The organism is Bradyrhizobium sp. LMTR 3 (genome assembly GCF_001693485.1).
In the GTDB taxonomy this organism is placed as follows: domain Bacteria; phylum Pseudomonadota; class Alphaproteobacteria; order Rhizobiales; family Xanthobacteraceae; genus Bradyrhizobium.
This window is the reverse complement of the sequence record NZ_MAXC01000015.1, coordinates 1-55,599: the sequence shown is the minus strand read 5'-3', so window position 1 is coordinate 55,599 and position 55,599 is coordinate 1. Positions and strand designations below refer to the sequence as shown.

The window sequence follows — 55,599 nt, the reverse complement described above, 5'->3', positions numbered from 1 at the left end:
GACGAGTTCTTCAAGATGATCAACGAGATCGGTTTCCTAAAGGAGGCCGCACGGCGTGGCGTGGCGCCGATCATCCTGTTCGTGGCGGATACCGACCGCGTTTCCGCGCGCGCCTATTCGACGTTACGGGAGCAGATCCCGCTGAAAGCGCTGATTACGATCGACAACGAGTATGTGGTGCGTGGCGAACTACCCGAGGCGATGGGCTTGGGGCGGGTGCTGCGCATATCGGCGCTGCCCTCGTTCCTGAAGACCTATATCGACCGGGTGACCTTTTCCTTCACCAACTACCTGCGCAACGAGCGGGACTCGTCGACCGAGCTGCATCAGTGGATCCGCAGGAACTACACCAGTTTTCGCGAGCTCGAGTTCAGCCTGCTCCCGCAGCGGCCGTGAAGCCTCTGTGACGACAAATATTACCCGGGTAATATTGACGCTGGCCGGCCAGTCTGTTAGTGCCTCCACCGACCCTGACAATTTCCCGCGAGGCATCCCGTGACATCAGCCCGAAAGGCAGCCATTGCCGCCTACAAGGAGCGGAAGACCATCGCGGGGGTCTTCGTCATCCGCTGCAAGGCGACCTCCGAGACATGGGTCGGCCAGACGCCCAATCTCGAAAAAATCCAGAACCGCATCTGGTTCACACTTCGCCAAGGCAGCCACTCCTGCCGCAGCCTGCAGGCAGCGTGGACTGCGCATGGGCCCGACAGCCTGACGTTCGAGACATGCGAGCGGCTGGAGGAGGAAGAGACGCCCTATATCCGCGACGCGCTGCTGAAGGAGCGCGCGCTGCATTGGCGGTCGCGGCTCAATGCAGAGGCGGTTTGATCCGCGCAACCATCACCAGCCGTCGTCCCGGCCAAGCGAAGCGCGCGCCGGGACCCATACCGCGTTGCTCTCGCGATTGGGCAAGAAGGCGAACGCCTTCTCTAACAATTGCCGCGGGTGATTATGGGTCCCTGCGTTCGCAGGGACGACGCGTAGAGAGTTCGCGCGCAAAAAAACTTAATGCCCCTCGAACGCCATCAGCGTACGCACCGGCACTTCCATCGCGCGCAGCTTGGCGGCGCCGCCGAGATCGGGCAGATCGATGATGAAGCAGGCCGCGACCACGTTGGCGCCGATCTGGCGCAGCAATTTCACCGCGCCTTCCGCGGTGCCGCCGGTGGCGATGAGATCATCGACGAGGATGACGCGCTCGCCGGGATGGATCGCATCGACATGCATTTCCATTTCATCAAGGCCGTATTCCAGCGAATAGGCGATCCGCACGGTGGTGTGCGGCAGCTTGCCTTTTTTCCGGATCGGCACGAAGCCCGCGGATACCTGATGCGCCACCGCGCCGCCGAGGATGAAGCCCCTCGCCTCGATGCCGGCGACCTTGTCGATCTTCAATCCGGCCCAGGGCTGCACCAGCTCATCGACGGCACGCCGAAACGCGCGCGCGTCCGCCAGCAGCGTCGTGATGTCGCGAAACATGATGCCCTTTTTCGGGTAGTCCGGAATGGTGCGGACGGTGGCCTTGATATCGTGATCGAATGTCATTGGTTTTCTCAACCCCTCGTTTGTTCGCCGTCATTGCGAGCGAAGCGAAGCAATCCACAGTGCCGCATCGGGAAAGAACGCAATGACGGTGCCTTCAATTCACATTCAGCCGAAACGCATTCTCGACGATGCGCAGTCCCACCTCGCCGCCAAGCGACATCAGCGATTCCGGGTGAAACTGCACGCCGCCGACCGGCAAGGTCTTGTGTTCGATCGCCATCGCGACGCCGTCCTCGGTGGTCGCGGTGACCTCGAGAACATCGGGCACGCTGTCGCGCTCGACATAGAGCGAATGATAGCGGCCGATCACGATCTCATTCGGCAGGTTCCGCATCAGCCGTCCGCCGCGCACCTGGACCCGCGACGGCCGTCCATGCGCGGGCTGGGTGAGCTGACCGAGCTGGCCGCCAAAATACTCGCCGATCGCCTGCACACCGAGGCAGACACCGAAGATCGGCAGTTTTCGGTCCAGCGCCGTTCCAATGGTCTTCGATATCCCAAAATCCTCCGGGCGACCCGGGCCCGGCGACAATACCAGGAGATCCCAGCCCTTCCGCTTCAGCATCTCCTGTGCATGCACGTGCCGGACCACCGTTACGCTTGCGCCGACCTGCCGGAAATAATCCGCCAGCATATGAACAAAACTGTCGTCGTGGTCGATCAAAAGCACCTTGCGGCCCGAACCGGTCGCGTCGGGTGCAAAGGTCGACAGCGGCTTCGGCGCGTCGCCCCGCAGCGCCTGGAAAAGCGCGGCCGCCTTCACTTGGCACTCGCGGTCTTCGGCGGCCGGATCGGAATCGAACAGGCAGGTGGCGCCGACGCGCACTTCGGCCAGCCCATCCTTCATGCGGATGGTACGGATGGTCAGCCCGGTGTTGATGCTGCCGTCGAAATTCACCGCGCCGATGGCGCCGGCATACCAGCGCCGCGACGAACGCTCATTGTCCTCGACGAACTGCATGGCCCACAATTTCGGCGCACCGGTCACGGTGACCGCCCAGGCGTGCGTCAGGAAGGCATCCAGCGCATCAAAGCCCGGGCGCAGCATGCCTTCGACGTGGTCAACGGTGTGGAATAGCTTCGAATAGGTCTCGATCTGCCGCCGCGCCAGCACCTTGATCGTGCCGGGGATGCAGACGCGCGCCTTGTCGTTGCGGTCGACGTCGGTGCACATGTTGAGCTCGAACTCGTCCTTTTCCGAGTTCAGCAATTGCCTGATTTGCTCGGCATCGCCGATCGCATCGACGCCGCGCGCAATCGTGCCCGAAATCGGGCAGGTCTCGACCCGGCGGCCGTCGGAGCGCACGAACATTTCCGGCGAGGCCGACACCAAAAATTCGCCGTCCCCGAGATTCATCAGCGCGCCATAGGGCGACGGGTTGATGCGGCACAGCCGCTGGAACACTTCCGCCGGCGAACGCTCGCAGGGCTCGGCGAACAGTTGCCCGGGCACCGCCTCGAACAGGTCGCCGCGCGCGAACGCCGCACGCGCAACTTCCACGGTCGCCTGATATTCGCCGGGTGCGTGATCGGCGAATCCCTGGCGCGGCGTTTTGGCGTAAACGCTCTCGGCGGTGTCGCGCGGCAGGCCCTCGGTGGACCTCCCCTGCCAGGAGAAATCGTAGCTCAACACCACGCCACGGCCGGTGGCACGGTCGTAGGCCAAAAGGCGATCCGGCACGTAGAGCACGATATCGCGCTGATCAGCCTCGCGCGCACGCTTCTGCACGAGGTCCTCGATCTGGAACACAAGGTCGTAGGCGAAGGCGCCGAACAGGCCGAGCAGCGGATCGTCGTTTGCAGTGAAGGCGGCGACGAGATCGCGCACCAGCGACATCACGCTGGCACGGCGGGTGCGCTGGTCTTCCTCGACCGGCGCGGCGCCGCGGATGATGTGGCCGGCCAGCCGCGTGGAGCTCCGCTCCGAAATGACGACGCAGGGCTCGCGCAGCACATCGCCGAGGAAGGCGATCAGCACCTCGCCGCGCGCGTTCAGCGCGCTCAGAGAGAAGTTCGAGCCGGCCGTTTCCAGCACCAGCGGCGGATCGGCAAAGCCGAGGTCAAAGCTTTCGTAACGCCCCGGCACCGTGGTGCCGGAGGACAGCACCACGCCACGGCGGCGATCGAGCAGCTCGATCAGGTCGTCAAGGCGCTTGGCGTTGCCGGTGAACTGCTCGACGGCGCGCGAAATCGCCAGGCCGCCGCTGGTCCGGTATTCGCTGTGCTCCGGCAGGGAGAAGGCTGTCCTGTTCATGTGATCCTCTTACGAAACTTCGGGAGGGCGCGCCACACAGGACAAACGAAGGACCGTCGCACTGCGATGGCGACCTTCGACGATTGAAAAAATGAAATCGCACCGGCCACCTCTTTAGGAGGTGCGCCACCAGAGACGGCAGGAGGCAACAACAGTGCTCATGGGAACCTAATCACCATCCGGCGGAGGCGATGTCAAGGGAGGGATGGGCCGGGACGCCCGCCCCGAAGCCCAACTTTGGGTGGTTCGTGGTCAGAAGGATCGCCCAACAAACCGCGTCGTCCCTGCGAACGCAGGGACCCATAACCACAGGGAGCGGTCGTTGCGCGAAGTCGTCAGACAGCCTTGCTGAAATGAGAGGCCGCGGCGTACGGGTCCCTGCTTTCGCAGGGACGACAGTTGGGTTTGCGGCGCTACTCCAGATAACACCCGCTCTCGATCTCCTCGATCAGGCCCCGCGCGGCCGGCTGCCAGCCAAGTTCCTGCCGTACACGTCTCGCCCGCACCCGGCTGTTCGACGCCATCGTATCCTCGGCCGTACCCTCGCCCCATTCGCCGGCCGCCTCCTGCATCGACATCGCAGACGGCGGGCCGGCGAGGCCGAGCATGCGGTTGATGGCCACACAGGCTTCGCGCATCGAATTCTCGCCATTCTCGGCGAAATAGAACGCACCGGCCGGAGCTTTGTCGATCGCGAACATGTAGAGCGGCACGAGATCGTCGATATGCACGTTGGACCAGATGTTCTCGCCGGGGCCGGCATGCGTGGCATTGCCGCGCTTCTTGGCGAGCTTGATCAAGAGCGGTACCTGCACGCTGTCGCGCCCTGCCCCATGGCCGATGCCGTAGATCAGGCTCGGGCAGATGATGACAGGGCGGCAGCCCTTGTCGTGATAGCCGAGAATGAAATGGTTCAGCTCGACCCGTGCGGCGCGGGCGGGCGACGGCGTGATCGGCGTGTCTTCGTCGAAGATGTCGTCGGAGCGCTCGCCGCGGGAACGCTTGCCGACGATGCTCGACCCCGATGTGTGGATGAAGGCCTTGCCGCTTCCGGTGAGAGCATCGAGCAGTGCGACGACGGCGCCCTTGTGGTCGGCACTTGCGGCATTGACGACGACATCTGCCGCCTGCGCGGCGCGCGCGAGAACTTGCGCGTCATCCAGCGTGCCCATCACCGGCTCTATGCCGAACGCGCGAACGGCGTCTACCTTTTCGCCGGAGCGAACAAGGCCGGTGACCTGGTGACCGGCGGCCGCGAGATGCGCGGCAACCGATCCGCCGATATAGCCCGATGCGCCCGTGCAGAAGACTTTCATGTGTGGGCCCCCACCGTCATTGCGAGGACGAACGAGGCGTCTCGCGGCTCAACCCAAATGCTTCCTTAAAAATTCCGTCGCCCGGCCCCAGGCAAGCTCGGCGGCCTGGCGGTCATGCACGGCCATGCGCTGCTCGTTCACGAAGGCATGTTCGGCATCGTACCGGAACAGCTCGAGCGACTTGCCGGCGTCCTTCATCGCTTTTTCGAAGGCGTCGACCGCGGCCGGTGTGCACCAGTCGTCCTTGTTGGCGAAATGTGCCTGCAGTGGGATCTTCACGTCGGCAGGTTTGGCGGCCTGCTCCGGCGGGATGCCGTAGAATACCACGCCCGCCGCAAGCTCCGGAATTTTGGTGGCGCCGATGATGGTCACCGCGCCGCCGAGGCAGAAGCCGGTGAGCCCCACCTTGGCGCCGTTGCGTGCGAGATATTGCGCGGCGCCACGTACATTTTGGGTAGTGGCGTCCATGAAATCGAGCGAGGTCATCTGCGCGTTGGCTGCCTCCGTATCGTGATACGGCACCACGACGCCCTTGTAGAGATCGGGCGCCAGCGCATCGAAGCCGGCAACCGCAAAGCGGTCGCACAGGCCCTTGATGTTCTCCGACAGGCCCCACCATTCCTGCACCACCACCACGCCCGGCGCATTGCCGCGCGCGGCATTGGCGAGATAGCCGGCGGTTTCCTTGCCGTCCGGACGCTTGAAGGTGATGTGGGTGCCCATCGGTTCCTCCGCTGACTTCGGTTGCAGCCATTTTGGCCGCTGCAGGATCAGGACGCAATCGCCCGCCGGCGCATTGCTGGGCTCAACAAAAAAGCCCCCGAAGGGGCCTTTCCGAATTCATGACGCTTCAATGAAGCTCAGTGGGCGTTGGCCCAGACCTTCTTCTTGGTGAAGTACAGCAAGACGGTGAGCAGGATCAGGAACACGAACACCTGCAGGCCGAGCTGCTTGCGCGCCTCCATGTGCGGCTCCGCAGCCCACATCAGGAACGTGGTGACGTCCTTGGCGTATTGCGCAACTGTGGCCGGCGAGCCGTCGTCGTAGGTGACCTGACCGTCGTTCAACGGCTTCGGCATCTTGATGGCATGACCGGGGAAGTAGGTGTTGTAGTAGGAACCTTCCGGCAGATTGAAGCCAGCCGGCGGCTTGTCCTCATAGCCCTGCAACAGCGCCATGACGTAATCCGGGCCCTGCTCCTGATACTGGGTAAAGAAGTCGATCAGGAACATCGGGAAGCCACGGCCGTAGCTGCGCGCCTTGGTGATCAGCGACAGGTCCGGTGGATACGCGCCGCCATTGGCCGCGCGCGCCGCCTGCTCGTTGGGGAACGGCGACGGGAAATAATCGGCGGGCCGGCCCGGCCGCTCGAACATCTCGCCCTGGTCGTTCGGACCGTCCTTGACCTTGTATTCGGAGGCGAACGCCTGGGCCTGGGCCACCGAGTAACCGGGACCGCCGGTTTCGGCGAGATTGCGGAAGGCGACGAACGACAGGCCATGGCAGGAGGCGCAGACCTCCTTGTAGACCTTCAGACCGCGCTGCATGGCGCCGCGGTCGAACTTGCCGAACGGGCCCGAAAACGACCATTTCTGCGCCGGCGGCTTGGTGCTGCCTTCGGCGGCGCGAGCGCTCTCGGCACCGCCCAGGAGCAGACCGCCTGCCACCATCAGCGCAATGACGGTCGAGACCATCGGCGCAGCCTTGCCGCCCGACTTGGCCAGCACATCGTCCGCGATCGAATTCGGCACCGGACGGGGCTTCTCGATCCGCGACAGCAACGGCAGCAGGATCAGGAAATAGGCGAAGTAGAGGAAGGTCAGGATACGGCCGACGATGACGTAAATGCCCTCCGGCGGCTGGGCGCCGAGATAGCCGAGCCCGATGCAGACGACAACGAACATCCAGAAGAACTGCTTGGCCAGCGGGCGGTACTTCGACGAGCGCGTTTTGGCGCTGTCGAGCCAGGGCAGGAACGCCAGAATGATGATCGCACCGAACATCGCCACGACGCCGGCAAGCTTGTTCGGGATCGAGCGCAGGATGGCGTAGAACGGCAGATAGTACCATTCCGGCACGATGTGGGCGGGCGTTACCGCGGGATTGGCCGGAATGTAGTTCTCGGCGTCGCCGAGATAGTTCGGCATGTAGAAGATGAACCAGGCGTAGAACAGCAGGAAGCAGGAGACGCCAAACATGTCCTTCATGGTAGCGTAAGGCGTGAACGGCACCGTGTCCTTTTCGGTCTTCGCCTCGACGCCGGCCGGGTTGTTCTGGCCCGCCACATGCAGCGCCCAGATGTGCAGCACGACGACGCCGGCGATCACGAACGGCAGCAAATAGTGCAGCGAGAAGAAGCGGTTCAGCGTCGGATTGCCGACGGAATAGCCGCCCCACAGCAGCGTCACGATGCTCTCGCCGAAATAGGGCACGGCCGAGAACAGGTTGGTGATGACGGTAGCGCCCCAGAAGCTCATCTGCCCCCACGGCAGCACATAACCCATGAAGCCCGTCGCCATCATCAGGAGGTAGATGATGACGCCGAGGATCCAGAGCACTTCACGCGGCTCCTTGTACGACCCATAATAGAGGCCGCGGAACATGTGGATGTAGACGGCGAAGAAGAACATCGAGGCGCCGCTGGCGTGGATATTGCGCAGCAGCCAGCCGTAATTGACGTCGCGGACGATCAGTTCGACCGACTTGAAGGCCATATCGGCATGCGGCGTGTAGTGCATCGCCAGGATCACGCCGGTCAGGATCTGCACACCAAGCATGAACGAAAGGATGGCGCCGAACGTCCACCAGTAGTTCAGGTTACGCGGCGTCGGATACGCCACGAACGACGAATGCATGAGTCCCATGATCGGGAGGCGCCGTTCGATCCACTTCAAGGCGGGATTGGTCGGCTGGAAATCGGATGGTCCGCTCATTGATGCGATCCTGAGGAAGTAAAACGACGCAACGGCTTAAGGGAGGTCTCGGACTGGCGTCCTAGCCCTTAGCCGATCTGGATTTTGGTATCGGAAACGAAGGTGTAGGGCGGCACGGCCAGGTTGGTCGGCGCGGGTCCCTGCCGAATCCGGCCCGACGTGTCGTACACCGAACCGTGGCACGGACAGAAGAAGCCGTCGTACTGGCCCTCATGGGCGATCGGGATGCATCCGAGGTGAGTGCAGATGCCGACCACGACCAGCCACTGGTCATGGCCCGGCTTGATCCGCGCCTCGTCGCTCTGCGGATCGGGCAGGCTCGACACCGACACCGCGCGGGCCTCTTCGATCTGCTTCTTGGTCCGGTGGCTGATGTAGATCGGCTTGCCGCGCCAGAACACCTTGATGTCCTGCCCTTCGGCGATCGGGGTCAGGTCGACCTCGATCGGCGCACCGGCCGCGACCGTGGAGGCATCCGGATTCATCTGCGAAACCAGCGGCCACACCGTGGCAGCCGCGCCTACGGCAGCGACGGCTCCCGTTGCAACATAAAGGAAATCACGGCGTGTCGGATGGTCCGCCGAAGACGCTGTCGTCACGATCTCAAGCCCTTTCTTGTCTGCAGCCAGCGGAACCGCCCCGGACACACGAAAGCGCGCCCTGAGAGAGGCTGCCGGCGCCCGCGGCCCCCGCGGCGGCAGAAAAACCGCTTTTCCTCCCCCATTCCGGCGGAACAAGCAGTCCAGAATCGTTCTATTGGCACCCTTGCCGTGAGAGCGCAAGCCCGCTATCGGCTCGCAAGCGTGCAATGCACTAAATCCGCGCCCGGCCGTGATTTATTCGAAACATTTCATTCGCGCCAGCAAAGCCTGACCCAATGCAGATTGCGCTTTTCCAGCCCGATATCCCCCAGAACACCGGCACGATTCTGCGCCTGTGTGCCTGCCTGGGCGTGGCCGCCCATATCATTGAGCCGGCGGGATTCCCGACCTCCGACCGGCATTTCCGCCGCGCGGGAATGGACTATCTAGATCATGTGGCCATTACCCGTCACGACTCGTGGTCAAAATTCGAGCAATGGCGTAACGAAGCTGGTTCCCGGCTGGTGCTGTTTACGACCAAAGCGGTCGGTTCCTATCTGGATTTTCGCTATCGAAGTGACGACGTCCTGTTGTTCGGGCGGGAATCCGCAGGAGTTACCGACGAGGTCGTCTCCGCGGCCGACGCTCGGGTGACGATCCCGATAAGGCCGGGCTTGCGTTCGCTCAATGTGGCGATGGCGGCCGCCATGGCACTAGGCGAGGCGATGCGTCAGACGGGGCATCCGATTGCAGGCGAGATCGGGTCCAAGGAGAAGGTGTGAGCTACGCGGTCAAGGAAATATTTCTGACGTTGCAGGGCGAAGGCGCGCACGCCGGCCGCGCGGCAGTGTTTTGCCGTTTTTCCGGCTGCAACCTCTGGAGCGGCCGCGAACAGGACCGCGCGAGCGCCACCTGCCAGTTCTGCGATACCGACTTTGTTGGCATCGACGGCACGCTCGGCGGCCGCTATGCCACGGCGGACGAACTCGCCGACACCATCGCCGGGCAATGGACCGGCGAGAATACCAACCGCTACGTGGTCCTGACCGGCGGCGAGCCTCTGCTGCAGGTCGATTCCCCCTTTATCGATGCGCTGCATGCGCGCGGCTTCGCCATTGGCATCGAGACCAACGGCACGATCGAACCGCCCGAAGGGATGGACTGGGTCTGCGTCAGTCCGAAAGCCGGCGCCGATCTCGTGGTGCGCCGCGGCCACGAATTGAAGCTGGTCTATCCGCAGGCGGGCGCGGCGCCGGAAGATTTTGCGAGGCTCGATTTCGAGCGCTTTTCGCTGCAGCCGATGGATGGACCCGACGTGCTCGAAAACACGGCGCGTGCGGTCGACTACTGCCTGCGCCATCCGCAATGGCGGCTCAGCCTGCAGACGCACAAGACACTTGGCATCAGATAACTTGGCATCAGATAGGATTTAGTTTTTCAAGATGTGGGAACTGACGAAATCGTTTCGCTTCGAAGCTGCGCATTCCCTGAAGGGAACGACCTTCGGCGCGGCCAGCGAGGAAATTCACGGCCACTCGTTTCGCGCCGAAGTGAGCGTGCGCGGCACGCCCGACCCGGAAACCGGCATGGTGCTTGATCTCGGCCTGCTGGAGCGCAGCATGGAAGAGGTTCGGAAAGCACTCGACCACAAGCTCCTCAACAAGGTCGAGGCGCTGGGGACGCCGACGCTGGAAAACATTTCGCGCTACATCTTCGAGCGGGTCCAGCACGCAGGCCAAATCACCCGCGTCAGCGTTCATCGCGACAGTTGCAACGAAAGCTGTACGTATTTCGGGCCGCAGGGATAGTGATGCATCTCCGCGTCATTGCGAGGAGCGAAGCGACGAAGCAATCCATTCTTTTTTGTGGCACGATGGATTGCTTCGCTCCGCTCGCAATGACGGCGGAGGGTTAGGGAATTCCCAATGGACATGTCCGTCATCGAGGACCGCAAAACGAGGGCGAGAGCCTGGTTCGAAGCGCTGCGCAACGAGATCTGCGCGGCCTTCGAAAAGCTGGAAGACGACGCTCCGCCTGCCCTCTATCCCGGCGAGGCCGGTCGCTTCGTGCGCACGCCCTGGGATCGCACCGACCACACCGGCAAGCCCGGCGGCGGGGGGGTGATGTCGATAATGCGTGGGCGGCTGTTCGAAAAGGTCGGCGTGCACTGCTCGACCGTGCATGGCGAGTTCGCGCCGGAATTCCGCGCGCAGATACCGGGCGCGGCCGACGATCCCAGGTTCTGGGCGTCGGGCATTTCGCTGATCGCGCACATGCGTAACCCGCATGTGCCGGCGGTGCACATGAACACCCGCTTTGTGGTCACCACCAAGGCCTGGTTCGGCGGCGGGGCGGATCTGACGCCGGTGCTCGACCGCCGGCGCACCCAGGATGACCCCGACGCGCTCGCTTTCCATCGGGCGATGAAAGAGGCCTGCGGGAGATCGAACGGCGTTGCCGATTACGACAAGTACAAAAAATGGTGCGACGAATATTTCTATCTGCCGCACCGCAAGGAAGCGCGCGGCATCGGCGGCATCTTCTACGACTGGCACGATTCAGGTGACTGGGACGCCGACCTCGCCTTTACCCAGGAGGTCGGCCGCGCCTTCGTGAGAATCTATCCTGAACTGGTCCGCCGCAATTTCGCCCTTCCCTGGAATGCCGCCGATCGCGAGGAACAGTTGATCCGGCGCGGACGCTACGTCGAGTTCAACCTGCTCTACGATCGCGGCACGATCTTTGGGCTAAAGACTGGCGGCAATGTGGATTCCATCCTCTCGTCGATGCCGCCGGAGGTAAAGTGGCCATGATCGCATGATCGGGTTGTCATGACTGATCGCTATGGTGCGATTCGTGTCATGTAATCCGAGGAGTAGATCATGGATTTGAAGCCAGGCGACGTCGTCATTCTGAAGTCCGGCGGCCATCCTCTCAGTGTGGTGGAGGTCAAGGACGGCAACGTTGCGTGCGTATGGATGGGCAATGAAGGCGATCTGTTCCGCGAGACGCTGCCGCTTGCCGTCCTGGAGCTCGCCGAAGCCGACACGTCAGAGGACGACGAAGACGAAGAAGACGACGAAGACGAGGATGAAGAGGAAGCCGAGGACGAGGAAGAGGACGACCGCGCCAACAAGGTTGCGTGAGGCACTCTTTGACGCCGCCGGGCTTCCATGGTCCGGCGGCGTGGTTTCCCGGGATTGGACCCGGTGCGGGTGATCTGATATTCGCGGCAAGTCCGCCGCGGCTTCCCGCGGCCGACGAAGCTTGAAGTGAGATGGCCGCGAAACAAATGACCGACCTGCCCCGCGCGATGCTGATCGATATGGACGACACCATCCTGTCGGCCTATGGACGTCCGGAGATCGCCTGGCACAATGTCACGTCCGAGTTCGCCGCCGAGTTCGGCCCCCTGACCTCGCAGCAGGTCGCCGCCGCCGTTCTGGACTCCGCGCGCAAATTCTGGGCTGTTGCCGAAGCCGAATGGCGGCTGAGGCTCGATGAAGCGCGGCGCGTCACCGTCAGGAACGGATTTGCCGCGCTTGCCGAAGACGGTCACGTCCTGCCTGAAGACCTCGCGACACGGTTGGCCGACCGCTTTACCGCCTACCGTGAAGAGGAAATGTTCGTCTTCCCCGGCGCGCATGACGCCATCGACGAATTGAAGGCACGCGGCGTGAAGCTGGCGCTGGTCACGAACGGCGCTGCGGGTGCCCAGCGCGCCAAGGTCGAACGCTTCGCGCTGTCGCACCGTTTCGATCACATCCAGATCGAGGGCGAGCACGGTTTCGGCAAACCGGACGAGCGCGCCTATCTGCACGCGATGCAGGCGCTCGGCGTCACCGCGCCCGAGACCTGGATGATCGGCGACAATCTGGAATGGGAGGTGGTGGCGCCGCAGCGGCTCGGTATCTATGCCATCTGGATCGACGTGCATGGCGACGGCCTGCCGCCGGATTCCACCGTGAAGCCCGACCGCATCATCCGCTCGCTGACGGAACTGCTGCCCCGCCAGGGCTGACGGCCCAAGAGCTGACGGCGCCCCTGAAGTCCCTGCCGCTCCCCGCCCATCACACGGTCACGTGTAGTGTGAGTTGTCTCACAGTGCCGAGGCCGACAATCCCAGATTGTGTCGAGATTGGTTCAAGGTTGAAGTCCAAGGGTTGGGGAGTTCACCGATGCCGAACGACGACACGCATGACATCGCACCGAAAGCCGCCCCGCTCAGGTGGCTCTGGAAGTTCAATCACGGGCTCGACATCGTCAAAGGCCTGTCGCTGTTCACGGTGCTGAGCAGCCTCGTGGTCGGCTACTTCCAATATCTCAATGCCTATCAGGAGAAGGTGAGCAGCCAGGCCAAGGAAGACATGAACTCGGCCGCCGCAACTTTCACGGAGATTTCACACGCATTCTCCAAAATGCAGGGGTTGCAGCAAACCCTTTACACCGATTTCGTGCGCGCCGTCGGCGAGAAATCCGATACCAGCGACAAGGCGCTGGCCAACAGGAACACGCAGGCGATTTCGGAACGTTATGAGAAAGCGCGGAACGAACTCCGTGAAAACATCGACCTCCTCACGCGAAAGGCCGAAATCTACATCGACTGGGCCAGCAATACATATCGCGATCCGGCCGAGAAGCGTAACGTCAACGACGATCCACTGTCACGACGGGTGCTGCGCGACTATGCCTTCGATTGTTCCGACAAGTTCAATTTTCCGGCCTTCGGAAACGTGCATGCGCCGGATGACGACACGCCACCCAAGGAAGTCGCCGACGACAGATATTGCGCGATGGCCGAAAAACGCGGCGTTGACGAAACGACCAAACCGAAAGACGCGTTCATCCGAATCTGCGCCGGCCCTCACGACAGGGCAGCAAAGCGAATCTACTGGTACAGCGCCAAACACCATGTCCTGACGATGCATTACTGCTTTGAGGCCGCGCACAACAAGCTGGCGGCAGCGCGGCAATGGGCCGCCGGGAGCGTCGGCGACGCCGCGAAGGAAAGCGAAATTCTCCAGGGAGAAAAGGAGATCAACGCCGAACTGGACGATCTGGCTGGCCGGATCAATGCGTTCAGCAGTCTGGCGCTGTATCAGTTGGAGCAAATTCGGGTGAAATATCGCCCGGCCGGCCTTTGGTGCAACGTGCCGTTTGTCTGGAACATATCAAGCTTGAACTGCTTCCCGATCCGCACGGCGTCGCTCACGCATTAACACCGATCACTGCCGCAGCGCCGCGGTGATCATGACGAGGCCGCCGACAATCACGGCGGCGTCGAGGATCGCAGTATGGATATGCACCGGCATGCGTTCAACGAAGGCCTTGGCAAGGAACGCGCCGGGAATTGCGATCGCACCGATCAGGAGCGCGAAGGCAAGCACCTGCGCGGTGACGACGCCGGCAAGGCCGAACACCAAAATCTTGATGAGACCGGTCACGACCGAGATCACCGCGTCGGTAGCGATCACGGCAGCTCCCTCGAGGCCGGACGCCATCAGCAGCGACAGCAGGATCACCCCGGAACCCGATGTGCCGCCGACCACCACGCCATAACCCACCGCGCTCACGCCAAGGCCGGTATCACCGATCTTGATATCGCGGTGCTTGGCCAGCCGGCGTAGCGGCACGCTTAGGATCAGCATGCCGCCGATCACGAACGCCGCGCCGGCGCTGGTCAGCAGCGTATAGCCATAGGCGCCGAGCGCCGTCGTCAGCATGGCGGCGCCGATCACGATCAGGGCGCGACGCCGGTCGGCGTAGCGAAAATACGCCACGAAGCGGCTGATATTGGTGAAGATCGCCGAGATCGCGATGATCGGCACCACGGGCTCGGCGCCGACCAGCGGCACCAGCACCAGCGGCATCAAGGCGCCGGTACCATAGCCGGCAAGCCCGCCGACCACGGAGGCCAATAGCGCCATGCCTCCAACCAGCACGAGTTGACCGAGCGAAATATCGGCAAACCCGGCCAGAATATTCACAGCCGGTGATCGCGGGCGAAACGGGCGGCGGCCTGGTCGGCGATCGCGGCAAGGGTGGATGGTTCAAGCGGAAAATCCGCGGCCAACCAGGCGTCTTCCGCAAGCGCCAGCACGTGACCGAGACCGGGACCTTCGGCAATGCCGCGGGAGATGAAATCGGCCGCCTTCAGCGGAAATTTCGGCGCGCTCCAGCGCTGCGGCAACGTTGCGAGCTCGTGCCAGCGGGCGACGCCATCGCCGACGCCGCCGGCCCGCGCCCACGCCAGCATCAGCCGGTCGCGGTACGGATCCTCGCCAAGCCGATAGAGAAGCTGCCGCGCCCGTGCGTCGTCCTTGCTCGCGAGCCGCCACCAGCGATGGCCCATCGAATCCAGCGCTTTGGTTTCCGCGTTGGAAAGCCGAAGCCGTGCCGAGACGCGCCTGGCGTCCTCGGTGACGGCGACTGTGAGCGCGGCGAGCCGGCGCACGGCGCTCGGCGGCAGGCCCAGCGCCCGTTCGGCCGCAATCATCGCCGCGAACGTCCCCGTGTAGGTGACGCCGCCGAGGATCAGCAGCAGCAGGCCGGCATCCGCCATCGCCTGCACCGCAACCGCGGCGCCTTCCGCGATCAACAGCTTCAACATCTCCATGCGCACGCGTTCGGCGGAAAGGCTCGAAAGCCCGGCACGCCCGTCGATGCAGGCGAGATACCCGGCACGGTCGGGCTCGCCCGCCCCGTAGGCGGCATGCATGCGGAAGAAGCGCAGGATGCGCAAATAATCCTCAGCGATGCGCTGGCCGGCGTCGCCGATGAAACGCACGCGTTTGGCCTGGATATCGGCAAGCCCGCCGACGTGGTCGTGCACGACGCCCTCGGCATCGACCGAAAGCCCGTTGATGGTGAAATCGCGCCGTTCCGCATCGCGAACCCAGTCCCGCCCGAACGCAACCCTCGCCTTGCGGCCAAAGGTCTCGGTGTCCTCACGCAAGGTCGTGACCTCGAATGGGTGGGATTCGACGACCAGCGTGACCGTGCCATGGTCGATGCCGGTCGGCACGCATTTGATGCCGGCCGCCTTGGCGCGGCGGACGACCTCGTCGGGCAACGCCGTCGTCGCGATATCGATGTCGCCGAGAGGAATTTTCAGAAGCGCATTGCGCACGGCGCCGCCGATCACGCGGGCTTCCTCGCCATCGCCATTGAGCAACGCGAGCACGCGCGCGGCCGGACCGGATCTGAGCCAGGGCGCGTCCGACAGCACGCGTGCCTCGCTCATTTCTCCCCCCCGTGAACCAGCTTGCCGTCTTCCAGATGCGCCGGAACATAGGTCGAATTCGGCGGCGCGCCGGAGAACTGCGCCAGCAGGACGAAGCTGATCGCGACCAGCAGCAGCGATCCCAGCGCCAGTTTGGCGACAAGATGTGCCGGCCAGGAGGAGGACGCAAAGACGCCGGAACGGGTGGCAATCAGAAACAACGCGTAGGCCACGAACGGGATCAGGAATATTGCGATTTCGGTCAGAATCGGACGGATCATGCGAGATAAATCCGCTCATATAGCACGCGCAGGATTCCCGCGGTCGCACCCCATATGTAACGCTCGGCGAACGGCATGGCGTAATAGGAGCGCTCCATGCCGCGGAATTCCTTGGAATGGATTTGATGGTTCTCGGGATTCATCAGGAACGCCAGCGGCACCTCGAAGGCGTCGACCACCTCGCCTTCGTTGATCGTCAGCTCAAAGCCGGGCTTCACACGCGCGACCGTCGGCAGGATGCGAAACCCGAAGGCGGTTCCATAAAGATCGAGATAGCCGATCGGCTCGATGAACTCGCGCTTGAGGCCGACTTCCTCCTCCGCCTCGCGCAGGGCGGCATCGAGCGGGGAAGCGTCGATTGCGTCAATCTTGCCGCCCGGAAAGGAAATCTGGCCGGCGTGGCTGGAAAGATGCGGCGAGCGCTGCGTCAGCAACACCGTCGGCTCGCTGTGATCGACCACCGGGATCAGCACCGCCGCCGGGCGCACCGGCTGCTCGCGCGCCACGATCTCGAGCATGCGATCATTGCCCGCATCACCTGTCTTCGGAATGACATTGGGATCGACCAGGCCGGGCGGCACGTCGAAGTTCAGCCGGGTCTTGCTTCGCGCGAAGAATTCCGTCGAGCTGATCGGAGCCGCCTCCATCTTCGTCAGCATCGGCTCGTTCAAACCGCATCCCTCACCTGCTTCGCGTCCGCCATGGCAAAGAACTCGCCGCCGGACTCGATGCCGAACATCGGCTGATCATCGACCATCCGCTCCTCCCCCATGTCAACCAGATCGTAATAGAGCGCGCGCGTCACCTTCGCCCATAGATCGGCGCGGACGTGCAGATAGGGCGTCAGCCCGCCGTCGGCGGCCATCTCGAAGCGCAGGCGATGGGCGGAATCGCATGGCACCCAGTCGTCAACGTTGGTGCGGAAGCGCAACAGCCGGCCGCGATCGCCGGCCTCGTTTTGCATCTCCACTGCCAGGAACGGCGCATCATCGACGCGGATGCCGACCTTCTCGACCGGGGTAACGAGAAAGTGCTTGCCGTCCTCGCGCTTGAGAATGGTCGAAAACAGGCGCACCAGCGCCGGCCGCCCGATTGGCGTCCCCATGTAGAACCACGTCCCATCGCCGGCGATTCGCATGTCGAGATCGCCGCAGAACGGTGGATTCCACAGATGGACCGGAGGCAGTCCCTTCCCGGCCGAGGTGCGATTGACGGCTTCGGTGGCAGCAACCGTCAGCCCTTCAAGACGTTTGCTGTCGTGGCCCTTGCCTTCGTGCCGCTGGCCGCTGGTTTGCCCTTGCTTCGCCATTGTTTGCCCTGAGTCTCGGCGCCTCGATTGGCACGATTGGTGCACATATACCGAGATATGTGTTCCCGACGATTTGTGTCCGTACTATTGCGGATCAAGTCGCCATATCGTGATGCCGTTCATACCCCTAAATACCGATAATGTGGGGATAGTTTAATTCAACGAATGCATGGCCTTTGCACAGGTTTAGCATGAGGTTCGTGGCATGACGACGCAACCAACGGTGTCATGAAGCGATTAGGTTGTTGAAGGAGAAAGACATGGCGAGCGCAGACGGTGTCGAAAAACTCGAGGACGCGATCGTCCGGTCGGCCGAGCAGGTCGCCGGCCAGATCCACGCCGCGAAGGAAGCGATCTCCACCGTCATCTTCGGCCAGGTTCGGGTGATCGAAAATACCCTGGTGACGATCCTGTCCGGCGGCCACGCGCTCTTGATCGGCGTTCCCGGCCTCGCCAAGACCAAGCTTGTCGAAACCTTGGGCATCACGCTCGGGCTGGATGCCAAGCGCATCCAGTTTACCCCTGACCTGATGCCCTCGGACATTCTGGGCGCCGAGGTGCTGGACGAGAGCAATTCCGGCAAGCGGTCGTTCCGTTTCATCTCCGGACCGGTGTTTGCGCAGCTCCTGATGGCCGACGAAATCAACCGCGCCAGCCCGCGGACGCAATCGGCGCTGCTGCAAGCCATGCAGGAACAGCACATCACGGTTGCAGGCGCGCGGCATGATCTCCCCAAGCCGTTCCACGTGCTCGCCACCCAAAACCCGCTGGAGCAGGAAGGCACCTACCCGCTGCCCGAGGCGCAGCTCGACCGCTTCCTGATGGAAATCGACGTCGATTATCCCGATCGCGACGCCGAACGCCGCATCCTGTTCGAGACCACGGGCGCGGAAGAGACGCTTGCCAAGGCCTCGATGGACGCGGAAACCCTGATCGCGGCGCAGCGGCTGGTGCGGCGCCTGCCGGTTGGCGACAGCGTCGTTGAGGCGATCCTGTCGCTGGTGCGCGCCGCCCGCCCCAACACCGAAGACGGTGGCGACAAGCTGATTGCCTGGGGGCCGGGCCCGCGCGCCAGCCAGTCGCTGATGCTGGCGGTCCGTGCCCGCGCCTTGCTCGACGGCCGTCTTGCGCCCTCGATCGACGACGTGCTCGATCTCGCCGAACCCGTTCTCAAGCACCGCATGGCGCTGACCTTCTCGGCGCGCGCGGAAGGCCGCACCATTCCCGACGTAATCAGACAATTGAAGACGCGGATTGGTTGATGGCCGCAGAGACCAGTCACGAGAACAGGGAGATTGTTGCGATCCGACGTGCCGATGGCGAAAGCCGAACGCTCGCCGCATCGCTCCCCCGTCTCGTGCTCGACGCCCGCCGCATCGCTGCCAACGTCATCCATGGCCTGCACGGCAGGCGCCGCGCCGGAGCCGGCGAGAGCTTTTGGCAATATCGCCGCTTCGTCTCCGGCGAGCCGTCGCAGAACGTCGACTGGCGGCGCTCGGCGCGCGACGATCATCTCTATGTCCGCGAGCAGGAATGGGAGGCTGCGCATACGATCTGGCTGTGGCCCGACCGTTCGCCGTCGATGGCATTTGCTTCCAAGGGGGCCCGCGACTCCAAGCTGGAGCGTGGCCTGATCGTGACATTTGCGCTTGCCGAACTCCTGGTTTCTGGCGGAGAGCGCGTCGGCATTCCCGGCCTGATGACCCCGACCGCAAGCCGCAACGTGATCGACAAGATGGCGCAGGCGATGCTGCATGATGATGCGGTGCGCGCCAGCCTGCCGCCCTCCTTCGTGCCGTCGGCGCTGGCCGAAATTGTCGTGCTGTCCGACTTCTGGTCGCCGATGAGCGAAATCAGGACGATGCTCGCAGGGCTTTCGGCCTCCGGCGCCCATGGCACGCTGATCCAGGTCGTCGATCCTGCCGAAGAGACCTTTCCTTACGCCGGCCGGATCGAGTTCGTCGAGCCGGAAGGTTTTGGCGTCATCACCGCCGGCCGCGCCGAGAGCTGGGCCGGCGACTATGTCGCGCGCGTAGCATTGCATCGCGACGAGATCCGCAGCGAAACCAACAGGCTCGACTGGCTGTTCTCGACCCACACCACCAGCCGGTCCGCCGCCGAACTGCTGCTGTTCCTGCATTCCGGCATGATGGCCGCCAAGGGAAGCGCGCGCGGCTCAACGGTCAAGGCGGGGCGCAGCGCATGATGGCGGGCATCCCCTTAAGCTTTGCGCAGCCGCTGCTTCTGCTGGGCCTGTTGAGCCTGCCGGTACTGTGGTGGCTGTTGCGCGTAATGCCGCCGCGGCCGAGACGGATCGAGTTTCCGCCGACGCGGCTGTTGTTCGACATCAGGCCCAGGGAAGAAACCCCGTCGCGGACGCCGTGGTGGCTGACGGCGCTGCGCCTCGCCGCCGCGGCGCTGGTCATCCTTGCCGCCGCAGGCCCGATCTGGAATCCGCAGACCGGGGTCGGCGGCAGCAATGCGCCGCTGGTGATTCTGCTCGACGACGGCTGGAGCGCGGCTGCAAGCTGGGACACCCGGATCAGGGCCGCTGACGAACTGATCGCCAACGCCGACAATGACCGCCGCGGCGTCGCGCTGGTTCCGCTCTCCGAACCCGCACGCGACATCACGCTGATGCCGGCTGGTACCGCACGCGTCGCGCTGCGCCAGATTTCACCAAAGCCGCATTCGATCGACCGCGTCGACACGCTTGGCGCGCTCGACCGCTTCCTCAAAGCCACAGGAGATGCCGAGATCGCGTGGCTGTCCGACGGTGTCGATACCGGGCGCGGCGCCGAATTCGTCGAGAATCTCGCCAAGACCATCGGCGACCGCAAGCTGACGCTGTTCGAGGGCGGCGCGGCGCCTGCGCAGGCCTTGGTTGCCGCCGAAAACGCCGCGGCGAAGATGACGGTCAAGGTGCTGCGCACCACCGGCGGCGTCGCAGCCGGGGTGGTTCGCGCCATCGACGCCAAGGGCTCGCCGATCGGCGAGGCGCGCTACGCTTTCGGCATGCAGGATCGCGAAAGCGAAGCGGCGTTCGATCTGCCGGTCGAACTGCGCAATGACATTTCGCGGCTGGAAATCTCGGGTGAACGATCGGCCGGTGCGGTGCAATTGCTCGACAAGCGATGGCGGCGGCGCGCCGTCGGCGTCGTCACCGGCGCGACCAGCGATACTGCTCAGCCGCTATTGGCATCGACCTTCTACCTTACCCGCGCCCTGTCGCCATTCGCCGACGTGCGGCTCGGCGACCGTGGCGCGCCGCAACAGGTGATCGCGCAATTTCTGGATCAGCGGCTGCCGATGATCGTGCTCGCCGATGTCGGCACGCTGTCGCCCGAAATCCGCGAGCGGCTGAACGCATGGATCGACCAGGGCGGCGTGCTGATACGTTTCGCAGGTCCCCGTCTGGCGCAGGCCGATGACGATCTGGTGCCGGTGAAACTGCGTCGCGGCGGCCGCACCCTCGGCGGCAGCCTGACCTGGGAAAAGCCGCAGCATCTGGCGTCCTTTGCCGCCGACGCTCCGTTCGCGGGCCTCGCAGTGCCCAAGGATGTCACCGTGAACCGGCAGGTGCTGGCCGAGCCGGATGCGGTGCTCGCCACCAAGACCTGGGCGTCGCTGGAAGACGGCACGCCGCTGGTGACCGGCGAGCATCGTGGCAGGGGCATTGTCAGCCTGTTCCATGTCGGCGCCGACTCGCGCTGGTCTGACTTGCCGATGTCCGGCAGCTTCGTCGAGATGCTGCGGCGGCTGGTCGACATGTCCGGCTATACCACGAAGCCCGGTGCTGGCGTTGCGGCCGAGGCGACCAACGTCGAGACGGTGGCGCCGCTGCGCACCCTCGATGGTTTTGGCGCATTCGGGCCACCGCCCTCGGCCGCCAAGCCGATGCCCGCGGATTATCGCGATCGCGCCACGGCAGAACATCCGCCGGGCTTCTACGGCCCGGCCGACGGCCCGATCGCGGTCAATACCCTGGCCTCGGCCGATCGCATCGCGCCGCTCGATACATCCTCGTTGCGCGCGCAGCGCGCCAGCTACACCAATGCCGAACCGCGCGACTTGCGCGGCATCCTGCTGTCATCGTCGCTGGTGCTGTTCCTGATCGACGCGGTCGTGGTCGCGATGCTGGGCGCGGGACTTGCCGCCTTATGGCGGCGGCGCACGGCGGCTGCCACCGTTCTGTTGGCCTTGATCCTGGTCGCGGCCTCGATCGTGCCTTCGCCGACGCGGGCTCAAAGCAACGACGAGTTCGCCATCAAGGCGGTGTCGCAGACGCGGCTTGCCTATGTCGTCACGGGAAATGCCGACGTCGATTCCATCGTCAAGGCGGGCATGGCCGGACTGACGCTGTTCCTGGCGCAGCGCACGGCGCTGGAGACCGGCGATCCCGTCGGCATCGATCCCACCAAGGACGAACTGGCGTTTTTTCCGCTGATCTACTGGCCGGTGGTGCCGGGCGCACCGAAGCCGCCGCAGGACGCCATCAACCGCATCGCCGCCTATATGAAACAGGGCGGTACGGTGCTGTTCGACACCCGCGACGCCGTCGAGGCGCCGCCGGGCGAGAACGGCGCGTCGCAGACGCCGGGCATGCGCACGTTGCGCGAGATTCTCTCCTCCCTCGACGTGCCCGAACTGGAACCGGTGCCGCGCGAGCACGTGTTGACCAAGACGTTTTATCTGCTGCGCGATTTCCCCGGCCGCTTCACCTCGGGGCAGACCTGGGTCGAGACCCTGCCGCGCGAGGATGACGACGACGCGGCCTCGCGCCCGGCGCGCGGCGGTGACGGTGTCTCGCCCATCATCATCACTTCGAACGATCTCGCCGGCGCCTGGGCCCATCGCCCGGACGGCCAGCCGATGCTGCCGCTGACGCCGAACGAGCCGCGCCAGCGCGAATTCGCCTTCCGCTCCGGCGTCAACATCGTGATGTACATCCTGACCGGCAACTACAAGGCCGACCTTGTCCACATGCCGGCCCTGCTCGAGCGGTTGGGGCAATAGACCATGAGTTACGGTATCGCGTTCACTCCCCTCGTTCCGGCAATCGTGCTCTGGATCGCGCTGGCCGCGATCGTCGTGATCTCGGCGCTATTGCTGCTCGGCCGCGCGCGCGGCGCCGCCGTGCGCGTCGCGGCGCTGGCGCTGATCCTGCTGGCGCTCGCCAACCCCTCCTTCACCCGCGAGGACCGCGAGCCGCTATCATCCGTCGCCGCCGTCGTGATCGACAAGAGCCCGAGCCAGAATTTCGGCACCCGCAACCAGGAGACGGCCAAGGCGCAGGAGGCGCTGGTCGATACGCTGAAGAAGATCAAGGGACTGGAAGTCCGCGTCGTCGAGGCCGGACAGGCCGATGGCGAAACCGACGGCACAAAATTGTTCGGCGCGCTGTCCTCGGCGTTATCAGACGTTCCCGTCGATCGCGTCGCCGGCGCGTTCCTGATCACCGATGGTCGGGTCCATGACATTCCCGCCAATGCCGCGGCCGTCGGCTTCCAGGCGCCGGTGCATGCACTCGTCACCGGCCGCAAGGATGAGCGCGACCGTCGCATCGCGATTTCGGCCGCGCCGCGTTTCGGTATCGTCGGACAACCGCAGACCATCACATACCGGCTCGACGATCAGGGCGTCACCGGCCAGCGCGCCAAGATCGTGGTGCGCCGCGACGGTGAGGTGATCAATGAGCGCAATCTCTCGAGCGGCCAGACCGCCAGTGTCGAAGTCGACATCAAGCATGCCGGCCCGAACATCATCGAGATCGAGGCTTCGCCCCTCGAGAACGAACTGACTCCAGTCAACAACCGCGCCGTGGTCGCGATCGAAGGCGTGCGCGACAAGCTGCGCGTGCTGCTGGTATCGGGCGAGCCGCATACCGGCGAACGCACCTGGCGCAATTTGTTGAAGTCGGACGCCAGCATCGACCTCGTGCATTTCACGATTCTGCGCCCGCCGGAGAAACAGGACGGCACGCCGATCAACGAATTGTCGCTGATCGCGTTTCCGACGCGCGAATTGTTCCAGCAGAGGATCAACGATTTCCAACTGATCATCTTCGACCGTTACGCCCGCCAGGGCGTGCTGCCGATTGCCTATTTCGACAACATGGCGCGCTATGTCCGCGCCGGTGGTGCGATCCTGGTATCGGCCGGCCCCGATTATGCCTCCACCACCAGTATCTGGCGCACGCCGCTGGATACGGTGCTGCCGGCCGAGCCGGTCGGCGTCACAGAGAAGCCGTTCTACGCGCATCTGAGCGACGCCGGTAAGCGTCATCCGGTGACGCGCGGCCTCGAAGGCTCCGCCAGCGAGCCGCCGCGCTGGAGCCGCTTCTTCCGTACCGTCGATACGCGCAACGCAATCGGCTCCCCCGTGATGACCGGCGCCGACGGCAAGCCGCTGCTGCTGCTGTCGCGCTTCGGCGAGGGCCGCGTCGCGCTTTTGTTGTCGGACCACATCTGGCTGTGGGCGCGCGGCTATGAGGGCGGCGGTCCGCATCTGGATCTGCTACGGCGGATGTCGCACTGGCTGATGAAGCAGCCTGATCTCGACGAAGAAGCGCTGCGCCTTCAAATCCAGGGCAAGGACCTCGTGGTGCTGCGCCAGACCATGGCCGACAACGTGCCGCCGGTAACGGTGACCTCGCCGAGCGGCGCCACCAAGGAACTGACGCTGACGGCAAGCGAGCCCGGCACCTGGCGCTCGACCCTTCCCGCCAACGAGCTCGGGCTGTGGCAGGCAACCGACGGCGCGCTGAAGGCGCTGATCAATGTCGGGCCGACCAACCCGAAGGAATTTTCGGAAGTCACCTCGACGACCGAAATGGTGAAGCCATTGGCGCAGGCCACTGGCGGCGACGCCCGCCGCGTCGCCGATGGCGGAAGCGTCGACCTGCCCCGCGTCGTGCCGGTGCGCGCCTCCGGCATCTTCCACGGCGACGGCTGGATGGGCGTCAAGATGCGCGATGCCAGCGTCGTCAAAGGCGTCGGCGTGCTGCCGATGTTCGCAGGGCTGGTCGGGCTGTTGCTGCTGCTCGGCGCGTTCGCCGCGACCTGGCTGCGCGAAGGGCGCTGACGGCACGCCCGCCTCGTGGCGTCCTACGCAGCCTCGTCCGCGCGTCGCCACCTCGGAAATGGATCGGCAAGCCCGGACCATTCCGCGATGCGCATTCCCGGCTTTCCCGAAACAAGGCACGCATCGAGACGCGCCGTGATCGCGTCCTGATCCATATTCGTGCCGATGAAGACGATCTCCTGCCGGCGATCACCGTACATCTCGCTCCAGTTCTTCTTGAGCGATCGTCGCCAGAACGGATCGTCCGGCCACCGATCTGCCGGCACATTCGCCCACCAGAAGCCCAGCCCTTCGGTTCGGACGATCGCACCGGCCTGGCTCAATTCGCCGAGCCATTGCGGACGCGTTGCTATCCAGAAATGTCCCTTGGCGCGGATGACGCCAGGCCAGCTTTCTTTCAGGAATTGGTGAAATTTCGCAGGCTCGAACGGCCGTCGCGCGCGATAGACGAAGTTCTTGACGCCGTATTCCTCGGTCTCGGGCCTATGGTCTGCAAAGCCATAAAGCTCCTTGAACCACAGCGGGTGTTGCTGCGCGCGCTCGAAATCGAAGCGGCCGGTATTGAGAATACGCTCCAGCGGCGCATTGGAGAAATTGGTCTCGATGATATCGGCCTCGGGATTGAGGGAGCGGATAATCATTCGGGCGGCGTCGCGTTCTCCCTGCGACGCCGCATCGATCTTGTTGAGTACGATCACATCGGCAAATTCGATCTGCTCAACCAGCAGATCCACCAGTGTGCGCCTGTCGCTTTCACCGAGCGACTCGCCGCGATCCGCCAGAAAAACGGTAGAGGAATAGTTCTTCAGCAGATTGACGGCATCGACGACCGTGACCATCGTGTCGAGGCTTGCCACATCGGACAGGCTTTCTCCGTCTTCGGACCGGAAATCGAAGGTTGCCGCGACCGGCAGCGGTTCCGAGATGCCGGTGGATTCGATCAGCAGGTAGTCGAACCGTTCGCTCTCGGCGAGCGCCCGCACCTCCTTCAACAAATCGTCGCGCAGCGTGCAGCAGATGCAGCCGTTGGTCATCTCGACCAGCTTTTCGTCAGTCCGCGAGAGGTTCGCACCGCCATCGCGGACGAGGTCGGCGTCGATGTTGACTTCGCTCATGTCGTTCACAATCACCGCAACCTTCAGACCCTGGCGATTGTTGAGCACGTGATTCATCAAAGTTGTCTTTCCAGCCCCGAGGAAGCCGGACAACACGGTGACGGGGAGTTTTCGCATGGAGATCGAAAAGCCTCTTGAGCTCACGGGGCCCCAACCGGGGAGGAAGACGCATGCGGGGGACCCGTTGGTGACGAACTATGTTATGTTATAACATAACAATGGAAGACCGAGAGGTTGTCAATTGGCAAAAACAGGCGGGGCGCGCGGGACAAAAACGCCGATGTTGCCCGAATCTCACACTTGGCGGAATTGTCGGGGCTCCGGAAAGACAGCAGCCCGGCGTCGATTGACACTCCACGGCGTTCGCGACGTTATAATGTAACATTGGGACGGCGAGATGCCCGAGCCGCCCGGGGACAAGGCGTCAATCGTCGTGAACTGGTTCCGAAAACACCTCAAGCACGGCTCGCGGCTGGCGCTGTTTGCGCTCGCGATCCAGTTTGCGCTGTCGTGCGGGCATTTTCACGCGGCAGCGGCGCGGGCCGCACCGGCCGTTCAAAGCGGGCTGATCGACGCCCATCTTGCGATCGCCACGTCCGTTGCCGCACAAGATGCGCACTCCGAAACCGCGCAGCCGCAGCAACCTGCGGGCCACGATGACGACCAGCACACGACCAATGTCTGCGCGGTCTGCGCCGTCCTCTCACTGGCCAACAATTTCCTGTTCGTCACGCCGCCCGTACTGGAGTTGCCGGGGGCTGTCGAGCTTCTGTACCGGGTCGCCGGCGCTGAATTTGCGCATCTCGGTTCGTCCCATCTCGCGTTCCAGTCTCGCGCACCGCCCGCCTCCTGACGCCGATTGAATCAATGCACTTCCGAAGGGATTGCCGCGTCAGGCGCGGTCCCTGAGGGAAAATCGGAATCGTCCGTCGCACATCGACGGAATCAGGGTCGGGACAATGACATTCAAGAAGAAACGTGCGTTCCACATCGGTGGGGCTAGCTGGCTATTGCTATGCGCGGCGGGCAACGGCGCAATGGCGCAGGACGCGACGTCAACCGCATCGACACATCTGCCCGAAATTACCGTGACGGCGCCGAGCCCGATCGTGCGGCGCAAACCCGTGCCGCCGCGAACGCCGGCACGCGTCGTCCGTGCCGCGCCCGGCCAGAGCCGCGAACGCGCGCCGGAGCCGCAAGCCGCGCCCGTCGCGGCCGCGCCTCAACAGGGCGTGCTGCCGATCGTGACCGATCAGTTCGCAACGGTTACCGTGGTGCCCAACGAGGAGATCCGCCGCCAAGGCACCGCCCAGCTTGGCGATCTCCTGTTCTCGAAGCCCGGCATTACCGGCTCAACCTTCGCGCCCGGTGCCGCGAGCCGGCCGATCATCCGCGGCCTCGACGTCAATCGTGTCGGCATCCTCGAGAACGGCACCAACGCTGGCGGCGCCTCCGATCTCGGCGAAGACCATTTCGTGCCGGTCGATCCACTGGCGACAAACCAGGTCGAAGTCATCCGTGGTCCGGCGGCGATGCGGTACGGATCAACATCGATCGGCGGCGTCGTCAGCGCAACCAACAATCGCATCCCGGACGCCCTGCCTTCATGCGCGGCCGCACCGTTTCAGACCTACGGACTGCCGGCGAAAGCGCCGCTTGCAAACGTGGGATCACCTGCCTGCGTCACGGTCGAAACCCGAACGGCCGTCAATACCGTCGACCGGGGTGTCGATGGCGGCATCCTGATTGATGCCGGCGGCGGCAATTTCGCGTTCCACGCCGACGCCTATGGCCGCAAGGCCAGCGATTACAGCATTCCGAGCTATCCGTACTTGTTCGACCAGACCCGCCCGGTCAACGGCCGGCAGCCCAATTCGGCGATGCAGGCGGCTGGTGCGTCGATTGGCGGCTCCTACATCTTCGATGGCGGATTTATCGGCGCGGCGATCACGCAGAACGACACGCTGTACCGCATTCCCGGAATTGAACCCTCCGATCACCAGACCCGCATCGACGCGCGCCAGACCAAATTCACCGCCAAGGGCGAATACCGGCCGGATGCGGCGGCGATTGACGCCATCAGGTTCTGGGCGGGCGCGACCGATTACAAGCACAACGAGATCGGGCTCGCCGATCCCGCCGACTTCTCGTCCACCGGCGTGCGGCAGACCTTTACCAACAAGGAGCAGGAAGGGCGCGTCGAGGTGCAGATGGCGCCGTTCAACGCGCGCTTTGCCGCCGTCACGACCGCCTTCGGTCTGCAGGCCGGGCATCAGGAACTGACCGCGCCGAGCCCGGACGATCCAGGAAGCCCGCTCAACGGGTTGTTTGATCCTAACAAGAATAACAGGGTCGCCGGCTACGTGTTCAACGAGCTCAAGTTCACCGAGACGACAAAGGCGCAGATCGCAGGCCGCATCGAGCATGTCAATCTCAGCGGAACGATGCCGGCCTTCATTCCGGAGCTGTTCGACATCAATGCCAATCCCGCCGACATCGGCCCGCCAACGGCGCGCAATCTGAGCTTCACGCCGAAGAGCGCGAGCGTAGGCTTGCTCCAGAATCTTCCGGGCGAACTGGTTGCGAGCATCACCGCGCAATACGTCGAGCGCGCGCCAAAGCCGGCGGAACTGTTCTCGCGCGGGGTCCACGAAGCTACCGTCACCTTCGACATCGGCAATCCCAATCTAAGCATTGAAACCGCCAAGTCGATCGAGATCGGATTACGACGAGCGACCGGGCCCTTCAGGTTCGAAGCGACGGCTTACTATACGAAGTTCAATGGCTTCATTTACCGCCGTCTCACGGGCAACACCTGCGAGGATGGAGCCTGTGTCAGTCCTGCCGATCCGGCTTTCCCACTCGAGCTGAACCAGGCGATCTATTCGCAACGCGACGCCACCTTCCGCGGCGGCGAGTTCCAGAGCCAGTTGGATGTCGGGCCGCTCAACGGCGGCATCTGGGGCATCGAGAACCAGTTCGATGTCGTGCGCGCGACCTTCAACGACGGCACCAATGTCCCGCGCATCCCACCCGTGCGCATCGGCGGCGGCCTGTTCTGGCGCGATGCCAACTGGCTGACGCGGATCAACCTGCTGCACGCCTTCGCCCAGAACGATATCGCCCCGATCGGCGAGACGCCGACCGCGAGTTATAATCTGTTGAAGGCGGAGGTCAGCTACAGGACGAAGCTCGATCCCACCCGGTTCGGCGCTCGCGAAATGTTGGTCGGCCTGGTCGGCAACAACCTCTTGAACGAGAACATTCGCAATTCGACGTCGTTCAACAAGGACGAGGTCTTGCTGCCGGGCCTTGGCGTGCGAGCATTTGCCAACCTGAAGTTCTAGTGCGCGGGCGATACGGCTTCCCAGGGGTGGCGTTAGCTGGTGCCACCAGCTAACGTCCAGGTGGGGATGACAGGGGACACTAGGCGCAATCCCGCGTCAGATGTCCCCTGCCCACTGAAAGCGGATGCTCGACGAATAGATGACCTCGTCCATCAATGTTCCCGTCTACAGCGACGCGCTCGTTCTGCTCGGCACCGCGGGCGTCGTCATTCCCTTGGTGCGGCGGTTCGGCCTCAATCCCGTTCTCGGCTATCTAGGCGCCGGCGCGATCCTGGGCCCTCTCGGATTGGGATCGTTCATCGAGAGTTTTCCGCTTCTCTACTGGTTCACCGTTGTCGATCCCAAAAACGTCTCCGCCATTGCGAACCTCGGAGTTGTGTTTCTGCTCTTCCTCATCGGGATGGAGCTATCGTACGATCGATTGAAGGCAATGCGCCGCCTGATTTTCGGGCTAGGCAGCTTGCAGATCGCACTCTCCACGGTGGCGATCGGCGTGGTCGTCGCCCTCCTGGGCAACAAAGCTCCGGTGGCCCTCATCCTAGGCGCCTGCCTTGCCTTATCCTCGACCGCCATTGTCGTCGAGATTCTTTCCAGGCAACGGCGACTTAGCACAAGCGCTGGCCGGGCAAGCTTCGCGACGTTGCTGGCGCAAGATCTGGCAGTCGCCCCTCTCCTGCTCTTTATCTCCATTTCTGGCGCGAGCGAATCCGGTTCGGTCGTTGCGACGCTCGCTCTCGCGCTCACCAACGCGGCCATCGCGCTCGCCGTGATCGTCATCGTCGGCCGCGTCGTGATGCGACCGCTGTTCCGTCTGGTGGCATCAGTGGGCATGAGCGACCTGTTCGTCGCCACCACGCTGTTCGTGATCGTCGCAACCGGAGTGGCTGCCGCAGTGGCTGGCTTTTCCATGGCGCTCGGCGCCTTTGTCGCCGGACTGCTGCTTGCCGAGACGGAATTTCGCAAGGCGATCGAGACCGCCATCGATCCGTTCAAGGGCCTCCTGCTTGGCCTCTTCTTCTTCACGGTCGGCATGAACATCGATTTCCGCGAACTCGCGCGCGACCCGGTCTGGCTGATTGCGGGCGCGACCGGGCTGATCGCCGTAAAGGCCGTTATCCTCATCTTCCTGGCCCGGATGTTCCGGCTCTCATGGCCGGCTTCTATCGAAGTCGGGCTGCTGCTGGGTCCCGGCGGCGAGTTCGCTTTCGTCGGGATCGGAATGGCGACGACGCTTGGTCTGATCGATGCCGGCGTATCGAGCTTCACGGTCGCACTGACCTCGCTGACCATGATGCTTACGCCCACGCTATCTCATCTCGCGCGGCGGCTGGCGCCGATGATACGCGAAGACAAGCCGCTTGACCCCGAGCTTGCCGTTGCGCCGAGCGGCGGGAGTGGCCATGCCATTGTCGTCGGACACGGCCGGGTGGGACAGGTCGTCTGCACGATGCTGGACCGGCACCAGTTCAAGTACATTGCGGTCGACAATGATGCCGCGGCCGTCCCAGAGCAGCGAAGACAGGGGCGTACCGTCTTTTACGGTGATGCGACGAACCCGGAGTTTCTGAAGAGCTGCGGCCTCATGGAAGCCGCCGCTGTCGTCGTCACGATCAATCAACCCGAAAACATCGACGAAATTGTCGCGCAGGTCCGCGCGCTGCGGAAAGACATGCTGGTGGTTTCGCGCGCCCGCGACGCCGACCACGCGCGGCATCTCTACCAGATCGGCGTTACCGACGCAGTGCCGGAGACCATCGAGGCAAGCTTGCTGTTATCGGAAGCTGCCCTGATCGGGCTCGGGGTGGCGATGGGTCATGTCGTCGCCAGCATCCACGAAAAGCGCGAGGAGTTCCGGCACGAATTGCAGAAGGCGGCGGGAAACGCAGCGGTCACGCCGGTTCGGACGACCGGCACCAAAAAGCGTCGATTTTTCTGACGGACTGCGGCGGCGGCGCGCCAACGGCCTATCGCGCCTTGCTCCAGTCCGGCCGGATATTGCCGGACACGCCGTCTAACGCGCCCTCGACCAGTTCCGCCACCAACAGGCGGCTGTAATCGACGGGCCCCGGCATGGTCACCCGTCCCTTCGGTATGACCTTGAAGCCGACGCGGCTGTAATAGGGTTCGTCGCCGACCAGAATGACCAAACGATGGCCCTTGGCCTTGGCATCCCGCAGCGAACGATCGAGCAGCATCCGGCCGACGCCGCGGCCGCGAAACGGCGGCTCGACCGTCAACGGTCCGAGCATCAGGGCCGGTGTGTCGCCGATGCAGATCGGCAACTGGCGCACCGAGCCAACCAGCAATGTGCCGATCCGCGCCGTGAACGAGAGGTCCAGCAGGTGATCGACATGCTCGCGCAGGCGGTAGGCACTCAGCACGAAACGGCCGGGACCGAACGTGCGCTCATGCAGCCGTTCGATCGCCTGGGCGTCCTTCGGTGTTTCGGCCAGGATGGTGACATCAAGTTCGCTCATGATGGGGCGCGGGATAGCATCTGGCGACGGCGCGGTCCATCGCTGGAAGATGGCAATCCCTGTATTGCCTCAATCCCTGACACGGGCGGGATGGGACAAATAGGCCAGCAGCTTCATCTCGCGGCGGCCGCGCGTCACCGTATCCAGCACCAGCCCCGAGCTGACCGACAGCACCGCCACGATCATCAGGCCCATCGACAGCACCGCTGTCGGCAGCCGCGGAACGATACCTTCCTCGAGATAGGTGACGACCACGGGGAACGCGAGGCCAATCGAGACCAGCGTCAGGAAGATGCCGATCACCGTGAAGAACCGTAGCGGCTTTTCCGACCGGTACAACTTCAGGATGGTGCCGAGGATCCGGAAACCGTCGCGCCAGGTGTTGAGCTTGCTGAACGATCCCTCGGGGCGTGCGTAATACGGCGTCTCGACTTCCATCACCGGCAGCGCCAGTTCGAGCGCGTGAACGCTGAGCTCGGTTTCGATCTCAAAACCGTCGGACAGTACCGGAAAGGATTTGACGAAGCGACGCGAGAACACCCGATAGCCGGAAAGGATGTCCTTGAACGCCTGACCGAACACCGCGGAGAGGAAGCTCGTCAGCATCCAGTTGCCGGTGCGGTGGCCGGGCCGGTACGCCGCGACTGATTGGTCGACGCGAAAGCCCACCACCATGTCGAGGTGATCGTTGACCAACGCGTCGATCATGCGCGGCGCGCTCGGCGCGTCATAGGTGGCGTCGCCATCGACCAGTACATAGATGTCGGCATCGATGTCGGCGAACATGCGCCGCACCACATGCCCCTTGCCCTGGCGGCGCTCGCTCCGCACGATGGCTCCGGCCGCGCGCGCGACCTCGATGGTGCGGTCCCTCGAATTGTTGTCGTAGACAAAAATCCGAGCCGTCGGCAACGCCTTGCGGAAATCCGAGACCACGGTGGCGACCGCGGCTTCTTCATTGAAGCATGGCACCAGAACCGCGATCCGCAGCGCCGGTCCTGTCATCGCACGCTCATCGAGCTAAATCTGTCCATACCGCGTTATATCGCAATCAGGCGTTGGCCGGTTGGGGAAAGGCCGCGCTGTCGGCGGCCGGTTCGCCGCGCAGATCGAGCGTCGCGAACAGCAGAGTCCAGAGCGAGAGCATGTCGATCGGAATGATATAATATGGCGTAAATATCGGATGGGTCATGAAGAAAATCAGATTTACCGCGAGGTTAATGCCGACCAGAACGGCAATCCGCCCGGCCCTTGCGCGATTAAAGCGCCATAGCAGGCCGGTCCAGACGGCCGCAATCCCCAGCAGGATAAACTGAACATCGACGAAATATCGCCAGAGAATGCCCGGGTTCAGCTCCGGCGGAACGACGTCAACGCTGCCATAGGTCGTCGAGAGCGGACTTCCCGCATTGATCGTGTTGGCGATCAGCGTCGGCGCCATTCCAATCAGAAGCGCGACACCGAACGCGACGCCCTGCAGGAACATTTCCCTGCTTCTAGTCCACAGGAATGCGCCGCCAAGATAGAGACAGTAGCCGGCCGCCAGAAACAGGTTCGGCAGACGGAGATTGACGGAGATACCGAGTAGCAGGCCAATTAGTGCGAGCAGAAAAAGCCGCTGCCGCGGCCCATCCGCGAAGAGCTTCGCAGTCAAAAATCCCGCCAGCGCGCAGACCATCATGGTCGGCGCCACCGAATAGCTTGCCTTCGTCGGATTGATCATCAGATAGATGGCGGCATCACCGAACGCGGCAACCAACATGAGTCGATAAAATGTGGACGCATAGGTCAGGGCGATCAGCGAAAAGCCGACGGCGACGACAGACGTCAAAATGTAGAGCGGTACCACCTGAAACCCACTCGGAAACAACGCCAACGCAAATCCGGTCCCCGGAGGGTATTGCAGGGCGCGTTTGTTCGTCTTCGCATTCCACACGTGACAAGGCATTTTCGTCGGATCATTCCAGTCTGGGAAGCTGATTTCCTTCAGCTTGCCGGAGAGGAAACGATCGTCGTCGCGCGTGATGTCGGTATTGAACCCGTCCAGGCCGTATTTCTGGAACAGATGCGCCTGCCGCAGATAGCAGATGTCGTCATAGACCCCGCGGCTTTCGCTCCAGCTCGAAATGGTCCAGACGTTGCTAGCCAGCACCACCAGGAAGCCAATGGCGCAAAGCAGCTTTAGGACTCCCATTCTCCCCATGTCGATTCCCCGCCCCCGTTTCCCCGCTTCTAGGCATTGCGGGGCCGCGAAGCAACCGAGCGCCTCGCGTCAGCGCCAGGTCGCAATACGCGCCTTGCCATCGAGCACTTCGGCGATCCGGAGCCGCGTGCCCCTGGTCGTCTCCGCCGGCAGCGCCCCTGCCGCATAGAACCCGCACTCGACGATCTCGTGGTTGGGCTCCGGCAGGCGGTCCTGCCGGAACTGCCTGACGACATAGACCGCGACATGGTCGCGGCGGGAAACGTGCCCGTTGAAGAACAGGCCGTGCAGGACCGGCTCTCCGGTCAATTCGATCCGCCCCTCTTCCACCAGCTCCCTGCGCAAGGCTTCGAGAAAGGTTTCGCCGACCTCGACCCCGCCGCCCGGCAGGTGCCAGCCCGCGACATAGCTGTGCCTGACCAGGAACACCTTGTCGTCGCCGTCGAGCACGACGCCGCGAACCCCGAGCGTCATGCCACGGGCCATCCGCCAATAGAGGTGAAATACGCGCCGCAACTGCGGTTCGAAACGTTTTCGCAAGTGCTGGAGCGCCGTCACGCAAACCTCGGATGGACAGTTATCACGTTTGATCCTTATATCGCCGACATGATGGTGCGACGGCTCTATATCACAGAGAATGCGGCGGAGCGCGAATGACCGACATCTTCACGCTGGCGCATCTGTCGGACCCGCATCTGCCGCCGCTGCCCGCTGCGCGGCTGCGCGATCTCGCGGGCAAACGTGCGCTCGGCTATTTCAATTGGACCCGCAACCGCCATAAATATCACCGCCGCGAGGTGCTGGACGCACTGGTTGCCGATATGCAGGCGCAGCGGCCGGACCACATCGCGGTGACCGGCGATCTCGTCAACCTGGCGCTGGAGGCGGAATTCATCCCGGCCCAGGCGTGGCTCGAAAGCGTCGGCACACCGCAACAGGTGACCGTCGTTCCCGGCAATCACGACGCCTATGTGCGGGCGACGCGGCATCATTTCACCGGCGCGTTCGAGCAATATCTGCGCGGCGATGCCGCGGCGGACGGAGCGTTTTTTCCGTTCGTGCGCCGGCGCGGTCCGCTGGTGCTGATCGGGGTCTCCTCGGCGGTGCCGACGCTGCCATTGATGGCAACCGGCCGGCTCGGCCGCGCGCAGCTCGATGCGCTCGACCGCCAGCTTGCCCAGTTGCCGCCGGACGAGGCGTTCCGGGTGCTGCTGGTCCATCACCCCCTGCAATCGAGTTCGCGGATGAAGCGGCTGACCGACTCGAAGGCGCTGCGCGCCGTGCTGAAGCGGCGCGGCGCGGAACTGGTCCTGCACGGCCATGACCACATCCATTCGACGATGTGGCTTGAAGGCGCCGGCCACCAGATCCCCGCGGTTGGCGTGCCCTCGGCATCGGCGCTGGCGCACCGGCATTATCCGGCCGCTGCCTACAACCTGTTCTCGATCACGCGCGACGGCGGCAAATGGCGCTGCGTGCAGACCGTGCGCGCCGTCGATGCCGACTTCCGAGTCAAGCAGATCAAGCAGGCGACGCTGCTTTAGAAATTTTTCAGGCTTGCATAGAGCGCGACGGCGAACAGCGCCACCGCGCCCAGCACGAAGCCGAGCATGAACATGCCCAGGCCGCGGCGGCGCGGTTTCTTTTCCGCAACAGGCTCGGCCACGGGCATTGCCACCATCGCATGCTCGCGCTCGATCATGCGGCGGGCGACATAGCCGGTGACGGCATCGACCATGACGGGCACATCATGCGACTCGGCAAGCACGATGCGGCCGAAGCGCGTATCCTGCACGAAGCGGTAGATGCGCTTGTCGCGTCCCATCACGATATGCGCGACCACGTCGATCCACAGCCGCGGCGTCTCGCCCTGGCTGACACCGCGATCGAACAGATCGATCTGCTCCGGCACCTCTGCAAACAGCGGATCGAGCGCCTCGTTCAGGATCTCGAGCCGCGCGACCTCGGCATCGCGCAGTTCGACCACGACGCCGGTCCGATCGGCGGCCTCGATGCGGGCCTGGCGAAGCGCGTCGCGCAGCCGGGTCGGTCGCATGTCTCGAGCCTCGTTGCCGGTGTTTTGCGCGTTTGACATCGGTAGCCGCCTTTATCCTGCAGGGGTTGGCAGGATTAACCTAGCAGTAACTATGTTGCGCGCAAAGGCTGTTTAGTTGCAATGGGTTAGCGATCCACTGGCTTTCGAGTGCGCGGCGATACCCCCACCCCGGCCCTCCCCCGCAAGCGGGAGAGGGTGAAGAAAGGCTGCCCCTGAACCGCAAACGGCCCCAGCCGATTGCCGGATGGGGCCGCCTGTCCTTGGACGTTTCTTCTGATTAAGTCGGCAGCAGCCGGTCAGGCCGAGACGCGCGAGGGCTCTTCGACGATCGAGAAGCGTACGCCGGCTTTATGGCGGCTCTCTTCAGAGACCTCCTTCCAGCACTCTTCGGCTTCCTTGCGGGTCTTGAACGGGCCTCTGACCTGGGCCGAGCCTTCGACGAGCTTGTGGAAGTTCATCGAACCGAACTCGCCGCCGATCACCCAGAAATTGCTGCCTTTGGTCATTTTCAGTCTCCTGTTGTCCGAGTAGCGTGATCAGTCTGGAATCCGGCCAGACCCCAGACTGATCAATTCCACCGTTAGCCGAACTGGTTCATCGTATTGTGGACGCCGCCCGCCTTCAGAGCGGCTTCACCGGCGAAATATTCCTTGTGATCGTCGCCGATATCGGAGCCGGCCATGTTCTGATGCTTGGCGCAGGCGATACCCTGGCGGATCTCCTGGCGCTGAACATTCTTCACATAGCCCAGCATGCCCTGCTCGCCGAAATAATCCTTCGCGAGATTATCAGTCGACAGAGCTGCCGTGTGATAGGTCGGCAACGTGATCAGATGGTGGAAGATGCCAGCACGCTTTGCTGAATCGGCCTGGAAGGTGCGGATGCGCTCGTCGGCTTCAATGGCCAGCGGCGTATCGTCGTATTCCGGCTTCATCAGGTCGGCCCGATTGTACTTGCTGACATCCTTGCCGGCTTCCTTCATCGCGTCGTACACCTGCCAACGGAAGTTGAGCGTCCAGTTGAACGACGGCGAGTTGTTGTAGGCCAGCTTCGCGTTCGGAATCACCTCGCGAATGCGGTCAACCATCTTGGCGATCTGCTCGATATGCGGCTTCTCGGTCTCGATCCACAGCAGGTCGGCACCGTTCTGCAGCGAGGTGATGCAGTCGAGCACGCAGCGATCCTCGCCGGTGCCGGCACGGAACTGATAGAGGTTGCTGGCAAGCCGCTTCGGGCGCATCATCTTGCCGTTGCGGTTGATGATGACATCGCCATTCCGGGCCGTGGCGGCTGTCACTTCCTCGCAATCCAGGAAGCTGTTGTACTGATCGCCGAGGTCGCCGGGCTTGTGGCTCACAGCGATCTGCTGCGTGAGACCGGCACCCAGCGAGTCGGTGCGGGTCACGATGATGCCGTCTTCGACGCCCAGTTCGAGGAAGGCATGGCGGCAGGCCCGGATCTTCGCCAGGAACACCTCGTGCGGCACGGTCACCTTGCCGTCCTGGTGGCCGCACTGCTTTTCGTCGGAGACCTGATTCTCGATCTGCAGGGCGCACGCACCCGCCTCGATCATCTTCTTGGCAAGCAGGTAGGTTGCCTCGGCATTGCCGAAGCCGGCGTCGATGTCGGCGATGACGGGCACGACATGGGTCTGGAAGTTGTCGATCTTTTCGATCAGCGCCTTTTCCTTCGCCTTGTCGCCTTCCTTGCGGGCGGCGTCGAGCGCGCGGAAGATATCGTTGAGCTCACGGGAATCCGCCTGACGGAGGAAGGTGTAGAGCTCTTCGATCAAGGCCGGCACCGAGGTCTTCTCGTGCATCGACTGATCGGGAAGCGGTCCGAACTCGGAGCGAAGCGCGGCGATCATCCAGCCGGAGAGATACAAATAGCGGCGATCGGTCGTGCCGAAATGCTTCTTGACCGAAATCAGCTTCTGCTGCGCGATGAAGCCATGCCAGCAACCGAGCGACTGAGTGTACTTGGTGGGATCGGCGTCATAGGCAGCCATATCGCTGCGCATCAGCGCCGCGGTGTACCGAGCGACGTCCAGGCCGGTCTTGAAGCGGTTCTGCAGACGCATGCGCGCGACGGCTTCGGCGGTGACGCCATTCCAGGTCGGCTGGCTCTCAAGGAGCGCTTCAGCAGCTTTAATCTCGCTCAGATAGGAAGCCGGTCCCTGGATAGTCCGGTCACTGATCCCACGTGGCTGATAGTTCATGTGCGTATCCTTTCGGTGCCGACGACCTGCAGCGTTTGTCTTCGCCACGTCCTATCGACATTCTTGACAGTGCATTGCGAAACGTACTGAGAGCTAAACGCCAGAATCCCTATTTCGTACAGGGTGCTTGATCTTTATTGGTGATGTCATGTAACATCCATACTTGTCATAAATGTAATTTTGTAAATTTTGTCACAATCAGGACCTGCCATGGCCACTGAATCCGGAAAGAAGCTGTTCGTCGGCCCCCGTTTCCGGCGGATCCGGCAGCAGCTTGGACTGTCGCAGACCCAGATCGCCGAGGGGCTTGGGATCTCGCCGAGCTACGTCAACCTGATCGAGCGGAACCAGCGACCGGTGACGGCGCAGATCCTGTTGCGGCTGGCCGAAACCTATGACCTGGACCTGCGCGATCTCGCCACCGCCGACGAGGACCGCTTCTTTGCCGAGCTGAACGAAATCTTCTCCGATCCGCTGTTCCGCCAGATCGACCTGCCGAAACAGGAACTGCGCGACCTCGCCGAACTCTGCCCGGGCGTGACCCATTCGCTGCAGCGCCTCTACGCCGCCTACACCGAGGCCCGCCGCGGCGAGACGCTGGTCGCTGCCCAAATGGCCGACCGCGACGAGGGCGCCCGCTTCGAGGCCAACCCGATCGAGCGCGTGCGCGACCTGATCGAAGCCAATCGCAATTATTTTCCCGAGCTCGAACAGGCCGCGGAAAATCTGCGCGATGAACTCCACGCCTCCGCCGAGGAGCTGTTTGCCGCGCTTTCGGCCCGGCTGCGCGAAAAGCATTCGATCGTCACCCGCATCATGCCGGTCGACGTCATGCGCGAGACGCTGCGCCGGTTCGACCGCCATCGGCGCCAGCTTCTGATCTCCGAACTGGTCGACGGCTCGGGCCGCGCCTTCCAGCTCGCGCTGCAGATCGGCCTCGCCGAATGCGGCGCATCCATCGACGCCATCGTCAACCGCGCCGGCCCGCTCGACGACACGCCGCGGCGGCTCTACCGGATTACGCTGGCGAACTACTTCGCCGCCGCCGTCATGATGCCTTATCAGCCGTTCCACAGCGCGGCGGAAAACCTGAACTACGACGTGCACGTGCTGGCGCAGCGCTTCAACGCCGGCTTCGAGCAGGTGTGCCACCGCCTCACCACGTTGCAGCGGCCGAACGCGCGCGGCGTGCCGTTCTTCCTGTTGCGCGTCGACAATGCCGGCAATGTCTCCAAGCGGTTTTCCTCCGGCACGTTTCCGTTCTCGAAATTCGGCGGCACCTGTCCGCTGTGGAACGTGCATTCGACCTTCGACACGCCGGACCGCCTGCTCAAGCAGGTGATCGAACTGCCCGACGGCACGCGTTATTTTTCCATCGCGCAGATGGTGCGCCGGCCGATCGCCCCGCACCCGCAGCCGCAGCCGCGCTTTGCGATTGGCCTGGGTTGCGAAATCCGCCACGCATCGAAACTGGTCTACGCCGCGGGGATGGATCTGGAAAAGGCCGAGGGCACGCCGATCGGCGTCAACTGCCGGCTTTGCGAACGCGAAAACTGCAGCCAGCGCGCCGAGCCGCCGATCACGCGGACGCTGATCCTTGACGAGAACACGCGGCGGGTGTCTTCGTTTGCATTTTCGAATGCGCGTGAGTTGTGAGGGCCCCACTCTCTCATCCCGTCGTCCCTGCGAACGCAGGGACCCATACGCCGCGGCCATAGTTTGTTGAAAAACGATGCAACGACCAGCGCGCCAAATACTACTCCCTGTGGTTATGGGTCCCTGCGTTCGCACTAGGGCATCTACACATCTTCTGGAGTCTTCTCAAAGAGTTACGGTGAGAATGCCGAGAAATCACGCATCATCGCTCGGCTAGACGAACGAAATTCGGTCGTAGGTTAACAACTAAGTCCTTGATCGCGAGTCAGTTTTTCGGCTCGAAAGATGTGTAGATGCGCTAGTGCGTTCGCAGGGACGACGGGGACATTTGGCGGCCCGTCATTGCGAGCGCAGCGAAGCAATCCATTCTCTTCTTTTGCGTGGTGCGATGGATTGCTTCGCTACGCTCGCAATGACGTGGATATGATTTCGCGATCTCGCGACGCAGTTGCGCCCGAGGTTTGCATCTTGTGTCCCTCCTCAGAAAAACAGAGGGCGCAGGGAAGGCCGGGTGCTGGCTGGCACCCGCGGTCTCGTGTGCAAGGATGCGCAAAGAAACGCACACGAGCATACAGGTATCAGCCGAAACAACCGACCTTCCCTGCGCGAATGGTTTGACGGCTTATGCCGAGCTCTCCCCGGAGACGAATTCCTCTTGCCTCCGTCACCGGCGAATTGGCGGTTCGCATCGCCCGGTTGAGCTTTGCAAACCTCCGCCGGCTTGACACCAGCCACGGGTGCCAGGACCACACGGTTTTGCCGTACGCGACCCGCCTTCGCTAGAGGATTCGCCGGGCCTGGTACCCGCCCGTCGAGCTCTTGAGCGAAGGCGAAGGAAACGCCGTTCGTCTGGCGCGCTGGCATCGCTCACGGGAAACCCGCCCTGCGATTCCGATCACGCGTCCGGCGCTTTCGCGTCCACCGCAGCCCGGCCCAACGTTCGTGACGATGGCCAACGCCCCTCTTGCGGGCCGGGATAGCGCGAGTTGTAGGACTGATTTGCGTCGCGCGCGAAGCAGATTCTTTTTTCGCGCACGACTGGACGAGGCAAATCAGCTTGAAAGGATTGAAGAACTTTTTGTTTTGCGCAACAGCCGAGATTCGGCGAGAAAGATGAAGGCCTGTTCATCAGCATTACATCACCGCCGCGCCAGCGGGAAAAAGCGGAACACCGCCACATGCGAAAGCGTTGCTGGTCACCTGCAACAGGAGAGACCAATGCTGAAGATATTGATTACGGTTTCGACCGCCGTGCTGCTCGCGACCTCGGCATTCGCGCAGGGCACGAAGTCTCCGGGTTCCTCCGAGTACGCCCCGGGACAGAAGATGCAGAAGAGCACGAAATCGACCGCGCCCGGTGCGTCGGAATATGCTCCCGGTCACCAGAAGAAGACCGCGAAGGGCCGTTCCGAAAGCGCGCCGGGTAAGCAGACGACCGGATCGGCTACGACCAAGAAGAAGTATTAGTCCGTTAATAGTGCGGCCCGGCGTCACTGCCGGGCCGTTTCGCGTCGGCGGACGCACAAGTCTCATCTGCTGCGCTGAATGGACCTGAGGTAGTTCACCGCGGCGGCGGCCTCGTGCCGGTTGAAGCGAAACGTCGGCATCTCCCGATGAATGGTGGTCAGCCCGTCCTGCAGCCGCTGCACCATGTCGGTGTCGTAGAGCTTTTCGCCGAAGGTGCGAAACGGCGGCGCTAGCGGGTTCGGACTCTTGCCCGTCTTGCCGACGGCGTGACACCGTGCGCACAGATCTTCCAGCATCGTCTTGGCGCGCTGCTGTTCGGCGTCGAGCGCCTGCGCGGCGCCGCCGGCGCCAAGCAACGGTAGCGCGAGGGCCGCCAATACCCATAATTTTCGCGATGTGAGGCCAGGCATCGGTATGGCTCGGGTCTTCCAGAATTTCATTTGAAGTGTATGCGCCTCGAAGTGTACGCGCCTCGCCCCGGAACATCTTGCGATACGTCAACGCGCGCAGCCTTTTTCGGCCCCCGGCTGGACTCGGAAATGACAAAGTTAAATCTTGGGTATTGCGCAATTTTGCGATGGAACGGCCGAGCCGATTCGCTAGTTTTGAAAGGAGCGAATCAAGACTCGCGAGAATGGATACAGACCCGATGTTGCGACGCGTCAAGCTGATGAACCCGTTCGAAATCGTCCAGGACCGGCTTGCGCCGGAGCGGCCGCAGCCGATCGAGCGCAAGGTAGTGAACCGCGCCGCCCGTTCCACGCCGGTCTGCGACGCCTGCGGTTCCGACGACATCATCTGCCACGCCACGGCGCAATGGAGCAACGAAGCGCAGGAATGGCAGCTCGCCAACACCTTCAATCAGCCGGCGCACTGCAATACTTGCCACAAGGACTGCAATCTGGTGTGGCTGACGCTGAATTGAGCGAGCGGCAGTGACGCCGTCCTTCGGACGGCTATACCCGGCCATGACGGAGGAATTCCGTCTCAAATCTCCGCATATACCTCCAGCAGGTTTCCATCGGGATCCCTGAAGAACAGTGTGCGATGGCCAAAGGGCTGGTTGGTCGGCGGCTCAAGCAGATCGACGCCGTGCCGCACCAGCTCGTCGGCGCAGCGATCGACGTCATCAGCGGCAACCTTGAACGCGAGCTGCAGCGAAGCGCTCCCCGCCGGCATAGGCGCATCCTGCGCCGTCCGGCCCGGCCGCGCCAACGCGAGCGTGTTGCCGCCGATCTGGTATTCGATCCATCCTGCTGACAACTCGCGCGTCAGCGGAAAGCGAAGGACGCCCTCATAGAAGCGACGCATCGCCGCCATGTCGCGCACGAAGATGGCGGTGTAGTTGACGGCGCGGATGGATCGGAAGGGTGAGTTGGGAGGGGGATTCTGATCATTCACGACTGCATCTCCATGTGCCCCCGGTTGGCCTTGTCTCGATATTAATGTCCCATAAAATATGGTTGGCCAACCGCTTGGAAACTGGGTGAACCGCCGTGGACTCTCTTGAAGGTGCTCTACGTCTCTTCGGCCTGATATTTGGTTGGCCGCTATCCGTCTTCCGCCGCTGGCTGGATCGCCAGCCGCATCGTGACCCGTCGCAGATCTCACCGTTGGAGAAGTTTGGGCGACTTATGCTCGGGATCACCTTGACGCTCTGCATCCTGATCCCGCTGGGCTGGCTGATCTTCAAGTGAAGACCACACCGGGTAGCCCGCATGAGCGCAGCGATATGCGGGACCACCGACCCTGGATGTCGCTTCCGCCTACGCTCTTCGAGCCACGGCGGACAAGTCGCTCATCCGGGCTAAGCCTGTTCAAGCCTTGGCATCTGGATTGCCCCAAATCCTCTCCTCGCTCCAACCCAACTCCGCGAACTCCGCAGCCCGCAACGGCGCTTCACCCGCCGAGAAGAACTCGTCGAGCTGCGGCGGGCTCACTGACGTGCCGCTGAGCATGGCGTGGGCCTGGCCGCGATGGTGCACCTGATGCTGGAACAGATGCAGGAGCAGGCGGTCCATCCGCTCGCGCTGGATGGAGGTGCCGCGATGAACCGAGACGATGCGCTGCAATCCTGCGCTGTCGAGCGCTTCGACGACCTTGAGCAAACGTTGATCGACTGCGGCCTGCGCTTCCTTCAACGCGGCGACGGTTGCACAAGGCTCCTGATCCGCCCAGGCGGCTGGGCCGAGCGTACCGCCTTCCATCGCATCGACGTAGAAGTGGTCGATGATCAGGATGTGGTTAAGCGTGGCGCGCAGGCTCGGAAAGAAGCTGGTTCGTTTGGCGGTGAACTCATCCTGCGACAGCCGTGCACAGGCGGTGAGCAGCCGGTGGTTTGCCCAAGCGTTGTTGTGGGCCATGGCGCGGTAGGGAAGCACGTCGTTCATTTGTGTTGCCCGGCCAGTAGCCCGCATGAGCGCAGCGATATGCGGGGAACGATAATGAAGATCCCGGATATCGCTTCGCTCATCCGGGCTACGCACGCTGTGCCCTGCCCTACGAGCCTCTGATTGCTACCTGCCAAGGGATGGCGCTGCGGAGTGCTTTCACGGCTCCGCTCCGATCGACAAATATCGGACCATTGCCAGCGAGACGGGAAGAATAGTTGCCAGTCTCTGCGAACTCCTTGCTGTCATAAAAGAAGAGCCATCCTTCGTCGATTGCCTCATTACGAACTATATCGAACTCGTCGTTGCTCGCGTCAGCAAGGCCCCGCACAGTTCTTTCAGCCAGATCCCTTGCTTGATCAAACGAGATCGCCACTTGCTTGTCCCATTACGTCGGCCAACTCGTAGGGCGGATTAGCGAAGCGTAATCCGCCGTCGTTGCGGCAAGAACGGTAGGTTACGCCTTCGGCTAACCCACCCTACAAGTCCCTACTCCGCCGCCTGCCGCGTCGGTGCCTCCAGCATCTCCACCACTTTCGGCGGCGACATCGGCAGCGCGTAGAAACGTTTTCCCAGCGCGTCGTAGATGGCGTTCGCCACCGCCGCCATCACCGGCACCAGCGGCACTTCGCCGACGCCCTTGACGCCTTGCGGGTGTTTCGGGTTCGGAATTTCGACCATGATGCAGTCGATCATCGGCAGGTCCGAGCAGACCGGCATGCGGTAGTCGAGGAAGCCGGGGTTATCGACCTTGCCTTCCTTGGTGTAGATGTACTCCTCGTTCAGCGCCCAGCCGATGCCTTGCGCGACGCCGCCCTGGAGTTGGCCCTCGACATAGCCGGGGTGGATGGCGCGGCCGACATCCTGCACGGCGGTGTAGCGGATCACGCGTGCGATGCCGAGATCGACGTCGACCTCGACGTCGCAGACATGCGTGCCGAAACCGCCGTCCGCACCTTGGGTGTTGAGCTGCACGCCGGCTCCAATGGGTCCGCCCATCGCGGGCGCCTTCTCGGCGAGCTCTTCCAGCGTCAGCGGCTCGAACTGGCCGGCGTTCGGGCTCGCCGGATGCGCCGCGCCGTTCTCCCACTTCACCGCTTCGGGATCGATCTCCCAGATCTTTGCCGCGCGCTCGCGCAGCGTCTGGATGATCTTTTCCGTCGACTGCGTCACCACCATGGACGATGCAAACAGCACGCGGCTGCCGCCGGTGAGGTTGGAGAAACCGACCGTCTGCGTATCGCCGATGATGACGGAGACGCGGCGGTAGTCGATGCCGAGCAGCTCGGCGCAGATGTTGGCGATGCCGGCGCGCGAGCCGCCAATGTCAGGGTGCCCTGTCGTGACGACGACGTTGCCGTCTTCCGTGATGTTGACTTGCGCGGAAGATTCGCCGCCTGCGTTGAACCAGAAGCCGGACGCTGTGCCCCTGCCCCTCAGCTTGCCGTTTCCGTCGCCGAGCGGCGCGGCATAGTGCGGCGAGCTTTTGGCCGCTTCCACGGTCTCAACATAGCCGATGCGCGGGAAGACCGGACCGTGCGCGGCCTTGGTTCCTTCCCTCGCGGCGTTCTTCAGGCGGAAGTCGAGCGGGTCCATCTTCAGGGCTTCCGCGACTTCGTCGAGCACGCATTCGACCGCATAGGCGCCAATCGGCGCGCCCGGCGCGCGATAGGCTGCGACCTTGGAGCGGTTGGAGCAGACGTCGTAGCCTTCCGAGAGCAGGTTCGGAATGTCGTAGGGCGTGAAGCTGCAGCCCGCGGCGCCGCGGATCGGCGAGCCCGGGAAAGCGCCGGCCTGCAGATAGAAGGTGCCGTGCGCGGCGACGATCCTGCCGTCCTTCGTCGCGCCGACCTTCACCGTGCTCTTCGAACCTGAGGTGGGGCCGGTCGCGCGCATCACTTCCTCGCGCGTCATCACCATCTTCACCGGGCGACCGGATTTTTTCGCAAGCAGCGTCGCGAGCGGTTCGAGATAGACGATGGTCTTGCCGCCGAAACCGCCGCCGATCTCGGCGGGGATGGCGCGGATATCGCTCTGCGGGATGCCGGTGAGATAGGCCGTCATCGCGCGCACCATGAACTGGCCCTGGCTGGAGCTCCAGATCGTGGTCTTGCCGTCTGGCGCAACCGAGATCAGGCAGGCATGCGGCTCGATATAGCCCTGGTGCACCGGGCGCGTGGTGAAGGTGCGCTCGATCACGATGTCGGCCTGCTTGAAGCCTTGCTCGATGTCGCCCTTCTTGTGCTCGAGGCGGCCGACGATGTTGGACGGCTTGCCGTCGAACTTGTTGAACTCGTGCAGGATCGGCGCGTCGGGCTTGAGCGCGTCGTCGATCTCGATCGACCACGGCAACACCTCGTAATCGACCTCGATCAGCTTGCAGGCTTCCTCGGCGATCGCTTCCGTGGTCGCGGCGACGGCCGCGACGGGGTGGCCGGGGAACAGCGCCTTGTCGCGCGCCATCACGTTGCGGCACATCCAGCGCATGTCCTGGATGCCGAGCATCACCGCGCCCTTCTCGATCGGGAAATCGACGATGTCCTTCGAGGTGACGACGGCCTTCACACCCGGCAGCTTCTCTGCCTTCGAGGTATCGATCGATCGGATGCGCGCATGCGGATGCGGGCTGCGCAAGACCTTGCCCCAGATCATGCCGGGCATGGTGGTGTCGGCGGCGAACTGGGCGCGGCCGGTGACCTTGTCCATGCCGTCAGGCCTGATGGTGCGCTGGCCGATCCATTTGTTGTTGGTGACGAGGTTCATGGGGCTGTCTCCCGAAAATCAATGCGCGCGCATTTCTTGATTTTGAAGTTCCTGGGCGGTTTCCATCACCGCGCGGACGATCTTGTCGTAGCCGGTGCACCGGCAGAGATTGCCGGCGAGCCAGAAGCGGACTTCTTCCTCGGTCGGGTCCGGATTTTTCCGCAGTAGCGCGTCGGAGGCGACCAGCATGCCCGATGTGCAGATGCCGCACTGAAGCGCGGCCATTTCGAGAAATTTTTGCTGCAGCGGATGCAGTTTCTCGCCCTGCGCCAGACCCTCGATGGTCCTGATCTCGTGGCCCTCGGATTCGACCGCGAGCATCAGGCACGAGCAGACCAGCCGATCGTCGATCGTGATCGAGCAGGCGCCGCAATCGCCTGAGGCGCAGCCTTCCTTGGAGCCGGTCAAGGCCAGCGGTCCGCGTAGCGCGTCGAGCATGGTGTCTGACGGCTCGCACAGAAATTCCATCGGCTCGCCGTTGATTGATGTGGTGACGTGAACTTTGGCCATGAATTATTTTCCGATCTCAATTCTTTTGGGTCGCGCGTTGGGCGGCGATCGCGGCGGTGCGCTTGAGCAGCACGCCGGCCACCTTGATGCGATAGGCGATGGTGCCGCGCTTGTCGTCGATCGGGCGGCAGGCGGCGGAGCAGGCGCTGGCTGCCTTCGCCAGCGCGGCGTCATCGAGCTTTGAGCCGATCAGCGCCTTTGCGGCGTCTTCCACCAGCAGCACGGTCGGCGCCACCGCGCCCAAGCCGACGCGGGCGGCAGTGACGGTGCCGTCCTTCATGGTGAGGCTGACACCGCAGCCGACCACGGCGATGTCCATTTCGGTGCGCGGGATCATGCGCAAGTAAGCATCGCTCGATCCGGGTGGGCGCGGCGGCAGCGTGAAGCTGACGAGGATCTCGCCGGGCTTCAAGTTGGTGCGGCCGGGCCCGGCAGGGACGTCCTCCACCTTCATCTCGCGGCGGCCGTTCGGGCCCTGCACGGTGACGATGGCGCCGGCCGCGACCATCGCGGGCACGCTGTCGCCGGCGGGCGAGCCGTTGCAGAGATTGCCGCCAGCGGAGGCGCGGCCCTGCACCTGCTTGGAACCGATCAGGTTCACGGCTTCGAGCACGCCGGGCCAGACCTTGCCGAACGTCTCGTGTTCCGCGAGCGCCATGCCCGAAACGGCGGCGCCGATGCGAAAGCCGCCATCGGCGGTCTGTTCGATTGCCGTCAGCTCGGGGATTCTCTTGATGTCGACGATCACGCCGGGCTTGAGCACGCCCGATCGCATCTGCACCAGAAGATCGGTGCCGCCGGCCAGGATGCGCGCGGCGCTGCCCGCTTTCGCAAATGCACCGACCGCTTCGTCAAGCGTATCGGGCGCCAAATATCGGAGTTCCGTCATGGTCTTCCGCCATCTCCCTCGTTCCGCCCGCCCCGGTGATTGTCGGCTCACCTTCAAAAGTCGGGCAGATGCCAAGCCTACACGGGGAAAAGCGGTTGGAACAGCCTGCGAGATCAGGTTGTTACGGCAGGCTCCTATGCGCGTGACGGGGCTTGCGCAGCGGATTGCTCCGACGCCGTAGGGTAGGCAAAGGCGCACTTGCGCCGTGCCCACCATATTGATTGAACTGGCCGGATTTGAAATGGTGGGCACGCTTCGCTTTGCCCACCCTACAATCCTTCTCGCCGGTGACATTGATGCTGCTTCACAGATCCCTCGTTGCTGCCACGGCGTCCCTGTTTCTTTCATCTCTCGCCATCGCCCAACCGGCCCCCGCCCCAGTTCGTCCCGCACCGAGAGTTGCACCCGCACCCGGTCAGCAGCCGCCGGCCGCCGCTCCGCGCGCACCCCGCGGCGCGGCCTGCCACAATGGCCTGTCGTTCGATCGCTTCCTCGCCGACCTCAAACAACAGGCCGCCGCAGAGGGCGTGTCGCAGCGCACGTTGGCCGAGGCGGCGCCCTACCTCGTCTACGACCAGGGCATCGTCAACCGCGACCGCGGCCAGCGCGTGTTCGGCCAGGTGTTCACCGAGTTCGCGCGGAACAGGGCGTCCGATGGCGCGGCAAAAAATGCGCAGGCGCGAATCCGGATGCATGCAGCCGCGTTCAACCGCGCCGAGAAGGAATACGGCGTGCCGCCCGCCGTGATCGCCGCGTTCTGGGGGCTGGAGAGCAGTTTTGGCGCCGAGTTAGGCAATCTGCATACGCTGCGCTCGCTGGTGTCGCTGGCCTATGACTGCCGCCGCTCCGAGATGTTCAGCAAGGAAACCATCGCCGCGCTGAAGATCATCGACCGCGGCGATCTCACGGCAAGCGAGATGATCGGCGCATGGGCCGGCGAACTCGGGCAGACGCAGTTCCTGGCGACGCACTATTTCAACTACGCGGTGGACTATGACGGCGACGGCCACCGCAACCTGTTGCGTAGCGCGTCCGATGTGATCGGCTCGACCGCGAACTATATCGCCAATGGATTGAAATGGCGGCGCGGCGAGCCGTGGCTGCAGGAAGTGCGCGCGCCGCAAAATTTTCCGTGGGAGCAGGCTGACCTCACGACAAAACTGCCGCGCGCAAAATTCGCGCAGCTCGGCGTCACCTATCCCGACGGCCGGCCGCTGCCGAACGACGACCTGCCGGCCTCGCTGCTCTTGCCAATGGGCCGTACTGGACCGGCGTTTCTGGCGTACGCGAATTTCGCCGCCTATACCGAGTGGAACAACTCGCTGATCTATTCGACCACCGCCGCCTATCTCGCCAGCCGCATCGCCGGCGCCCCGCCGATGCGGCAGCCATCGGCGCCGGTCGCACAATTGCCGCTCAACGAGCTGAAGGAGCTGCAGCAGCTCCTGGTGCGCGCTGGCTACAATGTCGGCAAGGTCGACGGCGTGATGGGACAGTTGAGCCGCACGGCGGTGAAGGCGATGCAGATCAAATACGGCCTGCCGGCGGATTCCTGGCCGACGGCGGAGCTCCTGGCGCGGATGCGCGGGCCCGGCGTCCAGGCGCAGCCTGCCGGCCTGCTGATGCCGGCAGCGCGGTAGTTGACAACAACGCCAGTCGTCATTCCCCGCCACCGGGTCGCGCGAATGCGCGCCCGATGACAGGCTCCGGCGGGCAATCCAGTACGCCGCGGCCTGTCGGCTCAAAGTGGTTGTATTTCCCCGCGCGCCTCCCATCTCGAGCAACACCTCATCCTCCCGAGGCACCATTCCACATCACGAAAAGAGCATCGCATGTCTTTCCACGACCTAACCGTGCCGGCCTTCCTGCAGATTCTCGGCAGCCTTTCCGGTCTGCTCGCCAAGGCGGAAGCGCATTGCACGGCAAAGAACATTCAGCCGGAGGTGCTGCTCAATGCCAGGCTTTACCCGGACATGTATCCGCTGACACGCCAGGTGCAGACGGCCTGCGATTTTGCCGCGAAGACCTGCGCGCGCCTCACTGGCAGCGAAGTGCCGTCCATACCCGACACCGAAAAGAGCTTTGAGGAATTGCAGCAGCGGATCGCGAAAACGACCGATTATGTGAAGGCATTCAAGCCGGCGCAGTTCGAGGGCGGCGAGACGCGCGAAGTGACCTTCCCGATCGGCCCCAGCAACACCATGACGATGAACGGCCAGCAATATCTCGTCAATTTCGCCTTCCCGAATTTTTACTTCCACGCCGCAACCGCGCACGGCATTTTGCGCCACAACGGCGTGGAAATCGGCAAGCGGGATTTTCTCGGGGTGAGGTAATCGTCAGCGCAAGGCGGCCAGCTCGCGCGCGAGGTTTTCGCGGGCCTGGCCGTCATATCTTGCGGCAAAGGCCGGATCGGGAAAGATCACCGGACGGGCGGCGAACTGGCCGAGCACCCTGGCGCGGCCGGCGCGATAGTCGGCGTCCGGCACGTGGATGAACTCCTGCCGGATCGCGGCGGCGTCGGCGTCGTAGCGCGCGGGCTCCGCGCCGAGAATGCTGAGGTCGATCGAGATCAAGATGGCGCCCAGGCGATCATCGGGCTGGACGTCGTGTGTCTTGGTCAGGCGGATCAGGCGGGCTACTTCCGCTCCGATATTCTCGCGGACGTGCTGCTCGGCCAGCCGCGCGCTGAGCTCTTCATTGTCCGAGCGGGTCGGGTCATAAACGACATCGTGCCACCAGATCGCCTCGGTCAGGATTTCGCGCTCGCGCTCCGAAAGATTGCCGACGCGCGCGAGCGCAGCGAGACAGTCTTCGATGTGCGAGAGGTTGTGGTAGTGGCGGCCCGGCGCCGTGTAGGCGGTGATCAAGTCTTCGCGGTTCATCGCAAGGCTCCGCGTCTCTGCCGTAGGGTGGGCAAAGCGAAGCGTGCCCACCGTTTCGCGCGAGATGCTCGATGGTGGGCACGGCGCTTGCGCGCCTTTGCCCACCCTACAAGTCCTACCGCATCGTGATCGCTAACCCACTGAGATCGGCGTTCGCCATCAACCCGACCTGGTGCCCGGTCAATTCCAGCACCGCGCCCTTCTGGTTGGTGAGCACGATCGCGCGTGCGCCGCGGCCGACCGCCAGGCCCGCGCCGGCTGCGCCGTAGACGCCCGCGACATCGGAGGGGCGCCAGATGTTGCTGACGCGGCCGCGCAGCACGGTCTTCGATCCACCGAACACCAGGCCGTAGTCGAGGCCGCCGGTCGACAGCGGATAGCGTCGCCCGTGAAAATTCAGAACGCCGCTGCCGCCGGACCCGCCGATGATCCATCCCGCCTTGTAGATCGTGAGCTGCACGAAACCTTCGTCGGCATGCGCGGCGGACGACAGCGTGACGCCGGCGAAGGCCGCAAACGCAAGCACGGTGGCGCGAACGGCGGATGGCATGTTCATGGATCGTATCTCCGGAGGGCTTCAAATCGGAAAAGTGTCGGGCGGGCTTTGCGCTGCAGATTGAGTCGCAACTATCGGATTGTAGCCGATCGGCGCAAGGGGCAAAGCATATTCAGGCCCCCGCGCGACGCACTCTGTGCCGACCCGCGCCGTGCGCCCGACACAATTTCATCACGATTGCACGAACAAAAATGCCGGCCTGTGAACTGCATTACTTTCACAGCCATCGTATGCCGCTATCGTATCCAGCGAATTTCCGTGACGGACGGGACCTTCAAACCAATCGGCGGGTCGTGAAGCGCGTGCGCCGCTGCCTTTCCAGCGGGGCAGCGGCGCGCTAGGCTTCAAGGCACCGAGCCATCCACGAGGTGTCCCATGTCCCCGATCCAGCATTTTGCGCCGCCCGCCGGCGTCAAGGCCCCGCCGCTATCCTTTGCCACGCGCACCGGCGACCTGCTGTTCATCTCGGGCATTCCGGGTTTTGACGACAAGGGCGCGCTGGCGGATGGTTTCGAGGCGCAGTTCGGCTTCGTCGTCGCCAATATCAAGCGCGTGCTCGACGAAGCCGGCGCGACGTTTCGCGATCTGGTCAAGGTCAACGTGCTGCTGACGCGCGCATCCGACGTCGCCACGATGAACGTGCTGTATGCGTCGGCGTTCGGGCCGGCGCCCTACCCCGCCCGTACCACCTGCGTGGTGCAGGCACTGCCCGATCCGAAGATGCTGATCGAGATCGAAGCTGTTGCCTCACTCGCTAAGACGTAGGGCGGATTAGCGACAGCGTAATCCGCCAATCTCGCGATCGTCGGTGGGACCTCACGGCTTCGGCATGGTTTCCTTCAGCGTATTGCCGACGAAATCGGCGGCATGGCGATAAGCGGCATCGTTGTCGCCGCGAAACGTCACGGTTCGCCGCATCAACAGTTTCTCGGCTTCGAGATCGAGCAACTGGATTTCGCCCCATTGCACCAAGGTGCTCATCTTGCGGATGCCGCCATAGACCACGAGCCGTGCGCCGGCCTTGCGCGCGGCGGCGATGAAGACGTCCTGCGACATGCTGGTCGCCGTACACGGATGATCGGGACATTCGATCGGCACCACGCGATAATCGCCCTGCGCCGCGAGATTGTCGCGCAGCAACGCGGCAAACGACGCGACGCGGGCGCGATGCTCCGCACTCTGGTCCACGACTTCGCCGGAGGTATCGAAATAATCGAAATCCGCTACCGCGACCGCGATCGGCGCGGCGGCCGGCGATCCGCTCGATGGAAACGACAATGCGGCTAGCGCGCAGAGCATCGTCAGCACGGCACTGGCGCCATTGCGCCGGCGTGAGGCGCGCCATCCGGTTGCCGTTTGCGTCATGCCTCGCCTCCTTCACGAGCGGAATGTTCGATGGTGGGCACGGCGCAAGTGCGCCTTTGCCCACCCTACAATTCCTAACGTAGTCGCCGCCAACCATCTTGTACAAGCGGGCGCGCTTGCTATCCTCTGGCAAAACCAAGCAAGAGGAAACGCGCCATGCCACTTCTCCAAAATCACATCGCCGTCATCACCGGCGCAGGTTCCGGTATCGGGCGCGCGATTGCGAGCGGCTATGCACGGGAGGGCGCGCGGGTCGTGCTGCTCGACAGGGACGAGAACGCGGTAGCAGAAACGGCAAGGGAAGTCCGCGACACCGGCGGCAATGCGGACAGCTTTGCGCTCGACGTCAGCAAACGCGAGGACTGCGTCGCGATGGCAAAGCAGGTCGCCGACAAGGTCGGCCAGGTCTCGATCCTCGTCAACAATGCCGGCATCGTCCGCCGCAACGGCATGCTGGGCGCGGCAGAGGCCGTGATCAGCGACTGGGAAGACATTATCGCGATCAACCTCACCGGCGTCTTCAACGTGACGCATGCCTTTCTCGAACCGTTGCGCGCGAGCAAGGGGCGCATCGTCAACATCGGCTCGATCCAGTCCTTCGTGCATGTGCGCACGCCGAGCTCGCCGGCCTACACCGCCTCCAAGCACGGCGTGCTCGGCTTCACCAAGGCGCTCGCCGCCGAACTCGGCAAGGAAGGCGTCCGCGTCAATGCAATCGGCCCCGGCTTCATCGCAACGCCACTGAACGCCAATGCCCGCGCCAACAATCCAGAGCTGGTGAAGACCTTCATGGATCACACCCCGCTGGGCCGGCCCGGCACCGCAGAGGACATCGTCGGCCCCGCGGTCTTCCTGGCATCCGATCTGTCAGCTTACGTCTCCGGATCGATCGTGATGGTCGACGGCGGCTATCGGGCGGTCTGAGGTCATCATGTCCAACGCCCCGCATTTCGACATCGACGTCCCCGCCTTCTGGGCCGATCCCTACCCCGCGCTGGCGAAGATGCGAAAAGAGGTGCCGATCGCGTTCGTGCCGCAGCTCGGCTCGACCGTGTTCACCCGGCGCGATGACATCTTCACCCAGGAGAAGCGCATCGACGTGTTCTCCTCGCATCAGCCGAACGGGCTGATGAACGTGCTGATGGGCCACAACATGATGCGCAAGGACGGCGAAGCGCACATGACGGAGCGGCAGGCGATGTTTCCCGCGGTGTCGCCGCGCACCGTGCGCGACACCTGGATCCGGCAGTTTCAGGCCCATGCCGACCGCATCCTCGATGAGCTCGTGCCGCAAGGCTCCGCCGATCTCTGCAAGGCGTTCGCGCTGCCGCTGTCGGCCGAATGCTTAAAAGACGTCACCGGGCTGACCAACATGCGCTACCAGGACATGGACGCGTGGTCGCAGGCGATGATCGATGGCATCGCCAATTACACCGGCAACAAGGAGGTCGAGGCGCGCTGCCATGCCGCGACCGCCGGCATCGACGCTGCGATCGACGACATGATTCCGGTGGTGAAGAAACACCCCAACACCTCGATCCTGAGCGTGCTGCTGGCTTCAGGCCAGAACATGGAAAGCATCCGCGCCAACATCAAGCTCGCAATCTCCGGCGGACAGAACGAGCCGCGCGATGCGATATCAGGCGCGACCTGGGCCTTGCTGACGCATCCCGATCAGCTCGCGCTGGTGCGCGAGGGAAAAGCAAAATGGATCGACGTGTTCGAGGAATATGCGCGCTGGATCGCGCCGATCCAGATGTCGCCGCGCCGGGTCGCAAAACCGTGGACGTATCACGGCATCGACTTCGAACCGGAGGACCGCGTGTTCTTCATGTTCGGCTCGGCTAACCGCGACGAGGCCTGTTTCAACGACCCCGACCGTTTCGACATCACGCGCGATACGCAAAAAAGCATCGCCTTCGGCGCCGGCCCGCATTATTGCGCCGGCGCGTTCGCCTCGCGCGCGATGGTGGCCGACGTCGCGCTGCCGAGCCTGTTCGCGCGGCTGCAAGGCCTGCGGCTGGACGAGCGCGAACCGGTGCGGATCGGCGGCTGGGCGTTTCGGGGGTTGCTCAATCTTCCGGTGAAGTGGGAAGCAGCCTGAAGGCGCGCGTTTGCAAATCGTCCGATCATCCAATCCGGTCATGGCGCTACCTCTCCGGGCGCTTGCGCGCGAGCGACATCCCTTGCGGGCGATAGCACGGGCCGATGATGGAATATTCGGGAAAAATAGCACTAAAACTGGAACCGCTCGGCTCGCCGGCGCTTGAATCGGTGAGTTGCAGGATTCGCGCACATGCCAAGCACTGGCTGGTCACCCGGTATGGTGCCTTACGGGGCGGATCAAACCGTCTACCTTGTCGTAGACAGCTTTTCCAACGGGACGGTTTACCGGGAAACCGAGATCGAAAAGGCCGACCTTGAAATCATCGTCGGCGATCTATTTTCCGGCCAATACAACAGCCCTATCCGCATCGTGGCGTTCAACACGCTCGAACACTGGTCCGAAGATGTTTCTTCTGACATCGCGGCTGAGATCCAGATGCGCTGCGATATAGATGGTGTGCCGGTGCCGGAGCATTTGACCGACTTCGTGCAAAGCCACATCCGTCCCGAACGCCAGTTGGCTCTTCGGCTGGTGTGATGTCTGCACCATTGCACTAAGGCGCACCAGAAAAGAAGCTGCCGCTACGCTCGAAGCTTCTACAGAAACTGGCAGCAATCGGCGGAAGCGTCACCGCGTCTCGCTGCCGGCGCCGCGATCGCCGTTCGGCCGCAGCAGATGCATGTGCCGAAACACCCAGCGCATGGCAAGGTACCAGAGGTAGCCGCCGATAGTGCCGCAAACGGCAAGAAGGATGACGTAGGCGGGATGATACTCGCCGCTCCACCACAGCATCCCGCCGATCCAGAAAATGGCGAAGAAGACGGCGGCGAGCTTCAACCGCTTTTCCTGATCCATGACATCCCTCCCATGGCCGACATCCCGTGCCATCATGGTTGCCACGGCCCCGCCGCACCGTGAGGCGCATCACGCAGCGCCGGGAAAGTGGCTAGCACTACTTTGGCAGATTTACTCACGCCGCCGCTCGTTGCAAATCCATTTTCGGCAATGCGGGCATCGCTGCGGCGGTAGTCGAGCGATGAGTTCGAGGATGGCGTGGCGCACGGCTGGCAA

The 55,599-nt window shown here is 63.3% G+C and carries 58 protein-coding genes (1 of these 58 only partly in view); 27 read left to right on the top strand and 31 right to left on the bottom strand.

Translation table 11 applies throughout. From position 1 onward, the window contains the following. Positions 1 to 396, top strand: the 3' portion of a protein-coding gene (locus LMTR3_RS15195) for a P-loop NTPase family protein (RefSeq protein WP_065745897.1). It extends 273 nt beyond the left edge of the window; only the last 396 of its 669 coding nucleotides appear in the window; its start codon lies beyond the left edge, outside the window; it ends in the stop codon at positions 394 to 396. 99 nt (positions 397 to 495) lie between these two features. After that, a complete protein-coding gene (locus LMTR3_RS15190) occupies positions 496 to 828 on the top strand; it encodes a GIY-YIG nuclease family protein (RefSeq protein ID WP_065745896.1) in 333 nt (110 codons plus the stop codon). A 177-nt stretch (positions 829 to 1,005) separates the two neighbouring features. On the opposite strand, the gene LMTR3_RS15185 is transcribed toward LMTR3_RS15190, so the two are convergent. The 6 genes from LMTR3_RS15185 to petA form a co-directional block, all read right to left on the bottom strand. After that, positions 1,006 to 1,545, bottom strand: coding sequence for an adenine phosphoribosyltransferase (locus tag LMTR3_RS15185; RefSeq protein ID WP_065745895.1), 540 nt, complete (start codon positions 1,543 to 1,545; stop codon positions 1,006 to 1,008). A gap of 94 nt (positions 1,546 to 1,639) precedes the next feature. Beyond that, complete coding sequence (locus LMTR3_RS15180) at positions 1,640 to 3,799, bottom strand: anthranilate synthase component I (protein WP_065745894.1); 2,160 nt, start codon at positions 3,797 to 3,799, stop codon at positions 1,640 to 1,642. Positions 3,800 to 4,212: 413 nt separating this feature from the next. Then, positions 4,213 to 5,115: an NAD-dependent epimerase/dehydratase family protein gene (locus tag LMTR3_RS15175; RefSeq protein WP_065745893.1), complete on the bottom strand. Its 903-nt coding sequence runs from the start codon at positions 5,113 to 5,115 to the stop codon at positions 4,213 to 4,215. 48 nt (positions 5,116 to 5,163) lie between these two features. Further along, a complete protein-coding gene (locus LMTR3_RS15170; protein ID WP_065745892.1) occupies positions 5,164 to 5,838 on the bottom strand; it encodes a dienelactone hydrolase family protein in 675 nt (224 codons plus the stop codon). Positions 5,839 to 5,975: 137 nt separating this feature from the next. Next, positions 5,976 to 8,048: a cytochrome c1 gene (locus LMTR3_RS15165; protein WP_065745891.1), complete on the bottom strand. Its 2,073-nt coding sequence runs from the start codon at positions 8,046 to 8,048 to the stop codon at positions 5,976 to 5,978. A gap of 68 nt (positions 8,049 to 8,116) precedes the next feature. Further along, complete coding sequence (petA, locus tag LMTR3_RS15160) at positions 8,117 to 8,647, bottom strand: ubiquinol-cytochrome c reductase iron-sulfur subunit (protein ID WP_065745928.1); 531 nt, start codon at positions 8,645 to 8,647, stop codon at positions 8,117 to 8,119. A gap of 278 nt (positions 8,648 to 8,925) precedes the next feature. Between petA and LMTR3_RS15155 the strand changes: the two genes are divergently transcribed. The 7 genes from LMTR3_RS15155 (at position 8,926) to LMTR3_RS15125 (ending at position 13,848) form a co-directional block, all read left to right on the top strand. After that, positions 8,926 to 9,411: a tRNA (cytidine(34)-2'-O)-methyltransferase gene (locus LMTR3_RS15155; protein WP_065745890.1), complete on the top strand. Its 486-nt coding sequence runs from the start codon at positions 8,926 to 8,928 to the stop codon at positions 9,409 to 9,411. Next, the gene (gene queE / locus LMTR3_RS15150; protein WP_065745889.1) at positions 9,408 to 10,040 is read left to right on the top strand and encodes a 7-carboxy-7-deazaguanine synthase; all 633 of its coding nucleotides are present in this window, start codon (positions 9,408 to 9,410) and stop codon (positions 10,038 to 10,040) included. Before LMTR3_RS15155 ends, queE begins: the two co-directional genes overlap by 4 nt. A gap of 31 nt (positions 10,041 to 10,071) precedes the next feature. Beyond that, complete coding sequence (locus LMTR3_RS15145; protein ID WP_057841744.1) at positions 10,072 to 10,437, top strand: 6-pyruvoyl trahydropterin synthase family protein; 366 nt, start codon at positions 10,072 to 10,074, stop codon at positions 10,435 to 10,437. Positions 10,438 to 10,554: 117 nt separating this feature from the next. Then, positions 10,555 to 11,442 carry an oxygen-dependent coproporphyrinogen oxidase gene (gene hemF, locus LMTR3_RS15140; RefSeq protein ID WP_065745888.1) on the top strand — a complete coding sequence of 296 codons (888 nt, stop codon included), beginning with the start codon at positions 10,555 to 10,557 and terminating at the stop codon, positions 11,440 to 11,442. Positions 11,443 to 11,511: 69 nt separating this feature from the next. Beyond that, complete coding sequence (locus LMTR3_RS15135) at positions 11,512 to 11,775, top strand: YodC family protein (RefSeq protein WP_065745887.1); 264 nt, start codon at positions 11,512 to 11,514, stop codon at positions 11,773 to 11,775. A gap of 146 nt (positions 11,776 to 11,921) precedes the next feature. Then, positions 11,922 to 12,650: an HAD family hydrolase gene (locus LMTR3_RS15130; RefSeq protein WP_245319892.1), complete on the top strand. Its 729-nt coding sequence runs from the start codon at positions 11,922 to 11,924 to the stop codon at positions 12,648 to 12,650. A 157-nt stretch (positions 12,651 to 12,807) separates the two neighbouring features. Next, positions 12,808 to 13,848, top strand: coding sequence for a hypothetical protein (locus LMTR3_RS15125; protein ID WP_065745885.1), 1,041 nt, complete (start codon positions 12,808 to 12,810; stop codon positions 13,846 to 13,848). Between the two features lie 6 nt (positions 13,849 to 13,854). On the opposite strand, the gene LMTR3_RS15120 is transcribed toward LMTR3_RS15125, so the two are convergent. From LMTR3_RS15120 to LMTR3_RS15100, 5 genes are read right to left on the bottom strand one after another with little or no spacing between them, the layout of a single operon-like run. After that, positions 13,855 to 14,616 carry a sulfite exporter TauE/SafE family protein gene (locus LMTR3_RS15120; protein ID WP_065745884.1) on the bottom strand — a complete coding sequence of 254 codons (762 nt, stop codon included), beginning with the start codon at positions 14,614 to 14,616 and terminating at the stop codon, positions 13,855 to 13,857. Further along, positions 14,613 to 15,872: a CCA tRNA nucleotidyltransferase gene (locus tag LMTR3_RS15115; protein WP_065745883.1), complete on the bottom strand. Its 1,260-nt coding sequence runs from the start codon at positions 15,870 to 15,872 to the stop codon at positions 14,613 to 14,615. Before LMTR3_RS15115 ends, LMTR3_RS15120 begins: the two co-directional genes overlap by 4 nt. Continuing rightward, entirely contained in the window at positions 15,869 to 16,132 is a 264-nt protein-coding gene (locus LMTR3_RS15110) for a DUF6111 family protein (RefSeq protein ID WP_065745882.1), read from the bottom strand. The genes LMTR3_RS15115 and LMTR3_RS15110 overlap by 4 nt, the downstream gene beginning before the upstream one ends. Continuing rightward, positions 16,129 to 16,791, bottom strand: a complete 663-nt coding sequence (locus tag LMTR3_RS15105; RefSeq protein ID WP_502686636.1) for a CoA pyrophosphatase — start codon at positions 16,789 to 16,791, stop codon at positions 16,129 to 16,131. Before LMTR3_RS15105 ends, LMTR3_RS15110 begins: the two co-directional genes overlap by 4 nt. Positions 16,792 to 16,799: 8 nt before the next feature. Beyond that, positions 16,800 to 17,441 (bottom strand): DUF1285 domain-containing protein, encoded by a 642-nt coding sequence (locus LMTR3_RS15100; protein WP_065745880.1) that lies wholly within the window; start codon positions 17,439 to 17,441, stop codon positions 16,800 to 16,802. A gap of 260 nt (positions 17,442 to 17,701) precedes the next feature. Here LMTR3_RS15100 and LMTR3_RS15095 point away from each other — a divergent pair, with 260 nt between their 5' ends. From LMTR3_RS15095 to LMTR3_RS15080, 4 genes are read left to right on the top strand one after another with little or no spacing between them, the layout of a single operon-like run. Continuing rightward, positions 17,702 to 18,703: an AAA family ATPase gene (locus tag LMTR3_RS15095; RefSeq protein WP_065745879.1), complete on the top strand. Its 1,002-nt coding sequence runs from the start codon at positions 17,702 to 17,704 to the stop codon at positions 18,701 to 18,703. Next, positions 18,703 to 19,647: a DUF58 domain-containing protein gene (locus LMTR3_RS15090; protein WP_065745878.1), complete on the top strand. Its 945-nt coding sequence runs from the start codon at positions 18,703 to 18,705 to the stop codon at positions 19,645 to 19,647. The genes LMTR3_RS15095 and LMTR3_RS15090 overlap by 1 nt, the downstream gene beginning before the upstream one ends. Further along, entirely contained in the window at positions 19,647 to 22,457 is a 2,811-nt protein-coding gene (locus LMTR3_RS15085; RefSeq protein WP_065745877.1) for a DUF4159 domain-containing protein, read from the top strand. The genes LMTR3_RS15090 and LMTR3_RS15085 overlap by 1 nt, the downstream gene beginning before the upstream one ends. Before the next feature lie 3 nt (positions 22,458 to 22,460). Then, positions 22,461 to 24,524, top strand: coding sequence for a hypothetical protein (locus LMTR3_RS15080; protein ID WP_065745876.1), 2,064 nt, complete (start codon positions 22,461 to 22,463; stop codon positions 24,522 to 24,524). Between the two features lie 23 nt (positions 24,525 to 24,547). On the opposite strand, the gene zigA is transcribed toward LMTR3_RS15080, so the two are convergent. Next, on the bottom strand, positions 24,548 to 25,756 hold the full coding sequence (gene zigA, locus LMTR3_RS15075) for a zinc metallochaperone GTPase ZigA (RefSeq protein WP_065745875.1): 1,209 nt from the start codon (positions 25,754 to 25,756) through the stop codon (positions 24,548 to 24,550). Positions 25,757 to 26,036: 280 nt separating this feature from the next. On the opposite strand from zigA, the gene LMTR3_RS15070 reads away from it, so the two are divergent. The 3 genes from LMTR3_RS15070 to LMTR3_RS15060 all read left to right on the top strand — a co-directional run bounded on the left by LMTR3_RS15070 (position 26,037) and on the right by LMTR3_RS15060 (position 30,922). Beyond that, positions 26,037 to 26,492, top strand: coding sequence for a DUF2946 family protein (locus LMTR3_RS15070; RefSeq protein WP_084029639.1), 456 nt, complete (start codon positions 26,037 to 26,039; stop codon positions 26,490 to 26,492). 106 nt (positions 26,493 to 26,598) lie between these two features. Then, positions 26,599 to 28,986 carry a TonB-dependent receptor gene (locus LMTR3_RS15065; RefSeq protein WP_065745874.1) on the top strand — a complete coding sequence of 796 codons (2,388 nt, stop codon included), beginning with the start codon at positions 26,599 to 26,601 and terminating at the stop codon, positions 28,984 to 28,986. A 139-nt stretch (positions 28,987 to 29,125) separates the two neighbouring features. Continuing rightward, a complete protein-coding gene (locus LMTR3_RS15060) occupies positions 29,126 to 30,922 on the top strand; it encodes a cation:proton antiporter domain-containing protein (protein ID WP_065745873.1) in 1,797 nt (598 codons plus the stop codon). Positions 30,923 to 30,950: 28 nt separating this feature from the next. On the opposite strand, the gene LMTR3_RS15055 is transcribed toward LMTR3_RS15060, so the two are convergent. From LMTR3_RS15055 to LMTR3_RS15040, 4 genes are all read right to left on the bottom strand, one after another. Continuing rightward, complete coding sequence (locus LMTR3_RS15055; RefSeq protein ID WP_065745872.1) at positions 30,951 to 31,463, bottom strand: GNAT family N-acetyltransferase; 513 nt, start codon at positions 31,461 to 31,463, stop codon at positions 30,951 to 30,953. 69 nt (positions 31,464 to 31,532) lie between these two features. Further along, positions 31,533 to 32,468, bottom strand: coding sequence for a glycosyltransferase family 2 protein (locus LMTR3_RS15050; RefSeq protein WP_065745871.1), 936 nt, complete (start codon positions 32,466 to 32,468; stop codon positions 31,533 to 31,535). A gap of 46 nt (positions 32,469 to 32,514) precedes the next feature. Continuing rightward, on the bottom strand, positions 32,515 to 33,666 hold the full coding sequence (locus LMTR3_RS15045) for a hypothetical protein (RefSeq protein ID WP_065745870.1): 1,152 nt from the start codon (positions 33,664 to 33,666) through the stop codon (positions 32,515 to 32,517). A 69-nt stretch (positions 33,667 to 33,735) separates the two neighbouring features. Then, the gene (locus LMTR3_RS15040) at positions 33,736 to 34,224 is read right to left on the bottom strand and encodes an NUDIX domain-containing protein (RefSeq protein ID WP_065745869.1); all 489 of its coding nucleotides are present in this window, start codon (positions 34,222 to 34,224) and stop codon (positions 33,736 to 33,738) included. Between the two features lie 95 nt (positions 34,225 to 34,319). On the opposite strand from LMTR3_RS15040, the gene LMTR3_RS15035 reads away from it, so the two are divergent. After that, positions 34,320 to 35,210 (top strand): metallophosphoesterase family protein, encoded by an 891-nt coding sequence (locus LMTR3_RS15035; protein ID WP_065745868.1) that lies wholly within the window; start codon positions 34,320 to 34,322, stop codon positions 35,208 to 35,210. Here LMTR3_RS15035 and LMTR3_RS15030 read toward each other — a convergent pair. From LMTR3_RS15030 to LMTR3_RS15020, 3 genes are all read right to left on the bottom strand, one after another. Next, positions 35,207 to 35,761 carry a hypothetical protein gene (locus LMTR3_RS15030; RefSeq protein WP_065745867.1) on the bottom strand — a complete coding sequence of 185 codons (555 nt, stop codon included), beginning with the start codon at positions 35,759 to 35,761 and terminating at the stop codon, positions 35,207 to 35,209. The genes LMTR3_RS15035 and LMTR3_RS15030 overlap by 4 nt on opposite strands. A gap of 257 nt (positions 35,762 to 36,018) precedes the next feature. Further along, positions 36,019 to 36,228 carry a DUF4170 domain-containing protein gene (locus tag LMTR3_RS15025; RefSeq protein WP_028347002.1) on the bottom strand — a complete coding sequence of 70 codons (210 nt, stop codon included), beginning with the start codon at positions 36,226 to 36,228 and terminating at the stop codon, positions 36,019 to 36,021. A gap of 74 nt (positions 36,229 to 36,302) precedes the next feature. Further along, positions 36,303 to 37,940, bottom strand: coding sequence for an isocitrate lyase (locus LMTR3_RS15020; RefSeq protein ID WP_065745866.1), 1,638 nt, complete (start codon positions 37,938 to 37,940; stop codon positions 36,303 to 36,305). Between the two features lie 210 nt (positions 37,941 to 38,150). On the opposite strand from LMTR3_RS15020, the gene LMTR3_RS15015 reads away from it, so the two are divergent. Continuing rightward, complete coding sequence (locus tag LMTR3_RS15015; RefSeq protein WP_065745865.1) at positions 38,151 to 39,596, top strand: helix-turn-helix domain-containing protein; 1,446 nt, start codon at positions 38,151 to 38,153, stop codon at positions 39,594 to 39,596. A 1,218-nt stretch (positions 39,597 to 40,814) separates the two neighbouring features. Further along, positions 40,815 to 41,063 carry a hypothetical protein gene (locus LMTR3_RS15010; protein WP_245319891.1) on the top strand — a complete coding sequence of 83 codons (249 nt, stop codon included), beginning with the start codon at positions 40,815 to 40,817 and terminating at the stop codon, positions 41,061 to 41,063. Between the two features lie 62 nt (positions 41,064 to 41,125). Here the strand turns inward: LMTR3_RS15010 and LMTR3_RS15005 are convergent, their stop codons facing one another. Continuing rightward, positions 41,126 to 41,473, bottom strand: a complete 348-nt coding sequence (locus tag LMTR3_RS15005; RefSeq protein WP_065745864.1) for a c-type cytochrome — start codon at positions 41,471 to 41,473, stop codon at positions 41,126 to 41,128. 239 nt (positions 41,474 to 41,712) lie between these two features. Between LMTR3_RS15005 and LMTR3_RS15000 the strand changes: the two genes are divergently transcribed. Next, the gene (locus LMTR3_RS15000; RefSeq protein WP_065745863.1) at positions 41,713 to 41,988 is read left to right on the top strand and encodes a hypothetical protein; all 276 of its coding nucleotides are present in this window, start codon (positions 41,713 to 41,715) and stop codon (positions 41,986 to 41,988) included. 62 nt (positions 41,989 to 42,050) lie between these two features. On the opposite strand, the gene LMTR3_RS14995 is transcribed toward LMTR3_RS15000, so the two are convergent. After that, complete coding sequence (locus LMTR3_RS14995) at positions 42,051 to 42,464, bottom strand: VOC family protein (protein ID WP_065745862.1); 414 nt, start codon at positions 42,462 to 42,464, stop codon at positions 42,051 to 42,053. Between the two features lie 95 nt (positions 42,465 to 42,559). Here LMTR3_RS14995 and LMTR3_RS14990 point away from each other — a divergent pair, with 95 nt between their 5' ends. Beyond that, the gene (locus tag LMTR3_RS14990) at positions 42,560 to 42,760 is read left to right on the top strand and encodes a hypothetical protein (protein WP_065745861.1); all 201 of its coding nucleotides are present in this window, start codon (positions 42,560 to 42,562) and stop codon (positions 42,758 to 42,760) included. A 120-nt stretch (positions 42,761 to 42,880) separates the two neighbouring features. Here LMTR3_RS14990 and LMTR3_RS14985 read toward each other — a convergent pair whose 3' ends face one another. From LMTR3_RS14985 to LMTR3_RS14965, 5 genes are all read right to left on the bottom strand, one after another. Further along, positions 42,881 to 43,453, bottom strand: coding sequence for a DinB family protein (locus LMTR3_RS14985; RefSeq protein ID WP_065745860.1), 573 nt, complete (start codon positions 43,451 to 43,453; stop codon positions 42,881 to 42,883). Between the two features lie 109 nt (positions 43,454 to 43,562). Continuing rightward, positions 43,563 to 43,784: a YrhB domain-containing protein gene (locus LMTR3_RS14980; RefSeq protein WP_245319893.1), complete on the bottom strand. Its 222-nt coding sequence runs from the start codon at positions 43,782 to 43,784 to the stop codon at positions 43,563 to 43,565. A 158-nt stretch (positions 43,785 to 43,942) separates the two neighbouring features. Beyond that, positions 43,943 to 46,216 (bottom strand): xanthine dehydrogenase family protein molybdopterin-binding subunit, encoded by a 2,274-nt coding sequence (locus LMTR3_RS14975; RefSeq protein ID WP_065745859.1) that lies wholly within the window; start codon positions 46,214 to 46,216, stop codon positions 43,943 to 43,945. An 18-nt stretch (positions 46,217 to 46,234) separates the two neighbouring features. Further along, a complete protein-coding gene (locus LMTR3_RS14970) occupies positions 46,235 to 46,726 on the bottom strand; it encodes a (2Fe-2S)-binding protein (RefSeq protein WP_065745858.1) in 492 nt (163 codons plus the stop codon). 16 nt (positions 46,727 to 46,742) lie between these two features. Beyond that, positions 46,743 to 47,615 (bottom strand): FAD binding domain-containing protein, encoded by an 873-nt coding sequence (locus LMTR3_RS14965; RefSeq protein WP_065745857.1) that lies wholly within the window; start codon positions 47,613 to 47,615, stop codon positions 46,743 to 46,745. Positions 47,616 to 47,911: 296 nt separating this feature from the next. Here LMTR3_RS14965 and LMTR3_RS14960 point away from each other — a divergent pair, with 296 nt between their 5' ends. Then, on the top strand, positions 47,912 to 49,255 hold the full coding sequence (locus LMTR3_RS14960; RefSeq protein ID WP_065745856.1) for a lytic murein transglycosylase: 1,344 nt from the start codon (positions 47,912 to 47,914) through the stop codon (positions 49,253 to 49,255). Between the two features lie 192 nt (positions 49,256 to 49,447). Further along, complete coding sequence (locus LMTR3_RS14955; protein ID WP_065745855.1) at positions 49,448 to 49,951, top strand: DUF1993 domain-containing protein; 504 nt, start codon at positions 49,448 to 49,450, stop codon at positions 49,949 to 49,951. 3 nt (positions 49,952 to 49,954) lie between these two features. Here LMTR3_RS14955 and LMTR3_RS14950 read toward each other — a convergent pair whose 3' ends face one another. Both LMTR3_RS14950 and LMTR3_RS14945 read right to left on the bottom strand, forming a co-directional pair. Continuing rightward, positions 49,955 to 50,500 (bottom strand): HD domain-containing protein, encoded by a 546-nt coding sequence (locus LMTR3_RS14950; protein ID WP_065745854.1) that lies wholly within the window; start codon positions 50,498 to 50,500, stop codon positions 49,955 to 49,957. Between the two features lie 115 nt (positions 50,501 to 50,615). Beyond that, positions 50,616 to 51,056, bottom strand: coding sequence for a hypothetical protein (locus LMTR3_RS14945; protein WP_065745853.1), 441 nt, complete (start codon positions 51,054 to 51,056; stop codon positions 50,616 to 50,618). 375 nt (positions 51,057 to 51,431) lie between these two features. On the opposite strand from LMTR3_RS14945, the gene LMTR3_RS14940 reads away from it, so the two are divergent. Then, a complete protein-coding gene (locus LMTR3_RS14940; protein ID WP_065745852.1) occupies positions 51,432 to 51,821 on the top strand; it encodes a RidA family protein in 390 nt (129 codons plus the stop codon). Between the two features lie 51 nt (positions 51,822 to 51,872). On the opposite strand, the gene LMTR3_RS14935 is transcribed toward LMTR3_RS14940, so the two are convergent. Next, positions 51,873 to 52,421: a DUF2380 domain-containing protein gene (locus tag LMTR3_RS14935; protein WP_065745851.1), complete on the bottom strand. Its 549-nt coding sequence runs from the start codon at positions 52,419 to 52,421 to the stop codon at positions 51,873 to 51,875. A 156-nt stretch (positions 52,422 to 52,577) separates the two neighbouring features. Here LMTR3_RS14935 and LMTR3_RS14930 point away from each other — a divergent pair, with 156 nt between their 5' ends. From LMTR3_RS14930 to LMTR3_RS14920, 3 genes are all read left to right on the top strand, one after another. Next, positions 52,578 to 53,345, top strand: coding sequence for an SDR family NAD(P)-dependent oxidoreductase (locus tag LMTR3_RS14930; RefSeq protein WP_065745850.1), 768 nt, complete (start codon positions 52,578 to 52,580; stop codon positions 53,343 to 53,345). Between the two features lie 7 nt (positions 53,346 to 53,352). Continuing rightward, the gene (locus LMTR3_RS14925; protein ID WP_065745849.1) at positions 53,353 to 54,525 is read left to right on the top strand and encodes a cytochrome P450; all 1,173 of its coding nucleotides are present in this window, start codon (positions 53,353 to 53,355) and stop codon (positions 54,523 to 54,525) included. Positions 54,526 to 54,717: 192 nt separating this feature from the next. Beyond that, positions 54,718 to 55,065, top strand: a complete 348-nt coding sequence (locus LMTR3_RS14920; protein WP_065745848.1) for a hypothetical protein — start codon at positions 54,718 to 54,720, stop codon at positions 55,063 to 55,065. Positions 55,066 to 55,155: 90 nt separating this feature from the next. Here the strand turns inward: LMTR3_RS14920 and LMTR3_RS14915 are convergent, their stop codons facing one another. Next, the gene (locus tag LMTR3_RS14915; protein ID WP_065745847.1) at positions 55,156 to 55,383 is read right to left on the bottom strand and encodes a hypothetical protein; all 228 of its coding nucleotides are present in this window, start codon (positions 55,381 to 55,383) and stop codon (positions 55,156 to 55,158) included. A 32-nt stretch (positions 55,384 to 55,415) separates the two neighbouring features. After that, positions 55,416 to 55,599 (bottom strand): hypothetical protein (locus LMTR3_RS38910; RefSeq protein ID WP_210184702.1); only part of this gene is annotated, 184 nt, incomplete at its 5' end.

Coding starts and splice junctions, on each gene's coding strand:
- LMTR3_RS15185 (WP_065745895.1), bottom strand. CDS start 1,545: ATGACATTCGATCACGATATCAAGGCCACCGTCCGCACCATTCCGGAC.
- LMTR3_RS15180 (WP_065745894.1), bottom strand. CDS start 3,799: ATGAACAGGACAGCCTTCTCCCTGCCGGAGCACAGCGAATACCGGACC.
- LMTR3_RS15175 (WP_065745893.1), bottom strand. CDS start 5,115: ATGAAAGTCTTCTGCACGGGCGCATCGGGCTATATCGGCGGATCGGTT.
- LMTR3_RS15170 (WP_065745892.1), bottom strand. CDS start 5,838: ATGGGCACCCACATCACCTTCAAGCGTCCGGACGGCAAGGAAACCGCC.
- LMTR3_RS15165 (WP_065745891.1), bottom strand. CDS start 8,048: ATGAGCGGACCATCCGATTTCCAGCCGACCAATCCCGCCTTGAAGTGG.
- LMTR3_RS15155 (WP_065745890.1), top strand. CDS start 8,926: ATGCAGATTGCGCTTTTCCAGCCCGATATCCCCCAGAACACCGGCACG.
- LMTR3_RS15145 (WP_057841744.1), top strand. CDS start 10,072: ATGTGGGAACTGACGAAATCGTTTCGCTTCGAAGCTGCGCATTCCCTG.
- hemF (WP_065745888.1), top strand. CDS start 10,555: ATGGACATGTCCGTCATCGAGGACCGCAAAACGAGGGCGAGAGCCTGG.
- LMTR3_RS15135 (WP_065745887.1), top strand. CDS start 11,512: ATGGATTTGAAGCCAGGCGACGTCGTCATTCTGAAGTCCGGCGGCCAT.
- LMTR3_RS15130 (WP_245319892.1), top strand. CDS start 11,922: ATGACCGACCTGCCCCGCGCGATGCTGATCGATATGGACGACACCATC.
- LMTR3_RS15125 (WP_065745885.1), top strand. CDS start 12,808: ATGCCGAACGACGACACGCATGACATCGCACCGAAAGCCGCCCCGCTC.
- LMTR3_RS15115 (WP_065745883.1), bottom strand. CDS start 15,872: ATGAGCGAGGCACGCGTGCTGTCGGACGCGCCCTGGCTCAGATCCGGT.
- LMTR3_RS15110 (WP_065745882.1), bottom strand. CDS start 16,132: ATGATCCGTCCGATTCTGACCGAAATCGCAATATTCCTGATCCCGTTC.
- LMTR3_RS15105 (WP_502686636.1), bottom strand. CDS start 16,791: ATGCTGACGAAGATGGAGGCGGCTCCGATCAGCTCGACGGAATTCTTC.
- LMTR3_RS15100 (WP_065745880.1), bottom strand. CDS start 17,441: ATGGCGAAGCAAGGGCAAACCAGCGGCCAGCGGCACGAAGGCAAGGGC.
- LMTR3_RS15095 (WP_065745879.1), top strand. CDS start 17,702: ATGGCGAGCGCAGACGGTGTCGAAAAACTCGAGGACGCGATCGTCCGG.
- LMTR3_RS15090 (WP_065745878.1), top strand. CDS start 18,703: ATGGCCGCAGAGACCAGTCACGAGAACAGGGAGATTGTTGCGATCCGA.
- LMTR3_RS15085 (WP_065745877.1), top strand. CDS start 19,647: ATGGCGGGCATCCCCTTAAGCTTTGCGCAGCCGCTGCTTCTGCTGGGC.
- LMTR3_RS15080 (WP_065745876.1), top strand. CDS start 22,461: ATGAGTTACGGTATCGCGTTCACTCCCCTCGTTCCGGCAATCGTGCTC.
- zigA (WP_065745875.1), bottom strand. CDS start 25,756: ATGCGAAAACTCCCCGTCACCGTGTTGTCCGGCTTCCTCGGGGCTGGA.
- LMTR3_RS15070 (WP_084029639.1), top strand. CDS start 26,037: ATGCCCGAGCCGCCCGGGGACAAGGCGTCAATCGTCGTGAACTGGTTC.
- LMTR3_RS15065 (WP_065745874.1), top strand. CDS start 26,599: ATGACATTCAAGAAGAAACGTGCGTTCCACATCGGTGGGGCTAGCTGG.
- LMTR3_RS15060 (WP_065745873.1), top strand. CDS start 29,126: ATGACCTCGTCCATCAATGTTCCCGTCTACAGCGACGCGCTCGTTCTG.
- LMTR3_RS15055 (WP_065745872.1), bottom strand. CDS start 31,463: ATGAGCGAACTTGATGTCACCATCCTGGCCGAAACACCGAAGGACGCC.
- LMTR3_RS15050 (WP_065745871.1), bottom strand. CDS start 32,468: ATGACAGGACCGGCGCTGCGGATCGCGGTTCTGGTGCCATGCTTCAAT.
- LMTR3_RS15045 (WP_065745870.1), bottom strand. CDS start 33,666: ATGGGGAGAATGGGAGTCCTAAAGCTGCTTTGCGCCATTGGCTTCCTG.
- LMTR3_RS15035 (WP_065745868.1), top strand. CDS start 34,320: ATGACCGACATCTTCACGCTGGCGCATCTGTCGGACCCGCATCTGCCG.
- LMTR3_RS15030 (WP_065745867.1), bottom strand. CDS start 35,761: ATGTCAAACGCGCAAAACACCGGCAACGAGGCTCGAGACATGCGACCG.
- LMTR3_RS15025 (WP_028347002.1), bottom strand. CDS start 36,228: ATGACCAAAGGCAGCAATTTCTGGGTGATCGGCGGCGAGTTCGGTTCG.
- LMTR3_RS15020 (WP_065745866.1), bottom strand. CDS start 37,940: ATGAACTATCAGCCACGTGGGATCAGTGACCGGACTATCCAGGGACCG.
- LMTR3_RS15015 (WP_065745865.1), top strand. CDS start 38,151: ATGGCCACTGAATCCGGAAAGAAGCTGTTCGTCGGCCCCCGTTTCCGG.
- LMTR3_RS15010 (WP_245319891.1), top strand. CDS start 40,815: ATGCTGAAGATATTGATTACGGTTTCGACCGCCGTGCTGCTCGCGACC.
- LMTR3_RS15005 (WP_065745864.1), bottom strand. CDS start 41,473: ATGCCTGGCCTCACATCGCGAAAATTATGGGTATTGGCGGCCCTCGCG.
- LMTR3_RS15000 (WP_065745863.1), top strand. CDS start 41,713: ATGTTGCGACGCGTCAAGCTGATGAACCCGTTCGAAATCGTCCAGGAC.
- LMTR3_RS14985 (WP_065745860.1), bottom strand. CDS start 43,453: ATGAACGACGTGCTTCCCTACCGCGCCATGGCCCACAACAACGCTTGG.
- LMTR3_RS14975 (WP_065745859.1), bottom strand. CDS start 46,216: ATGAACCTCGTCACCAACAACAAATGGATCGGCCAGCGCACCATCAGG.
- LMTR3_RS14970 (WP_065745858.1), bottom strand. CDS start 46,726: ATGGCCAAAGTTCACGTCACCACATCAATCAACGGCGAGCCGATGGAA.
- LMTR3_RS14965 (WP_065745857.1), bottom strand. CDS start 47,615: ATGACGGAACTCCGATATTTGGCGCCCGATACGCTTGACGAAGCGGTC.
- LMTR3_RS14960 (WP_065745856.1), top strand. CDS start 47,912: ATGCTGCTTCACAGATCCCTCGTTGCTGCCACGGCGTCCCTGTTTCTT.
- LMTR3_RS14955 (WP_065745855.1), top strand. CDS start 49,448: ATGTCTTTCCACGACCTAACCGTGCCGGCCTTCCTGCAGATTCTCGGC.
- LMTR3_RS14950 (WP_065745854.1), bottom strand. CDS start 50,500: ATGAACCGCGAAGACTTGATCACCGCCTACACGGCGCCGGGCCGCCAC.
- LMTR3_RS14945 (WP_065745853.1), bottom strand. CDS start 51,056: ATGAACATGCCATCCGCCGTTCGCGCCACCGTGCTTGCGTTTGCGGCC.
- LMTR3_RS14940 (WP_065745852.1), top strand. CDS start 51,432: ATGTCCCCGATCCAGCATTTTGCGCCGCCCGCCGGCGTCAAGGCCCCG.
- LMTR3_RS14935 (WP_065745851.1), bottom strand. CDS start 52,421: ATGACGCAAACGGCAACCGGATGGCGCGCCTCACGCCGGCGCAATGGC.
- LMTR3_RS14930 (WP_065745850.1), top strand. CDS start 52,578: ATGCCACTTCTCCAAAATCACATCGCCGTCATCACCGGCGCAGGTTCC.
- LMTR3_RS14925 (WP_065745849.1), top strand. CDS start 53,353: ATGTCCAACGCCCCGCATTTCGACATCGACGTCCCCGCCTTCTGGGCC.
- LMTR3_RS14920 (WP_065745848.1), top strand. CDS start 54,718: ATGCCAAGCACTGGCTGGTCACCCGGTATGGTGCCTTACGGGGCGGAT.
- LMTR3_RS14915 (WP_065745847.1), bottom strand. CDS start 55,383: ATGGATCAGGAAAAGCGGTTGAAGCTCGCCGCCGTCTTCTTCGCCATT.